The sequence below is a fragment of the Caballeronia sordidicola genome, assembly GCF_000729995.1.
Taxonomy (GTDB): Bacteria; Pseudomonadota; Gammaproteobacteria; order Burkholderiales; family Burkholderiaceae; genus Caballeronia; species Caballeronia sordidicola_A.
In genome coordinates, this window is sequence record NZ_JNFG01000001.1 from 1 (window position 1) to 57,671 (window position 57,671).

48 protein-coding genes and 1 pseudogene (1 of these 49 running past the window's edge) are annotated in these 57,671 nt (G+C 60.7%); 27 read left to right on the forward strand and 22 right to left on the reverse strand.

The window, feature by feature from the left end; genetic code table 11:
* A pseudogene (locus tag FH08_RS0100005) lies at positions 1 to 892 on the forward strand (PRC-barrel domain-containing protein); the annotation flags it as partial.
* A gap of 14 nt (positions 893 to 906) precedes the next feature.
* Complete coding sequence (locus tag FH08_RS0100010) at positions 907 to 2,181, forward strand: MFS transporter (RefSeq protein WP_031356336.1); 1,275 nt, start codon at positions 907 to 909, stop codon at positions 2,179 to 2,181.
* 26 nt (positions 2,182 to 2,207) lie between these two features.
* On the opposite strand, the gene FH08_RS0100015 is transcribed toward FH08_RS0100010, so the two are convergent.
* Together FH08_RS0100015 and FH08_RS0100020 are read right to left on the reverse strand one after the other, a co-directional pair.
* Positions 2,208 to 3,419 carry a CaiB/BaiF CoA transferase family protein gene (locus FH08_RS0100015; RefSeq protein WP_031356337.1) on the reverse strand — a complete coding sequence of 404 codons (1,212 nt, stop codon included), beginning with the start codon at positions 3,417 to 3,419 and terminating at the stop codon, positions 2,208 to 2,210.
* Between the two features lie 181 nt (positions 3,420 to 3,600).
* Positions 3,601 to 4,545 carry a LysR substrate-binding domain-containing protein gene (locus FH08_RS0100020; protein WP_035564916.1) on the reverse strand — a complete coding sequence of 315 codons (945 nt, stop codon included), beginning with the start codon at positions 4,543 to 4,545 and terminating at the stop codon, positions 3,601 to 3,603.
* A 165-nt stretch (positions 4,546 to 4,710) separates the two neighbouring features.
* Between FH08_RS0100020 and FH08_RS0100025 the strand changes: the two genes are divergently transcribed.
* Positions 4,711 to 6,024: an MFS transporter gene (locus FH08_RS0100025; RefSeq protein WP_235210236.1), complete on the forward strand. Its 1,314-nt coding sequence runs from the start codon at positions 4,711 to 4,713 to the stop codon at positions 6,022 to 6,024.
* A 30-nt stretch (positions 6,025 to 6,054) separates the two neighbouring features.
* A complete protein-coding gene (locus FH08_RS0100030) occupies positions 6,055 to 6,798 on the forward strand; it encodes an enoyl-CoA hydratase/isomerase family protein (protein ID WP_051887566.1) in 744 nt (247 codons plus the stop codon).
* A gap of 1 nt (position 6,799) precedes the next feature.
* Here FH08_RS0100030 and FH08_RS0100035 read toward each other — a convergent pair whose 3' ends face one another.
* Positions 6,800 to 8,185 (reverse strand): FAD-containing oxidoreductase, encoded by a 1,386-nt coding sequence (locus tag FH08_RS0100035; RefSeq protein ID WP_031356341.1) that lies wholly within the window; start codon positions 8,183 to 8,185, stop codon positions 6,800 to 6,802.
* A 236-nt stretch (positions 8,186 to 8,421) separates the two neighbouring features.
* Between FH08_RS0100035 and aldA the strand changes: the two genes are divergently transcribed.
* From aldA to FH08_RS0100055, 4 genes are all read left to right on the forward strand, one after another.
* The gene (aldA, locus tag FH08_RS0100040; RefSeq protein WP_031356342.1) at positions 8,422 to 9,846 is read left to right on the forward strand and encodes an aldehyde dehydrogenase; all 1,425 of its coding nucleotides are present in this window, start codon (positions 8,422 to 8,424) and stop codon (positions 9,844 to 9,846) included.
* 73 nt (positions 9,847 to 9,919) lie between these two features.
* The gene (locus tag FH08_RS0100045; protein WP_031356343.1) at positions 9,920 to 11,251 is read left to right on the forward strand and encodes an MFS transporter; all 1,332 of its coding nucleotides are present in this window, start codon (positions 9,920 to 9,922) and stop codon (positions 11,249 to 11,251) included.
* Positions 11,248 to 12,465 carry a mandelate racemase/muconate lactonizing enzyme family protein gene (locus FH08_RS0100050; RefSeq protein ID WP_031356344.1) on the forward strand — a complete coding sequence of 406 codons (1,218 nt, stop codon included), beginning with the start codon at positions 11,248 to 11,250 and terminating at the stop codon, positions 12,463 to 12,465. The genes FH08_RS0100045 and FH08_RS0100050 overlap by 4 nt, the downstream gene beginning before the upstream one ends.
* Positions 12,466 to 12,480: 15 nt before the next feature.
* A complete protein-coding gene (locus FH08_RS0100055; protein WP_035564920.1) occupies positions 12,481 to 14,145 on the forward strand; it encodes a GMC family oxidoreductase in 1,665 nt (554 codons plus the stop codon).
* Here FH08_RS0100055 and FH08_RS0100060 read toward each other — a convergent pair.
* Positions 14,112 to 15,008, reverse strand: coding sequence for a LysR substrate-binding domain-containing protein (locus FH08_RS0100060; protein ID WP_031356346.1), 897 nt, complete (start codon positions 15,006 to 15,008; stop codon positions 14,112 to 14,114). The genes FH08_RS0100055 and FH08_RS0100060 overlap by 34 nt on opposite strands.
* A 364-nt stretch (positions 15,009 to 15,372) precedes the next feature.
* On the opposite strand from FH08_RS0100060, the gene FH08_RS0100065 reads away from it, so the two are divergent.
* Entirely contained in the window at positions 15,373 to 16,671 is a 1,299-nt protein-coding gene (locus FH08_RS0100065) for a cation:proton antiporter (RefSeq protein ID WP_031356347.1), read from the forward strand.
* A gap of 49 nt (positions 16,672 to 16,720) precedes the next feature.
* Here FH08_RS0100065 and FH08_RS0100070 read toward each other — a convergent pair whose 3' ends face one another.
* Together FH08_RS0100070 and FH08_RS0100075 are read right to left on the reverse strand one after the other, a co-directional pair.
* The gene (locus tag FH08_RS0100070) at positions 16,721 to 17,830 is read right to left on the reverse strand and encodes a saccharopine dehydrogenase family protein (RefSeq protein WP_031356348.1); all 1,110 of its coding nucleotides are present in this window, start codon (positions 17,828 to 17,830) and stop codon (positions 16,721 to 16,723) included.
* A gap of 174 nt (positions 17,831 to 18,004) precedes the next feature.
* The gene (locus FH08_RS0100075; RefSeq protein WP_031356349.1) at positions 18,005 to 18,466 is read right to left on the reverse strand and encodes an Lrp/AsnC family transcriptional regulator; all 462 of its coding nucleotides are present in this window, start codon (positions 18,464 to 18,466) and stop codon (positions 18,005 to 18,007) included.
* Between the two features lie 310 nt (positions 18,467 to 18,776).
* Here FH08_RS0100075 and FH08_RS0100080 point away from each other — a divergent pair, with 310 nt between their 5' ends.
* Together FH08_RS0100080 and FH08_RS0100085 are read left to right on the forward strand one after the other, a co-directional pair.
* Positions 18,777 to 19,304, forward strand: coding sequence for a Spy/CpxP family protein refolding chaperone (locus FH08_RS0100080; RefSeq protein WP_031356350.1), 528 nt, complete (start codon positions 18,777 to 18,779; stop codon positions 19,302 to 19,304).
* Between the two features lie 180 nt (positions 19,305 to 19,484).
* The gene (locus FH08_RS0100085; protein WP_031356351.1) at positions 19,485 to 19,919 is read left to right on the forward strand and encodes a PGDYG domain-containing protein; all 435 of its coding nucleotides are present in this window, start codon (positions 19,485 to 19,487) and stop codon (positions 19,917 to 19,919) included.
* 48 nt (positions 19,920 to 19,967) lie between these two features.
* On the opposite strand, the gene FH08_RS0100090 is transcribed toward FH08_RS0100085, so the two are convergent.
* The 7 genes from FH08_RS0100090 to FH08_RS0100120 all read right to left on the reverse strand — a co-directional run bounded on the left by FH08_RS0100090 (position 19,968) and on the right by FH08_RS0100120 (position 26,584).
* Positions 19,968 to 20,336, reverse strand: a complete 369-nt coding sequence (locus FH08_RS0100090) for a DUF3022 domain-containing protein (protein WP_031356352.1) — start codon at positions 20,334 to 20,336, stop codon at positions 19,968 to 19,970.
* A 1-nt stretch (position 20,337) separates the two neighbouring features.
* Positions 20,338 to 21,174 carry a YhfC family intramembrane metalloprotease gene (locus FH08_RS0100095; protein ID WP_051887568.1) on the reverse strand — a complete coding sequence of 279 codons (837 nt, stop codon included), beginning with the start codon at positions 21,172 to 21,174 and terminating at the stop codon, positions 20,338 to 20,340.
* A 19-nt stretch (positions 21,175 to 21,193) separates the two neighbouring features.
* Entirely contained in the window at positions 21,194 to 22,270 is a 1,077-nt protein-coding gene (locus FH08_RS0100100; RefSeq protein ID WP_152602691.1) for a LacI family DNA-binding transcriptional regulator, read from the reverse strand.
* A gap of 80 nt (positions 22,271 to 22,350) precedes the next feature.
* A complete protein-coding gene (locus FH08_RS0100105; protein WP_031356355.1) occupies positions 22,351 to 23,319 on the reverse strand; it encodes an NAD(P)-dependent oxidoreductase in 969 nt (322 codons plus the stop codon).
* A 55-nt stretch (positions 23,320 to 23,374) separates the two neighbouring features.
* Positions 23,375 to 24,673 (reverse strand): MFS transporter, encoded by a 1,299-nt coding sequence (locus tag FH08_RS0100110; RefSeq protein ID WP_031356356.1) that lies wholly within the window; start codon positions 24,671 to 24,673, stop codon positions 23,375 to 23,377.
* Positions 24,674 to 24,724: 51 nt separating this feature from the next.
* Positions 24,725 to 25,702, reverse strand: a complete 978-nt coding sequence (locus FH08_RS0100115) for a sugar kinase (protein WP_031356357.1) — start codon at positions 25,700 to 25,702, stop codon at positions 24,725 to 24,727.
* A gap of 54 nt (positions 25,703 to 25,756) precedes the next feature.
* Positions 25,757 to 26,584 carry a sugar phosphate isomerase/epimerase family protein gene (locus FH08_RS0100120; RefSeq protein WP_235210237.1) on the reverse strand — a complete coding sequence of 276 codons (828 nt, stop codon included), beginning with the start codon at positions 26,582 to 26,584 and terminating at the stop codon, positions 25,757 to 25,759.
* A gap of 980 nt (positions 26,585 to 27,564) precedes the next feature.
* Between FH08_RS0100120 and FH08_RS49225 the strand changes: the two genes are divergently transcribed.
* From FH08_RS49225 to FH08_RS0100130, 3 genes are all read left to right on the forward strand, one after another.
* The gene (locus tag FH08_RS49225; protein ID WP_051887570.1) at positions 27,565 to 28,131 is read left to right on the forward strand and encodes a hypothetical protein; all 567 of its coding nucleotides are present in this window, start codon (positions 27,565 to 27,567) and stop codon (positions 28,129 to 28,131) included.
* Between the two features lie 59 nt (positions 28,132 to 28,190).
* Positions 28,191 to 29,666 carry a S8 family serine peptidase gene (locus FH08_RS49230; RefSeq protein WP_051887572.1) on the forward strand — a complete coding sequence of 492 codons (1,476 nt, stop codon included), beginning with the start codon at positions 28,191 to 28,193 and terminating at the stop codon, positions 29,664 to 29,666.
* 79 nt (positions 29,667 to 29,745) lie between these two features.
* Entirely contained in the window at positions 29,746 to 31,044 is a 1,299-nt protein-coding gene (locus FH08_RS0100130) for a tetratricopeptide repeat-containing glycosyltransferase family protein (RefSeq protein WP_051887574.1), read from the forward strand.
* A 50-nt stretch (positions 31,045 to 31,094) separates the two neighbouring features.
* Here FH08_RS0100130 and FH08_RS0100135 read toward each other — a convergent pair whose 3' ends face one another.
* Positions 31,095 to 31,985, reverse strand: coding sequence for a LysR family transcriptional regulator (locus tag FH08_RS0100135; RefSeq protein WP_031356360.1), 891 nt, complete (start codon positions 31,983 to 31,985; stop codon positions 31,095 to 31,097).
* Positions 31,986 to 32,092: 107 nt separating this feature from the next.
* On the opposite strand from FH08_RS0100135, the gene FH08_RS0100140 reads away from it, so the two are divergent.
* From FH08_RS0100140 to FH08_RS0100150, 3 genes are all read left to right on the forward strand, one after another.
* Positions 32,093 to 33,169, forward strand: coding sequence for a YeiH family protein (locus FH08_RS0100140; RefSeq protein ID WP_031356361.1), 1,077 nt, complete (start codon positions 32,093 to 32,095; stop codon positions 33,167 to 33,169).
* Between the two features lie 183 nt (positions 33,170 to 33,352).
* A complete protein-coding gene (locus FH08_RS0100145) occupies positions 33,353 to 34,087 on the forward strand; it encodes a glutathione S-transferase family protein (RefSeq protein WP_031356362.1) in 735 nt (244 codons plus the stop codon).
* Positions 34,088 to 34,141: 54 nt separating this feature from the next.
* A complete protein-coding gene (locus tag FH08_RS0100150) occupies positions 34,142 to 34,945 on the forward strand; it encodes an aldo/keto reductase (RefSeq protein ID WP_031356363.1) in 804 nt (267 codons plus the stop codon).
* A gap of 78 nt (positions 34,946 to 35,023) precedes the next feature.
* On the opposite strand, the gene cadR is transcribed toward FH08_RS0100150, so the two are convergent.
* Complete coding sequence (cadR, locus tag FH08_RS0100155) at positions 35,024 to 35,455, reverse strand: Cd(II)/Pb(II)-responsive transcriptional regulator (protein WP_031356364.1); 432 nt, start codon at positions 35,453 to 35,455, stop codon at positions 35,024 to 35,026.
* 81 nt (positions 35,456 to 35,536) lie between these two features.
* Here cadR and FH08_RS0100160 point away from each other — a divergent pair, with 81 nt between their 5' ends.
* From FH08_RS0100160 to FH08_RS0100175, 4 genes are all read left to right on the forward strand, one after another.
* On the forward strand, positions 35,537 to 37,789 hold the full coding sequence (locus FH08_RS0100160; protein WP_235210238.1) for a heavy metal translocating P-type ATPase: 2,253 nt from the start codon (positions 35,537 to 35,539) through the stop codon (positions 37,787 to 37,789).
* A 121-nt stretch (positions 37,790 to 37,910) separates the two neighbouring features.
* On the forward strand, positions 37,911 to 39,647 hold the full coding sequence (locus FH08_RS0100165) for a ClcB-like voltage-gated chloride channel protein (RefSeq protein WP_031356366.1): 1,737 nt from the start codon (positions 37,911 to 37,913) through the stop codon (positions 39,645 to 39,647).
* A 282-nt stretch (positions 39,648 to 39,929) separates the two neighbouring features.
* Complete coding sequence (locus tag FH08_RS0100170; protein ID WP_031356367.1) at positions 39,930 to 40,205, forward strand: hypothetical protein; 276 nt, start codon at positions 39,930 to 39,932, stop codon at positions 40,203 to 40,205.
* Between the two features lie 67 nt (positions 40,206 to 40,272).
* Positions 40,273 to 40,515: a DUF2795 domain-containing protein gene (locus FH08_RS0100175; protein ID WP_031356368.1), complete on the forward strand. Its 243-nt coding sequence runs from the start codon at positions 40,273 to 40,275 to the stop codon at positions 40,513 to 40,515.
* A 25-nt stretch (positions 40,516 to 40,540) separates the two neighbouring features.
* On the opposite strand, the gene FH08_RS0100180 is transcribed toward FH08_RS0100175, so the two are convergent.
* Positions 40,541 to 41,161, reverse strand: a complete 621-nt coding sequence (locus FH08_RS0100180) for a TetR/AcrR family transcriptional regulator (RefSeq protein WP_031356369.1) — start codon at positions 41,159 to 41,161, stop codon at positions 40,541 to 40,543.
* A 356-nt stretch (positions 41,162 to 41,517) separates the two neighbouring features.
* Here FH08_RS0100180 and FH08_RS0100190 point away from each other — a divergent pair, with 356 nt between their 5' ends.
* The 4 genes from FH08_RS0100190 (at position 41,518) to FH08_RS51570 (ending at position 48,596) form a co-directional block, all read left to right on the forward strand.
* Positions 41,518 to 42,639 carry an efflux RND transporter periplasmic adaptor subunit gene (locus FH08_RS0100190; RefSeq protein WP_235210248.1) on the forward strand — a complete coding sequence of 374 codons (1,122 nt, stop codon included), beginning with the start codon at positions 41,518 to 41,520 and terminating at the stop codon, positions 42,637 to 42,639.
* Entirely contained in the window at positions 42,636 to 45,845 is a 3,210-nt protein-coding gene (locus FH08_RS0100195; RefSeq protein ID WP_081889304.1) for an efflux RND transporter permease subunit, read from the forward strand. The genes FH08_RS0100190 and FH08_RS0100195 overlap by 4 nt, the downstream gene beginning before the upstream one ends.
* A complete protein-coding gene (locus FH08_RS0100200; RefSeq protein ID WP_031356373.1) occupies positions 45,842 to 47,326 on the forward strand; it encodes an efflux transporter outer membrane subunit in 1,485 nt (494 codons plus the stop codon). Before FH08_RS0100195 ends, FH08_RS0100200 begins: the two co-directional genes overlap by 4 nt.
* 367 nt (positions 47,327 to 47,693) lie before the next feature.
* The gene (locus FH08_RS51570; protein ID WP_152602692.1) at positions 47,694 to 48,596 is read left to right on the forward strand and encodes a hypothetical protein; all 903 of its coding nucleotides are present in this window, start codon (positions 47,694 to 47,696) and stop codon (positions 48,594 to 48,596) included.
* Positions 48,597 to 48,722: 126 nt separating this feature from the next.
* Here FH08_RS51570 and FH08_RS53140 read toward each other — a convergent pair whose 3' ends face one another.
* From FH08_RS53140 to FH08_RS0100225, 4 genes are all read right to left on the reverse strand, one after another.
* Positions 48,723 to 48,941, reverse strand: a complete 219-nt coding sequence (locus tag FH08_RS53140; protein ID WP_031356374.1) for a diguanylate cyclase — start codon at positions 48,939 to 48,941, stop codon at positions 48,723 to 48,725.
* Positions 48,942 to 49,375: 434 nt separating this feature from the next.
* Complete coding sequence (locus tag FH08_RS0100215) at positions 49,376 to 50,683, reverse strand: type II toxin-antitoxin system HipA family toxin (protein WP_035564927.1); 1,308 nt, start codon at positions 50,681 to 50,683, stop codon at positions 49,376 to 49,378.
* Positions 50,680 to 50,952, reverse strand: a complete 273-nt coding sequence (locus FH08_RS0100220; protein ID WP_035564930.1) for a helix-turn-helix domain-containing protein — start codon at positions 50,950 to 50,952, stop codon at positions 50,680 to 50,682. The genes FH08_RS0100215 and FH08_RS0100220 overlap by 4 nt, the downstream gene beginning before the upstream one ends.
* Before the next feature lie 212 nt (positions 50,953 to 51,164).
* Positions 51,165 to 53,576 (reverse strand): AsmA family protein, encoded by a 2,412-nt coding sequence (locus tag FH08_RS0100225; RefSeq protein WP_031356377.1) that lies wholly within the window; start codon positions 53,574 to 53,576, stop codon positions 51,165 to 51,167.
* A gap of 211 nt (positions 53,577 to 53,787) precedes the next feature.
* Between FH08_RS0100225 and FH08_RS0100230 the strand changes: the two genes are divergently transcribed.
* Both FH08_RS0100230 and FH08_RS0100235 read left to right on the forward strand, forming a co-directional pair.
* Positions 53,788 to 54,462: an ABC transporter ATP-binding protein gene (locus FH08_RS0100230; protein WP_031356378.1), complete on the forward strand. Its 675-nt coding sequence runs from the start codon at positions 53,788 to 53,790 to the stop codon at positions 54,460 to 54,462.
* A complete protein-coding gene (locus FH08_RS0100235; RefSeq protein WP_031356379.1) occupies positions 54,459 to 55,271 on the forward strand; it encodes an ABC transporter permease in 813 nt (270 codons plus the stop codon). The genes FH08_RS0100230 and FH08_RS0100235 overlap by 4 nt, the downstream gene beginning before the upstream one ends.
* Before the next feature lie 47 nt (positions 55,272 to 55,318).
* On the opposite strand, the gene FH08_RS0100240 is transcribed toward FH08_RS0100235, so the two are convergent.
* Together FH08_RS0100240 and FH08_RS0100245 are read right to left on the reverse strand one after the other, a co-directional pair.
* Positions 55,319 to 57,259: a response regulator gene (locus FH08_RS0100240; protein ID WP_031356380.1), complete on the reverse strand. Its 1,941-nt coding sequence runs from the start codon at positions 57,257 to 57,259 to the stop codon at positions 55,319 to 55,321.
* A 136-nt stretch (positions 57,260 to 57,395) separates the two neighbouring features.
* Positions 57,396 to 57,671, reverse strand: the 3' portion of a protein-coding gene (locus FH08_RS0100245; protein WP_031356381.1) for a response regulator. The gene runs 189 nt beyond the window's last position; only the last 276 of its 465 coding nucleotides appear in the window; its start codon lies off the right edge, out of view; the stop codon is at positions 57,396 to 57,398.

The window sequence follows — 57,671 nt, forward strand, 5'->3', positions numbered from 1 at the left end:
GCCGCTTGTCGGCGGCGAGGGAATCGGAGAGATCGATCACAAGCGCTTGAGGCTGCGCCTCCGAATCGATCAGCACGTCGACGACGCGACCCATCCGCGCGCCACTTTTCTGCTCGACAGCGAGATCCAGCGCCCGGACGGCAAGGTGATCGGCCGCGCGGTCGACATGTATGCCGATGCCACTGGCAAACCAAAGATCATGATCGTGAACCTGGCGGGTTTCCTGGGTGTGGGGGACCGCAAGGTGACCTTCCCGTGGACCGCGTTCCGCTTCACTCCCGCGACGAAAAAAGCGCCCATCACCTTCGCGATACCGACGCCCGGCGTATCGACGCCCGGCAGCAATCCCGCATCGAATGCGGCGAAGGCGAAGGCTCAGGAGGCATCGGCGAGACCGGGTTCGGTGAACGACATTCCACCGACGCTCGCTCAACTCATCGACTCGAATGTCTCGCAGAAAAGTGGCGCGCGGATGGGTCGCGTCGTCGACGTGCTGATCGATTCGGAGGCGCAGCCTCAAGCGCTTGTGATCGATCTCTCCGATTCCCTCGCCGCCGACAAGCGGCAGGTCGCCGCCAACTGGCCCGACCTGCACGTGGTCTCGCGCAACAAGGTCATGCAATTGCAACTGGATTTCACCGACGCACAGATCAAAGCCGCCCCGACGTATTCGCCCGATCAGCCGATCAAGATCATTTCGCCCGTCGTCCCGCCACCGGAACCTGCCGAGTCGCCGGAGCCCGCTTCGGCTACCGCTTCGGCCCCCGCTGCAGCTCCCGCTTCGGCACCCGCTGCAGTTGCGGCTGCGGCCCCAACTGCGGCTGCGGCCTCCGGCCCCGGATCTGGTGCGAAAGCCGGAACGGCCGCCGTTGCGCGTCCCTCGAAACAATGAGGACGATCTGAAATATGGGAATTGCACGAAGTCTGCGCGCGCTCGATTGGCTGAACTTCTTTGTCGCGAATGTGCAGACCGGCTTTGGGCCGTTCATCGCCTCCTATCTCGCCGCGAACAAATGGACGCAAGGCGAGATCGGGCTGATGCTGAGCGTCGGCACGATCAGCGCGATGGCGAGCCAGTTGCCGGCCGGCGCGCTCGTCGATGCATTGCGCAACAAGAAAGGCGCGGCCGCGGCCGCCATCATCGCGATCATCGTGGCCGCGTTGCTGCTCGGCGCGAGCCCGACGTTCGTCTCCGTGTTCGCGGCCGAAGTGTTGCACGGCTTCGCAAGCTGCATGCTCGTGCCGGCAATGGCCGCGATCTCGCTCGCGCTCGTCTCGCGCGCCGATCTCGGCAACCGGCTGGGACGTAATGCGCGCTGGGCATCCATTGGCAGCGCGCTCACGGCGGCGTTGATGGGTTTATTCGGCGAATACCTGTCGCTGCGGTCCGTGTTCTTTTTGACCGCAGCGCTGGCGTTGCCTGCGCTCGTCGCGCTGAACATGATCCATCACGAGATGGCGCCCGTCGTGCCGCGCATGAAAAAAGCTGCGGCGAAAGCGGGTGCGAGCATCGCGCAAGCGGTGAGCGCGGAGCGCCCTGAAAGCCTGCGTGATCTGCTTCGCGATCCGAGGCTCCTGACCTTCGCGGCGTGCGTGGTGCTGTTCCACTTGTCGAACGCGGCCATGCTGAACCTCGCCGCCGGAGAAGTCACCGCGCACATGGGCGACAACGTTCAGCTCGTGATTGCGGCGTGCATTATCGTGCCGCAGTTCATCGTGGCGGGGTTGTCGCCGTGGGTCGGGCGGCAGGCGCAAAGCTGGGGACGGCGGCCGGTGCTGATCATCGGCTTCTCGGCGCTGCCGTTACGTGCGCTGTTGTTCGCGGCCGCCAGCAGCGCGGCCAGCCCTTACCTGCTGGTGCCGGTGCAAATGCTCGACGGTATCAGCGCGGCGGTGTTCGGCGTGATGCTGCCGCTGATTGCCGCCGATGTCGCCGGCGGCAAGGGCCGGTACAACTTGTGTATCGGATTCTTTGGGCTGGCGGCAGGCGTTGGGGCGACGCTGAGCACGGCGATTGCCGGGTTCGTGGCGGACAAGTTCGGCGTGAACACCAGCTTCTTTGGACTTGCAGCAGCCGGTGCGCTGGCCGTGGCGCTGGTATGGCTCGCCATGCCGGAAACCCGCGATGCCGCCGCCAACGACCAAGCCGTCAAGGAGAAGGAAGCGACGCCGGCGGCGTGACGATGTTAAATGAGCACGCGCTTGATTCAGCCCAGCGCGTGCTCATGCTGCAACACAACCTGCGATGTCAGCCACGCATCGATCTGCGTATCTGAAAAACCGTACTCGCTCAGCACATCGATCGTGTGTTCGCCCAGCATGGGCGGTGACATGCGAACCGAACCTTCGGTCATCTCGCTCATCCTGATCGCGCTGGCCACCTGCTTCAACTGACCTATCGCGCCGTGCGCCACTTCTTCGACCAGGCCGCAGTGCACCACCTGCGGATCGGCGAACACGTCCGCGAGGTTATTGATGGGCCCAGCCGGAATGCCAAGCCGTCTCAGATCAGTGGTCCAGTCGGCACGCGTGCGCGTGCGCAGTTTTGTATCGATGATCTCTTTCAGCGCCTCCCGATGCTGCATCCGCTGCTCGTTGGTGACGAAACGCGGGTCCGCCATGATGTGCGCGAGCCCAAGCAGTTCGCAAAGCTTGACCCACATGTCGGGCGTGCCCGGCGCCAGGTTCAGCGCGCCGTCCTGCGCCTCGAAGACGCCATACGGCGCAATCACCGGATGATGATTGCCGGTCGGCTCTGGAATTTCGCCCGCGCTCAAATAACGCTGGCCCTGCACGCCCAGCATGGCGACCAGTCCCGACAGCAGCGAACTCTCGACGCGCTGGCCACGTCCCGTTTGCTGCCGCGAGAGCAACGCGGCGAGGACGCCCATTGCGGTCCACATGCCGGCGGTCATGTCGCCGATCGCGATGCCCACGCGCGTGGGGCCAGCGTCGGGCATGCCCGTGAGACTCATGATCCCGGCGTACCCTTGCGCGACCTGATCGAAACCTGGCCACGATGCGGCCGGACCCGTGCGGCCATAGCCGGTAATGTTGCCGTAGACGAGCCTTGGATTAAGCGCCGATAACGTCTCGTACCCTAGCCCCATGCTTTCCATCGTGCCAGTCTTGAAGTTTTCGAGGACGACATCCGCGGTACTGGCCATGTTGCGCAGCAGGTCGAGCGCGGCGGGTTTGCGAAAATCCACCGCCATACCGCGCTTGTTCCGGTTGCACGACAGGTAATAAGCGCTGATGCCGCCGGCGAACGGTCCCCAGGTCCTGACCATGTCGCCGCTCGGCGAGGGTTCCACCTTGATCACGTCAGCCCCGAGATCGCCGAGGATCATCGAACAAAAAGGACCCGCGAGCGCGCGAGTCAGATCCAGCACCTTGATTCCCTGCAACGGCAATGCCATGTCCCCTCCGGATATCTGCTTGTGACGGTGCTGGTTTCGTCGATGTTTTTATCGACCAGCACACGATTGAAGCGCACAAGGTAGACGGGCGCCGCGCAGATGAAAAATACAGATTGACGATGGATCAATCACATTGCGGTATGGAGGGGTGAGCGGGAACCAGCGCGCTCGAATGGATGCCTCAGCCCTCGTCCAGCGCCGCCAGACTGCGAGCCCCCATCCATGCACCCGGCACGAGGCGGCGTTGCACGTCCTGGATGATCAGCCCCTGGACGATCTCGCCCGCCGGCGTGAGCGGCAACGATTCCGCGTGACACAGCCACAGGTCGCGTTGCCATTCGTCGCCGTCGAGCGGCGTGGCTATCAGCCGGCCGGACGTGACCTGTTCATGCACGGCGGACCACGGCAGCACGGTCGCCCCCACGCCTCGTTCGACCCATGAAACCAGCATGGACGTGGAGTTGACGACCGCAACGAGGTTGTAATCGAGCTGCGCCGCCGCGAAGGCCCGATCCAGTTTCGTCCTGACGATATTCGGCGGGCTGATCAGCACCAGCGGCAATCGCGCCAACTCTGCAAGGCTGCACGTCGCGCCTATGTCAGTCGCCATATCCGGATGACGGATGAGGAACAATTGTTCGTTGAGCAACGGCGTGCGCGTAAGCCCGCGAACCGGCTGGTCGAGGACAACGACGGCAAGGTCCACCCGGCCCAGCAAGACCAGTCCGTACAGTTCCGACGATGAGCTCTCGGTCAGCTCCAGGATAATGCCTGGGTAATGAGCGCGAAGCTCCTGGACAACATCGATTGCAATCAGGTGCGCGGTGCTGTGAGGCATCCCGACCACGACCGTCCCGTTCGGCTGGCGCGCGTGCTGCGATAGCAGCAATTTCGTGTTGTCAGCCTGGCGCACGAGGCCCTTCGCGTGCCGGTAGAGCAACTCCCCCGACGGCGTCACCTTCACGCCCTGCACGCTGCGGCTGAACAGGCGCACGCTTAGTTCTTCTTCCAGGTTCTTGATATGCAGGCTCAATGCGGGCTGCGCGATACACAAGGTCTCGGCCGCACGCGTAATGCTCCCCGACTCCACAATCGACAGGAAATACCTCAACTGCTTCAGGTCCATCGATCACTCCTTCAACTTCATCGTCCATAACAAAAACACTATGGATGGATCGTAATTCAATATTTCCACGATGTCGCGCCCGCCGCTTATATTGCCCCTGGGCCGATGCAAGGGGCGTCTCTGCACCGCCGCACGGACCCGATAAAAATAGTCAAGGAGACAGGAGTGAACTCATCGAGTCGCGCCATCGGCGAAGCGCTGCCGCTTGAAACAAGGCTCAATCGCGAGCAGATCATTGGGTTCTGGGCGGCATGGTCGGGGTGGACGCTCGATGGCATGGACTCCGTGATTTTTGCGTTGGTGCTTGTACCAGCGTTGAAAGAGTTGTTGCCGCTGTCGGGCTTTGCGGCGACGCCAGGTGTTATCGGTCTGGCCGGGTCACTGATGTTTGCGCTGTTCCTGGTCGGCTGGGGTTTCTCGTACATCTGGGGGCCGCTTGCGGACCGCTTCGGCCGTGTGCGCGTGCTCGCGGCCACTACGCTGTTCTATGCGGTTTTTACGGGGCTCGCGGCTATCTCGCATAACGTCTGGGAGCTCGCGATCTTTCGCTTTCTCGCGGGCGTCGGCGTGGGCGGCGAGTGGGCGCTGGCCGGTACGTATGTGGCGGAAGCATGGCCTGAAGACCGGCGGCGAGCTGGGGCGGGATATCTTCAAACCGGTTATTACGCGGGATTTTTTCTCGCCTCGGCGCTCAACTACACCATCGGCACTCGCTACGGCTGGCGTGTCATGTTCCTGTGCGGCTTGCTGCCCGTCGTGGTCGCGCTGTACACCCTGCTCAAGGTCCGCGAACCGCGCAAATGGAAACGCACGCATGGCGACGCGCCTGTTTCGGCACCCAGCAAACGACCGTTACGCGATATCTTTTCGAAGCCTTATCGGCAGCGAACCATCGTTAATTCGGTGCTGGTAACTGTCGCCATTCTTGGGCTCTGGGGCGGTTCGATCTATCTGCCGTCCGCCGTCATCCAATTGGCGGAGCGGCAGGGAATCGACGGCATCACCGCGATCAAACTGGCCTCCGCAACCACGGCCATTTATTCGATCGGTACGATCATTGGCTGCCTGATACTGCCTTTTCTCGCTGATCGCTACGGCCGCCGCCCTACGCTCGCCGCCTATTACGCCACCGCCGCGCTGTTCCTGGTTGCAGGATTCGGCTGGGCGTTCTACCTTCATTCAGGCTTGGTTCCGTTCATGGCGCTGTCGTTTTTCATCGGCCTGGGCGGGGGCAACGCGGCCATGTATGCGCTGTGGTTGCCTGAGCAGTATCCAACTTCGATCCGCGCTACCGCGTTCGCTTTTTCGACATCGATCGGACGGTTTTTCGCGGCAGGCGTCAGTCTTTGCCTGGGTATGGCGGTGAGCCATTTTGGAACGCTCGGCATACCGATTGCGCTGACGGCATCCCTATTCATTGTTGGAATCATCACGCTGCGATGGGCGATTGAAACACGCGGCCAACCGTTGCCCGACTGAACTTTGAATTAACGATAACTGGCAAGAGACATGACGAATACCAGCACCATCCCCGGTTTTTCCTGTTCGCGGCACGAGGGTGTTGTCACGATCCAGCTCACGCGTGTAGAGCAACATAACCGTATCGATCCTGCCGATCTGGCCGGGCTCCGGGAAACGATTGCATCGGCGGGGAAAGATGAAACAGCCATAGCACTGGTCGTCACAGGAACCGGCGCGACCACGTTCAGTTCGGGCTATACGTTGTCGGCGCTGGCCGAGGGGAATATCGACGATTCATTCGAAAGCTTCCTGAACGAGCTGGAAGCCTGCCCGCTGCCCACTGTCTGCGCGCTCAACGGCAGCGTCTATGGCGGGGCAACGGATCTTGCGCTGTGCTGCGATGTGCGTATCGGCGTAGAGGGCACGCGCATGTTCATGCCGGCGGCGCGTATCGGTTTGCATTATTACCCCGACGGCATGCGTCGATACGTTCGCGAGCTAGGACTGGCTCAGGCGAAACGCCTCTTCCTTACCGGTATGACGCTGGACGCGCCCGAGATGCTGCGCATCGGCTTCCTGACCGAGCTCGTCAAATCCCAACAACTGAGCTCGCGCACGGCGGAATACATCGATGCGCTTCGCGCGTGTGTACCCGATACGGTACGGTCGATGAAGCGTCAATTGACTGCTATTGCCAACGGCGACTCCACGCTCAGCGGCGACAGAACCGCCTATGAGCGATCACTTCAAAGTCCGGTCATCGCTGAACGCATCAAGCAACGCCGCGCCTGAATCATTTCAGCGGTTCAAGCATGCCGAGCAACGTGGGAATCAACTCGCTGACAGTCGGATGAATATGCATCGCGCGTTGCAGCGTGGTGTACGGCGCATCGGCATTCATGATGTCGATGAACGTATGGATGGCTTCATCGGCCTCTATACCGAGCATGGCCGCGCCCAGGATCCTCTTCGATTCGGCATCCACCAGCACCTTCATGAAGCCGTCCGTCTCGCCGCGTTCACGAGCCCGGCCGACGCGCGACATCGGCATGGTGGCGATCAGCGCACGGCGGCCGTCCTTGCGCACTTCCGTCTCGCTCATCCCCACGCGTGCAAACGGCGGATCGACGAAAACGGCATAGCACATGATGCGTGAATCCACGCTGCGCGCCTCACCGTCCACCACATTCGACGCAATGATTTCATAATCGTTGTACGACGTATGCGTGAATGCGCCACGTCCGTTGATGTCACCGACCGCCCACACGCCTTCAGTCCGGGTACGAAGCTGTCCGTCTACATCGATCAAACCGTGCTTGTTCAATTCGATGCCAGCTTGATCCAGCCCGAGGTCATCGGTGTTCGGCGTGCGTCCCGTTGCGAACAGCAGATGCGACGCCTCGATGCTTGTTTGATCGTTGAGCGTGATCCGAATCCCCTTGCCTGCCGGTTCGAGCTTCGACGCTTCGGTGTTGAACAAAAATTCCACGCCCTCCCGCGTCATGACCTTCTGGATCTGAACAGCAAAGTCATTGTCCTCACGCGCCAGCACGCGATCGCCCCTGACGAGGACGGTCACGCGGCTGCCGAAACGCCGGAACATCTGCGCGAATTCCAGCGCGATATAACTTCCGCCGATAATCGCCAGATGCGCCGGCAACTCGGTCAATTCGAGGATGGTGGAATTCGTAAGATGTGAAACGCTGGCCAGCCCGTCGACTTCAGGCACGGTTGCACGCGTGCCCGTATTGATGAAAATCGTGTCCGCGTCGAGCGCCTGTTGTTGACCGTCAGCGCCTGTCACGCTGATCGAATGCGGACCCGTGAACCGGCCGTGGCCATTGAACACGACCACGCCCGGCGTGCTGCGCAACCACTTCTCCATACCGTTGCGCGACCCCGCGACCACGTCGTCCTTGCGTGCCTTGACCCGCGCCAGATTGACTCGCACCTCGCCTTCCACGATCACCCCGTAGTCGCCTGCATGACGCGCGACATGCGCCGCGCGCGCGCTTGCCACGTACGTCTTGGTCGGCGTGCAGCCCACGTTCACGCAGGTGCCGCCGAACAGATGCCGTTCGATCACGGCGGTCCGCCGGCCGCTCTCGGCCAGCTTGACGGCGAGCGGCCCACCGCCTTGGCCCGTGCCGATCACGATAGCGTCGAAGTGCTGTGACATGCGAGTCTCCCCAGTGAATGGTCGGGCCGGATCAGCGCGGATCTGTGAACAAGCGTGGCGCTTTTGCATGTTAGCTCGCCATCGACGATCTCGCTGCACGAAACCACCCGCCTTTCAGTGCGTTTTCCGCATGGGCGGGTCGAGTTTTAATCGCTTGTGGCCGAGTGTCGCGCCGATAAAACTACGCCATTCACGTCGCGGAGGGCCGCGGCGCTCCACCCCTCCTGGCAATCACGATGCGCACCTACCGTAATTTTATCGACGGCCGTTTTGTCGAGCCGCAATCCGATTTTTTCTCCGAGGTCAACAATCCCGCCACGTCGGCCGTCATCGCGCGTGTCTCGCTCGCTTCGCAGGACGACGCGCTGAGCGCGGTAGAAGCCGCATCGCGTGCGCAGAAGAAGTGGCGCGCATTGACGTCGATTGAGCGTGGAGAACATCTGCGCCGTTTCGCCGATGCCATCGTCGAGCGCGCTCCGCAGATTGGTGCAGCGCTCGCACTGGAGTCGGGCAAGAGCGTGGCCGATTCGGAAAACGAAGCCCGCTACGCCGCCGACATCACGCGGTATCACGCGGAATGGGCGCGACGGATTGAAGGCGAAGTCATTCCCAGCGATACCCCGAACGAAAACCTCGTGCTGCATCGCGAACCGATTGGCGTGGTGGCCTGCCTGATCCCGTTCAACTACCCCGTGTATACCCTGCTACGCAAGGTTGCGCCCGCGCTAATTACCGGCAATGCGGTCGTCGTGCGGCCGAGCAATAACACGCCGGCATCCGCATTCGAGATCGCCGAAGCAGCGCTTCAAGCGGGCCTGCCCGCAGGCATTTTCAACGTACTCGCAATGGACCACGCCACCGCGGGCGCGGTCTGCACGCATCCGGCTGTGGGCATGATTACGCTGACCGGCAGCGTGAGCGCCGGGCGCATCGTGCTCGACTACTGCAAGGCGAACATAGCGAAGCCTTCGCTGGAACTCGGCGGCAAGGCGCCCGCGATCATCGAACCCGATGCCGATCTTGAAGCGGCGGCGAGCGCCATCGTGGCATCGAAGACAACGCATTGCGGACAATTGTGTACGGCAATGGAGCGCGTTTATGTCCACGCTAGCGTGCATGATCGTTTCGTCGAATTGCTGCGCACGAAGATGCATGCAGTGCGTTCCGGCGATCGCTCGCAGGATGCATCGAAGATGGGTCCGCTCGTCAGCCGTTCAGCGCAGCGCAACATTCACGCGATGGTCGAACGAGCTGTTGCCGAAGGCGCGACGATCGCCACCGGCGGCGTGTTGCCCGACGGCCCTGGCTACTTCTATCCGGCAACTTTGCTGGTCAATTGCCGCCACGACATGGAAATTGTCCGCGAAGAAATCTTCGGACCGGTGCTGCCGGTGATCTCATACGACACGCTCGACGACGCGCTGGCGATGGCCAACGACCATCAATACGGCTTGTCTTCGGTGCTCTACACCGAGAACTACCGCACCGCGATGCGCGTGGCCAACGAGATTGAAGCCGGTGAACTGTACGTGAACCGCACGCCCGCTGATCCGTATCAAGGCTTTCATGCCGGCTGGAAACGCTCGGGCCTCGGCGGCGATGACGGCAAGCACGGCATGCTCGAATTCACGCAGACGCGTCTCGTCGTCATGAAGTATTGATACCTAACCAATCCAACGCACTCGAACATTTATAAAAACGGCGCTCATGGCGAGCAGCCGAAGGAGACTTCTTATGGAAAAGACCCTGGCCGGCATTGCGCCGTCAATCGCAGATACAACCCGTGCGCAGCGATACATGCAGCTCCTGCTGCTGGTGATTGCCGCGGGCGCGATCTATCCGCTTCTGTATTTGCGTCAGGTCTACCAGACGCCGATGCTCGAGTTTTTTCACATCGACAATAGCCAGCTCGGTTATCTGTATTCGATACTCGGCACCGTTTTCCTGATCAGCTATTTGCCGAGCGGCTGGCTTGCCGACCGCATCGCACCGCGTTTCCTGATCTGCTTTTCGTTGATCGCGACCGGCGGGCTCGGGCTCGTTTATTCGACCGCCCCCAGCTTCCCCGTTTTACTCGCTGTGTTCTGCTGCTGGGGACTGACGACGGGCCTGACGTTCTGGGCTTCCATCCTGAAGCGGGTCAAGACCATTGCAGCGCACGACGAACAAGGCCGGTTCTTCGGCTTGCTCGACGGCGGACGCGGTTTGATCGAAGCATTGCTTGCAACCGTCGCGCTGGTGATCTTCGCGACCGCTACCGAGAAGCACGGCCTGCCGACCGACGTAGGCTTCAAATACGTCGTCTACCTGTATTCGGGCGTCTGTATTGCGCTGGGATTGCTGATGGCGCTGGTGAAAGAACCGCCCGCAACGGCGCAGGAGAAACAGCAAGCAGCAGACAATCTCAAGCAGGACCACTCGCTGTGGCGCGACCTCCTCACGCTGATGCGTATTCCGCAACTCTGGCTGATGGCAGCCATTGTGTTCTGCGGTTATCAGATCTTCTGGGCAACTTATAGCTTCTCCGCTTACCTGCAAGTCGGCGACCTGAAGATGACCGTGGTCATGGCCGGCACGCTCACCACGCTCAAGCTCTGGATGCGCCCCATTGGCGGTATTGGCGGCGGTTATCTCGGCGATCGTTTCTCCACGCTTGGCGTATTGACCAGCGCGCTGTTTCTCGCCGCGCTCGGACTGGTCGCACTGGTCGTGCTGCCCACCCTCGGACATATCGATCCGCGTGCGGGCATTGCAATCATCGCCGTCGTGGTGCTGCTGATCGGCATCCTGACGTACGCCATTCGCGGACTCTACTGGTCGCTGCTCGATCAATGCGGCATTCCACTGCGTATCACCGGCCTGGCAATTGGCCTTGTTTCGCTGATCGGTTATTCGCCCGACGTGTTCCTGCCGCTCGTGAACGGCTGGACTACTGAGCATTTCCCCGGCCTCCTCGGCTACCAGTTCTATTTCTCTTACATCGCTGCGATCAGCGTGATCGGCGGCATCGCCGCACTCGCACTGAAGCGCATGCGCACGACCGTTGCAAAGGACGCCCTCCAATGAAAATCGTCTCTCTCGAAACGCATTTCGTCGCCGTACCGCCGCCGCATTTAGGCGGCATGTACTGGATCTTTGTGAAGCTGAAAACGGCTTGCGGGATTGAGGGCGTGGGCGAAATCTATTCGGCGACGTTCCATCCGAAAGCGATGGCGCACATTATCGACGACGTGTTTGGACGTTATCTGCAAGACCACAATCCGCACCACGTGGAGCGTTTTTTCCGCGAAGCGTATTCGAGCGGCTTCACGCAACGCCCCGACCTCACGATGATGGGCGTCGTCAGCGGGCTTGAGATGGCGTGCTGGGACATTATCGGCAAGGCAGCGGACAAGCCGGTGTATGAACTGCTGGGCGGTTTGGTCAATGAACGTCTGCGCTCGTACACATATCTTTACCCGAAGAACGCCGCGGGCGAATACGACTACGACGACGTCGATCTCGCCGCTGAATGTGCTGTGCAAAACGCGGATCGCGGCTTCACCGCGGTCAAGTTCGATCCCGCCGGTCCGTACACCGCGTATTCGGGCCATCAGCTTTCGCTCGACGTTCTTGAACGCTGCGAGACCTTCTGCAAGCGCATTCGCGAGGCGGTCGGCAATCGATGCGACCTGCTGTTCGGTACGCACGGGCAGATGGTTCCGTCGTCCGCTATCCGGCTTGCGCAACGCCTTGAAAAGTACGACCCGCTATGGTTCGAAGAGCCCGTCCCGCCCGGTCAGGAAGACGCCATGGCGCAAGTCTCCCGGCATACCAGCATCCCCATTGCGGCAGGCGAGCGGCTCACGACCAAGTATGAATTTTTCAAGCTGCTGCAAGTGGGTGCGGCGTCCATTTTGCAATTGAACGTGGCGCGCTGCGGCGGTTTGCTTGAGGGCAAGAAGATCGCCGCCCTTGCCGAAGTCTATTACGCGCAGATCGCACCGCATTTGTACAACGGGCCCATTGGCGCCGCCGCAAGCATCCAGCTTGCCGCCTGCACGCCCAACTTCCTGATCCAGGAAAGCATTGGCACTTGGGACGGTTTTCACGCCGAGATCCTCAAGACGCCGATTCAATGGGAAGACGGTTATATCGTGCCGTCGAAGGCGCCTGGACTGGGCGTGGAATTGAACATGGACGTGGTGCGTGCGCACTCCCCTTACACCGGCGAACGTCTGCATCTGCAGATGGCGTCCAAGCCTGCCGATGTCCGGGATTTTTCTCCGGCCAAAGGCTGAGGTTGAGCACATAACATGACTTACGACTACATCATCGTTGGTGCGGGATCGGCTGGCTGCATTCTCGCCGAGCGGCTGTCCGCGTCGGGACAATACTCCGTGCTCGTGCTCGAAGCGGGCGGCAAGGCTGACTCGTTCTGGTTCAAGATTCCAGTCGGGTTTGCGAAGACGTACTACGATCCGGGCTGCAACTGGATGTATTACACCGAGCCGGAAGCAGAGTTGGCGGACCGGAAAATCTATGCGCCGCGCGGCAAGGTGCAAGGCGGGTCCGGTTCCATCAACGCGATGATCTACGTACGCGGCGCGCCACGTGATTTCGACGACTGGGCGGCGGCCGGCAACGCGGGCTGGTCGTATAAGGACGTGCTGCCGTATTTCCGCAAGCTGGAGACCCACGAGGCCGGCGACACCGCCGTGCATGGCGCGAGCGGCCCGATCCACGTGACATCGATGAAACGCGGCATCCACGCCATTACGCGTCACTTCCTCGATGCCTGCGATGAACTCAAGGTTCCGCGCAACGACGACTTCAACGGCGCGAAGATCGAAGGCGCCGGCGTCTACGATGTGAACACGCACAAGGGTCAACGTGCGTCGAGCAACGTCGCGTATCTGGAACCGGCGTTGAAGCGCTCGAACGTGCATATCGAACATAACGCGCTGACTTCGCGTGTACTGTTCAACGGACTTCGCGCGACGGGGGTCGAGGTATCGCAGAACGGCGTCAAGCGGACGTTCCACGCAGGGCGCGAAGTGCTTTTGTGTGCGGGTGCGGTCGACACGCCCAAGCTGCTGCAACTCTCGGGCATCGGCCCGAAGGAACTGCTCGCGCGCCACGGGATTCCCCTTCTGCATGCGCTGCCCGCCGTCGGCCAGAACCTGCAGGATCATCTCTGCGCGAGCTACTACTATCGCGCGAATATGCCTACGCTGAACGGCGACTTCGGTTCGCTTCTCGGCAAGCTGAAACTCGGGCTGCAGTACCTGCTGACACGCAAGGGACCGCTTGCGATGAGCGTGAATCAGGCCGGCGGTTTCTTCAGCACCGACCCTGCCAGCCCGCTCGCGAACCTGCAGCTTTACTTCAATCCGTTGTCGTACCGGATTCCGAAATCGAACCGCTCGCAGCTCACGCCCGAGCCGTATCCCGGCTTCCTGCTTGCGTTCAACCCGTGCCGTCCGACGAGCCGCGGATCGATCGAGATCGCATCGGCCGATGCGAAAGATGCCGCGCTGATTCACGCGAACTATCTGACGACGCAAAAAGACATAGATGAAGTGATCCAGGGCAGCCGGCTGATCCGTTCGATCATGCAGGCCCCGGCGTTACGCGCGGTGACTGTGGAAGAAACGCTGCCCGGCGCGTCAGTCGTGCCCGATGGCGACGACGCCGCCATGCTGCAGTATTTCCGCGAGAACAGCGGCTCGATCTATCACCTGTGCGGATCGTGCGCGATGGGCCCGGACCCGCAGACCGCGGTAGTCGATGAGCGTCTGCGCGTGCATGGCATCGAGGCATTGCGGATTGTCGACGCGTCCATTTTCCCGAACGTCACGTCCGGCAATATCAATGCACCGGTAATGATGGTGGCGGAAAAAGGCGCGCAAATGATTCTCGCCGATGCCGCCGCGCCCAGCTTCGTTCAACGCGAAGCGCTTGCCGCTGCTTCGGCCTGAAGCCACTGCTGGAACAGCCGCTGCGTCCCGCTTGCACGCTGCTCGGGACGCAGCACGAACCAGTACGACTGGCGCCCTTCTATCTCTACATCCAGCACCTGCCGCAATTGCCCGGACGCCAGTTCTGCCGCGATCATGTGGCGATCGGCAATGGTGATGCCCATGCCGTCGATAGCGGCTCGTATCGATAAATCGAGCAGGTCGAATTCGTGACCATTGTCCGTGTCGACGCCTTCAATGCGCGCAGCGTCCAGCCAGTGCTGCCAGGTCAGGTACCGCTGATCTTCGCCCGATAGAACATGCAGCAGGGTAAAACGGTTCAGATCCACCGGGGCATCCACGCCTTCGCGATCCAGCAGCACGGGCGACGCCACCGCTATATGCCGCTCGTGCATCAGCAAGGTACTTTCGAGGTTATTCCATTCGCCATCGCCGAAACGCACCGCGCAATCGAGGCGGTTCGAATCTGTAATGCCATCGTCCACGCGCGTCGTGATGCTCAGGTCGAGTTGCGGAAACGCTTCGCGCAGGCGCCCTAGACGCGGCACCAGCCAGCGTGCCGCGAAGGTTGGCGGAACGTTGATGCGCAAGCGGTTGACATCGTTTTTCTGGCTGATCGCGCGGACCGTCAATTCGATCTTGTCGAAGGATTGCTGCAATGCGCGCAGCAGCACGCGCCCGCTCGGCGTGAGGACAAGATGCTGGTGACGGCGGGAAAACAGCGTCTCGCCGAGCTGCTCTTCCAGTTGCCGGACCTGACGGCTGACCGCGCTTTGCGTAACGTTCAGCAGCTCGGCTGCACGGGTGAAACTGCCGGTGGTACCGGCCGCCTCGAAGGCTTTGAGCGCATTCAGCGCGGGCATTTTACGTTTCACGATGGATCGGAAAGGTCGTTGTTTCGTTAGCACGCGAGCTCCGGGGCAGGGAGCGTCAGTTGAGCGGGTGTTCGCGTGATCTTACTCAGCCATCCGCTTGAATTGTCGCGATTTGACTTCCTCGCGCCGGATCGACCGAATACAGGTGCGCCATTATCCGTTCATTGCACGCCCGTGCATGCTGCAGCGCTCCCCCTATCCGACGATGAGATCCCTGGACCGAATTCATTTCAGCCAGCGGTCATGGGCCCAAAATCGGTTGCTCGTTGAAGCAATGCTGTAGCGGTGAGGCCTGTGGCATGACCCTTGCTCGCAAACGAACACGCATACGCTGGATTCACCTCAGGCTCTCATGACCGAAACGATATGGTTTCTCGTCGTCGGCGGTGTTCTCATTTTCATGGGGCTTGCCAGTTCGACGTTCAAACACCTGCCGATCAGCAGCGCCATGGTGTATCTCGCCATTGGTTTCGGGCTGGGTCCGTTTGGTATCGGCCTGCTGAAAATCGATCTGCTCGGCGATGCCACCTTGCTGCGCCGGATTACCGAAGTCGCCATGCTCGTCTCGCTATTCGCGATCGGCCTGCGCCTGCGCGTACCGCCCACCGACCGCATCTGGCTGCTGCCCGTGCGCCTTGGTCTCGTCGCGATGGTGGCGACGGTCGCCATCATGACGCTCGCAGGCGTCTATCTGCTGCACATGAACTGGGGACCCGCGTTGCTGATTGCCGCCATGCTAGCCCCCACGGATCCCGTACTCGCCCACGACGTGCAAGTGCAGGTCCCCGGCGATATCGACCTACTGCGCTTTTCGCTCACCGGCGAAGGGGGATTGAACGACGGAATCGCGCTGCCGTTTGCATTGCTGGGGATTGCGATATGCAACTACGAGGCGTCGCCCAAGCAGGCCCTGAGCTGGCATTTCGCCAGTGATGCCATCTGGGGTGTTACCGGTGCATTGGCCGTGGGCTGGCTGCTGGGTGACCTTGCGGTGCGCCTGATTGCGTGGCTGCGCACTCGCCATAGCCTGGCCCTTGGACCTGAGGGTTTTTATGCGCTGGGCTTGATCGCGCTCGCGTATGGCGTCGCCGAATTGATCCACACGTATGCGTTCCTGGCCGTGTTCGCGGCGGGCCTTGCGATGCGGCGTGTCGAGCAAAAAGCGAGCGGCGACAAGTCGGCGCATGAAGCGGTTGGCGTTATCGATACCGAAGACGTCGGCGCGACCGCCTCAGATCCGGACCGAGCGCATGCGTTTGTCGCGGAACGGGTGCTCGGCTTCACGATAGAACTCGAGCGAATCGCGGAAGTTGCGGTCATGCTGATGGTGGGCAGTGCGCTCGCCACCGTGTGGGACCGGCTGTTTACGTGGCAAGGCGCTGCGGTGGTCGGGCTATTGTTTTTCGTGGCGCGGCCGGTGTCGGTGCAGGCTTCGCTGCTGGGGTCATCGGCGACGGGCTCGCAACGCCTGCTCACCAGCTGGTTCGGAATTCGCGGCGTCGGGTCGTTTTATTACCTGATGTACGCATTGGAGCGCGCTCCTCGTAGTGCGGTCGAACCGCTTGCGCCGCTGGTGCTGGGAGTGATCGCGGCGTCGGTAATCCTGCATGGCATTACGTCGACGCCGCTGATGAACCGGTATAGCAGGTAGGTTGTCGCCCAAGAGCCCAAGAGCTCGGGCGAAAAACCACCCGCACGGGTCAGGCCGCCTGAAGTTGCCGGACAACGCCCAGCGTGCTCGCACCCTCGTACAACTGTCCGAACCGGTTTGCCAAAAACGCTTCCAGCGGGACCTGTTCCTGACGGATAAAACCGCTCTGCGGCAACACGCCTTCCCGGAACAGATCCAGTTCCGCGCAGATCGCGCCGGCCGTCGTGATTTGAATGGCGCTCATCGGCACCCCGCATACGTTCTTCGCGAAGATCTTGCGCGTGAATACATCCTGCACAAGACGGCCGTCGCGCATGCCTGTTGCCGTGACGAATACCAGCACCACGTCCTGCGCCGTAGCCGGCACCGCGCGCCGCAACATCGCCTTCAATCCGTCACGGTCACTCGACATGCGCAAGTCGTCGAGCAGGAACTTCATCAGCTCGCGATGGCCCGGATAACGCACCGACTTGTAATCCAGCGTTTCCACCTTGCCGGCCAGCGTTTCGCATAGCGTACCCAATCCGCCCGATGTATTGAACGCCTCGTACTCAGTGCCATCGAGCGAAAAATGCTCCAGCCCTTCCAGCGGCTGCACCCATTGCGTACTGCCGTCGCGGATAGCCTCGCACGGCTGGCAATATTCGTTGATCAACCCATCGATGCTCCAGGTCAGGTTGTATTTCAACGCATTCGTCGGAAACTCAGGCAACGCGCCAACCCGCATCTTGACTTCGCGCACCTCGGCGAAGCGCTTCGCCAGGTCGTGCGCCACGATGCCGATAAACCCCGGCGCCAAACCGCATTGAGGCATGAAGGCGTGGCTGGAGTCGTCGGCGATCGCGCGAATCGCATGGGTCGCCCGCACGTCTTCAGTCAGGTCGAAGTAATGCACGCCGGCCGCTTTCGCCGCCGTTGCCACGGTCACGGCGAGGTAATACGGCATTGCGTTGAGGAGTGCGTCGAAGCCTTGCAGCGCGAGACGCAGCGCGTTGGCATCGGCGGAATCGACGCGGCGGGTGGGAATACCCTGCGCTTCAAGCAGTTCGAGCGCGTGGGTATCGCGGTCGAAAACGACTACGTCGTAGTCGCCGGTTTCACGCAGCAAATGAGCAATGCTCTGGCCAATCAGGCCGGCGCCGATGAGGGCTATTTTCATGTTTATCTCCTTGATGGGCGGTCGAGAGGCAAATCTCCGACCACCAGTTTAGGAGCGCATGAATATTGATAAAAGACACAAAATGATGCGAATCGACTATCAGTTTCGACGTTTTGACGATTCGATGCGACAAACTGTATGAAATCGCGTCGTTGACCCTGTCGAACGAGCCGCTTAACCCAAGCCGCCGCGATCAACCTTGCGAGCAAGAATGATTGAGGTCGTCGTGCGTTCGACGCCTTCCAGGCCGCCGATTTCATCGAGGAGATCGTTCAGCCGGTCCGGGGAATCAGCACGCAGCCACGCGACATAATCGAACTCGCCACTCACTGCGCAAAGCAGTTGCATCTCGGGCATCCTGGCGAAACGCTTCTGCACATCGCGACCATACTTCGGCGCCAGCTTGATGCCCACGTAGGCCTGGATGCTGGCGTCGAGCACGTCTTGTCCGAGCCGCACGCCATACCCTGCTATCACGCCGGTCTTCTCGAGCCGCGCAAGCCGGGCGATCACGGTCGTGCGCGCAATGCCGAGTTGACGCGCGAGTTCGGACACGCTTTCACGGGCGTTCACCTGCAAGGATGCAACAAGGTTCCGGTCGATGTCGTCGAGCTGATCGAGGCGCGGCGGTCGCATGGGGCGTGATCCTTTGTTTGATTTTGTTTGAGCGTGACAAAAGCATGAAACAGCAGAGCCATTAAAACACGGGCGCATCAAACTGCGGCCGCCCCTGCTTCTTGGTTAAACTCCTACCGCTGTGAACCCGGCTTGCTCCCGGGTTTCATCTTCAACGCGTTTTTTTCGCAGACGTATCGGTTGTAAGCAGTTGTGGCAACTCAAGCAACGTCGCGCGCTAACATGATATTAATAGCGGCGTCGGCCAAACATCACACGTTATCTTTTCGTGTATTGCTTGCCCCTTCTCAATGGACCCAAGGTGTCACCCATGAAAAAAACATTCGTTGCACTGGCTGCCTCGCTGGCCCTCTCCACGGCTTTCGCCCAATCGTCCGCTCCGGCTGCGCCCGCCGCGCCCGCAGGCGCATCGACGCCGGATACGGCACGCGGCCAGGCGCGTGAAGCACGCGTCGAGCAACGTATTTCGGAACTGCATGCCAAGCTCAAGATCACCCCTGCGCAGGATGAGCAATGGAACAAGTTCGCCGACGTCATGCGCGACAACGGCCACACGATGGGCGATCTGTACCGTCAACGCATGGCGCTGGGCGACAACACGAGTGCGCTCGACGACATGAAGCAGTACGAGCAGATCACCCAAGCACACGCGGACGGCACGAAACATCTGGTCGATGCCTTCGAGCCGCTGTACGCGAGCCTTTCGCCCGAGCAGAAGAAACTCGCCGACGCAAGCTTCCACCAGTCGGGCAAACCGGGCGAGCACAAGGGCCGCGCGCCGCATCGCAAGGCGCCGGCAGCCGCAGCGGCTGATGGTGCTTCGACCACCAAGCCCTGAGTATTCCGGTAACGGCGCGATCTGAAGACCGGACTTCTTGCAGCTGATGTGCGTGAGCACGTGGAAAGGCGCCCGTATCGTGGTTTCGATGCGGGCGCTTTCACATTGCGATATGCATAGCAGCGAGCTTGGCGTTACGATCGCGGATTATTATCGTCTCAGCGTTTCCATTACATCCGCATGACACAAATCACCCTTACCCGCCTCGACCTTACTGCTGACCCCGCCGCACATCGCGTGGTGAAAGACGAAACCGTCGCGGTCCAGTTTGCTGAAGAACCCGGCTCGCTGATGAGCCTGGAAGGCCCGAACCGCTATGCTCCGGGCGATGCATTGATCACGGGCGCTACCGGTGAGCGCTGGGTGGTATCGCGGGATCGATTCGATGCAAAGTACGTCGCGCACGACGGCGTCACGCATGGCCATGCCGGGGCGTACCGCAACGTACCGGTCGCGGTCCTCGCGAAGCAAATGCACGAAGCGTTTTCAATCGCGCGTTCTGAAGCCGGCGATGTGCTTCACGGCGAAGCGGGTGATTGGGTCATGCAATACGCGCCGGGCGACTACGGGGTAGTCAAGGCGGTCCGTTTCGCGAAGGTGTACAAGCGCGCTTGATAAGCACGCTTTGTAGCCACGCCAAGCCGGGCTACTTTGCGCCCTGACTCACGCAAAATCCTCGCCTATATCTATCTCCACCGTGCGCGGCACGGTTTCTCCGCCCGCATACATCTCCTCGAGCGAGCCGAGCGTCGCTTCCACATAAGCACGCAGCACTGCATAACTGCGCGCGTGCATGCGCGGCGGCATCGCCCTGTAACGCGCGAGTGCGGCGGGATCGAAACGGATATCGATGGCAATTCGGCGCGCCGTTGCGCCGAAGCGCATCGCCACGTAATGAATCACGAGCGAAAGCTGGCCGTCGTCGCCCGGGCGCTCAGAGAATTGCGTCTGCTCCGGAAACAGATCGCTGACCACGCGCGCCAGTAATTCGATATCGGCACTCGCGCAGTCGTATTGATATTCGTCGTCCATCTCAGTCTCCGGCCTTTGCACCTGATACACCCGCCACGCGCGCCGCTCGATTCGCGGCCGCCGCCACGCCCAGGAAATAGCGCCGCAGCGCACGCATCACGATCAACCCGAACACGAGATACACGGCGTCGGCGGCGAGCAGCGGAATCAGGCGCGCCTGATACAGCGCAACCGGCAACGCGATCAGCGCGTGCGCGACGATCATGAACGGCAGCGTGAAGCGGAAACGCTCACGCAGCATGTGCCACATTGCAACCGACAATCCCACCTGGAACACGAACGCCGACGCCCGCTCGACCAGGAACAACGCGGCCGTTTCCGGCGCGAGACTGCCGAGCACGGCGTGCAACCGCAGCAGAGACTCAGCCGGGACGCTCGTGAAATATTGATCGAGCATGCCGCGATCGGCAAGCAGCGCGTAAAGGATCCACTGCAGTTGCACCAGCACGCCAACGAGCCATGCTTCCGCCCCGCCGTGGCCGATTCCATAACCCAGCGCCGTGCCCGGGCGCTGCAATGAGGCGGGATCGCGCCTGATCAGCCATTTCATGCCGGCGTAGCGCCCGACTTCTTCGCAGATACCCGTCGCAAGCGCACCGTAGATCAAGAAAGTGGCCGGATTCAGCAGCAGGCCGACCGTGGTTGCGTTGCTCAGGACGAGCCCGTGCAGGCCGCGTTCGATCACCATCGAAAACAGAGCGAAGACCGCGATCCCGACAATCACGTCGCGCCGCTCGAAACCAAAGCGGGGTTTCGTCTTGCGATACAACCAGATAGGCAACGCGGCAATCAGCAGCGTCGCGAGGGTGATACAGACCAGCGCTAAGGCACTTACCATTAATTAAATTTCCTCAAAACTATGTACTGCCGCGTGGTGTTGGTGCAGATGTCGATGCCCGCACGACCAGTTCGCCCGGCAGAAGGCATTCTCGCGGCGCCACGACCGCGCCTTCTATGCGCTCGTGCAGGAACTCGACGGCGCGCTCGCCTATGGTATAGGTCGGCTGGCGCACGGTCGTCATGCCGGCGAGTTCGGCCCACTCGGAGTCATCGATACTCATCAGCGCCACTTGTCGCTGCCAGTCGGCGCCATGACGCTCCTTCAGATGCAGCGCGAGACGCAATGCTACCGGCGCGTTCGCCGCAAACAGCGCTACGCGGCGGTTCCGCCGTTGCGCGGCGTCAATACGCCCATCGATTTCGGCGAGGGTTTCGTCATTATCCAGATCGAGCACGATCGTGGCGCCTGAAACGTCTGATACGCCTGACGCTCCGGAAACGCCGAGCGCGCCGATAGTGTCACGAAATGCCGCTTCGCGCACGCGTCGCGAGCTGACCTGCGCGTACGGCTGGACGATAAACAGCAGTTCGTCGAAACCCTGATTCACCAGATGCTGGACCGCCATCCGCACCGCTTCGATGTTGTCCAGTCCGACCATGTCGGTGATGACCCCTTCCACCGAGCGGTCCACCAGCACGACCGGCACACCGCCGCGAGTGAGCGTTTCCAGCGTCTCTTCTTTCACACCAAGCGCATTCACGATCACGCCTTCCACGCGATAGGTGCTCAGCAGTTGCAGGTATCGCCGTTCAAGATCAATCTCGTTCGCCGCGTGGCAGATCAGCGGCATATAACCATACGCGTGACAGGCCGCCTCCACGCCCTGCAGCACTTCAACCGAGTAAGGATTCGTCAGGTCCGCGACCAGCATCCCGACCAGCCGATTGCGCCCTCGTTTGAGGCCGCGTGCCATCTGGTTCGGGCGGTAATCGAGCTTCGCGATCGCCTCTTCTATGCGCTCGCGCAATTCCGTCGACAACACGCCCGTCTCGCCGTTCAGATAACGCGAGATGCTGGTCTTGCCGGTGCCGGCTTCGCGCGCGACGTCAGTGATGGTCGCGCGCCGGTCATTCGAAAAGTTGTCTCTTGCCATGTTCTCGTTCGACATCCGATAAAAACAAAGCGCGCCACGGCGCGCTTAGTCCTTTGCAGCAAGCTTGGCGATCAAGCCGCTCAGCGCCTCAATGCTTCCGGATTCACCATGTTGTTCGTCAGCGTGCCATTCAGCGCACCGATCAAATTCTCAGCAGCGTTCTTATTCATCGCGTGGCGGGTTTCGTGCGTGGCCGAGCCGATATGCGGCAGCGCCACCACGTTCTTCATCTTGAGCAATGGCGAGTCGGCGGGCAGCGGTTCTTTCACAAACACATCGAGGCCTGCACCGAGGATCGTACCGTCCTGCAGTGCTTGAATCAGCGCATCTTCATCCACCGTCGGTCCGCGCGATGCGTTGATCAGGATCGCGCTGCGTTTCATCTTCTTCAGTTGCTCAGCGCCGATCAGGTTGCGCGTTTCAGCGGTCAACGGGACTTGCAACAGCACAAAGTCCGAGGTGGCCAGCAGTTCGTCGAGCTCGACTTTCTTCGCGCCGTAATCGCGTTCAGCCTGCGCATTCGGGCTGCGGTTCGTGTACAGCACATTCATCCGGAAACCGAGCGACGCACGCCGCGCAACCGCACCGCCAATGCGCCCCAGCCCGATGATACCGAGCGTCTTGCCCTGGACATCGACACCGAAACAGTCTTCGCCAATGCTCTTCGTCCACTTGCCTGCCTTCACCCACTCCGCCAATTCGACCACGCGGCGCGCGCTTGCGAGGATCAATGCGAAGACTGTATCCGCCGTCGATTCCGTCAGCACGTCCGGCGTGTTCGTGAGCACGATGCCGCGGCGGTTCAGGTCGGCGATATCGAAGGCATCGAAGCCCACGGAAACCGTCGCTAGTGCTTTGAGCTTCGTCGCCCCTTCGAGCATGGCCGGTGTGATCTGCACGCTTGCGCCGATCGCGCCATCGGCCTCTTTCAATGCCGTGACGAACGCGTCATGCTGCTTCGGGTCAACGGTCGTGACATCCGCGTGTTCCTGCAGATACGCAAGCACGTCCGCGGGCAATGGCTTATACGCGACGATTTTCTTTTTCATCGAAACAGGTCCTGTGGAGTCAAGAAGGTTATGTGTCTCTAATGTCTCTAGCGTATCAAGCACGTGTGGCCAGTTTAGCGGCGGCTGCGATCGGCTGCGGTTTCACGATCAGCGTCAGTATCACGGCTGCCACCAGCGCAGCGCTCATGAACACATACGACGCTGCCGGTGACCCCGTCGCGCCGTTCAGGTACCCGACCACATACGATCCGACAAACGATCCAAGCGCGCCCATGCTGTTGATCAGCGCCATGGCGCCGCCCGCCACGTTCTTCGGCAACAACTCGGGCACGATTGCGAAGAACGGGCCGTAAGGCGCGTACATGGCGGCACCGGCGATCACGAGCAGCGCATAGGAGCCCCAGAAACTTGTCGATCCAAGCAAGTACGATCCCGCGAAAGCGAATGCGCCGATCAGCAGGAACGGCCATACGAACAACTTGCGGCGCTCGAGTTTGTCGGACGCCCACGAGGCAGCAATCATCGCAATGGTCGCAGCAAGATACGGCACGGCCGACAGCCAGCCCGTCTCGACCATGCCGAACGTGGAAGCGTTCTTGAGGATCGACGGCAGCCACAACACGAAGCCGTATACACCGATGCTCCAGCAGAAATACTGCGCGGACAGCTTGATCACCGCGGGCGACTTGAACGCCTCGCTATAGTTCTTGACCGGTTTGATTGCCGCTTGTTCCGCGCGCAGCGTATTGTCCAGATCGCGTTTTTCCTGCTCGGACAGCCACTTAACCTGCGCCGGCTTGTCCTGCACGATGAACCACCAGATCACCGCCCAGATGATCGCCGGCGCGCCCTCGACCACGAACATGTGGCGCCAGCCGAACGAGTTGATCAGGTAACCCGATACCACCGACATCCACAGCACCGTCACCGGATTGCCCAGGATCAGGAAGGTGTTGGCGCGCGATCGCTCGGATTTTGTGAACCAGTTGGAGATGAAGATCAGCATCGCGGGCATCACGGCCGCTTCCACGACACCGAGCATGAATCGCAGCACCATCAGCGAAGGGATGTTGGTGACCACGCCAGTCAGCGCGGCGCAGCCGCCCCACAGGATCAGGCTCACGAACACGAGCTTCTTCACACTGCGACGCTCGGCGTAGATCGCGCCGGGAATCTGGAAGAAGAAATAGCCGAGGAAGAACAATGCGCCGATCAGCGACGCCAACCCTTTGCTGATGCCGAGATCGTGATTGATACCGGCCGCCGACGCAAAGCCGAAGTTCGCACGGTCGAGATACGCGAGGCTGTACGTGATGAATACGATCGGCATGATCGTCCACCAGCGGCGCACCGCGAGCTTGGCTGTACTGGTGTTGACACTGGCTGATTGCATGATTGTCTCCGTCCTTGGCTTTTTGCTCTGTGATGGGGCTATGAAGCGGCTTTATAAGGCGACGTTGGCTGCCGCGACGTTGGCTTGTTCCAGCGCATCGAGTTCGCTGCGGGTCGGCAGACCTTCGCTATCGCCGATTACCTGGATCGCCAGTGCGCCGATGCGGTTGCCGCGTGTCAGCGCGTGCCGCACGTCGCGCCCTTCCAGCAGCGCGCTCACCACGCCGACGGCGAAACCATCGCCGGCGCCGACTGTATCGACGACATTTTTCACCGGGATCGCCGGCACCGTGCCTTCGTCGTTATCCACGGTCCGGAAGTACGCGCCTTGCGCCCCGAGCTTCACCACCACGCCCTTCGCACCTTGATCCAGATAGAACCGCGCGATGTCCTCAGGCTTCGTGAAACCCGTCAGGATCTTGCCTTCGCTGACACCCGGCATCACCCAGTCCGCCAGCGCGGCCAGCGCGTTCAGCGATTCCGCCATCGCTTCCTGTGATGGCCAGAGCGTGGGACGCAGGTTCGGATCGAAGGAGATGGTCTTGCCGGCCTTGCGCATCTCGCGCGCCATGTGAAAACCAAGTTCACGTGAGCTCGCCGAAATGGCCGGCGCGACGCCCGTCAGATGCAAATGGCGAGCGCCCAGCACGTAATCGGCTACGTAGTCGTCCAGCGACATATGGCTCGCCGCTGACCCTTTGCGAAAGTATTCGATCGCCGGATCGCTGCCGTCGTCATTCTTCGATTTGAGCTGGAAAGCGGTCGGATAACGGTCGTCGATGGTGACGCAACCCGCGTCGATGCCTTCCTGCGCGAGCACATCGAGCACGTATCGGCCGAACGAATCCTTACCCACACGGCTCATCCAGCCGACCTTGAAACCGAGTCGCGACAAACCGATCGCAACGTTCAGGTCCGCGCCGGCCACGCGCTTGATGAACTGGCCGACCTTCGCGAGATCGCCGGTCTCGACGGCGACGAACATCGTCATGGCTTCGCCGTAGGTCACGACATCGAGAGAGGTTTTCATAAGCGGTCCTTCGTCATTCATTGATGGGATATGCAGCTGATTTTCAGGCCGATTTCAGGCCGATTCGAGTTGTTTGACGTAGCGCGCAGCATCGGCGGCGAGATTGTCCTGATCGAATGGAAATTCGATGCCGCGCGCAACGCCGGCCGGCAGACAAGCCAGCAATTCGGCGAAGTGCGCATCGTCGGTTGCGGGCGCCGTTGCGAAACGCCGGGCGCCTTCGCCCTGCACCGCCTTGCAATGCACGTAGCCCACGAATTTGGTCAGGCGCCTCGCTGCTTCGAGCGGATCTTGTTGCGCCCAGCGCCAGTTGCCGGTATCGAAAGTCATAGAGAGCGTGTGCGAGCGAGTGTCCAGCGCCTCGAACAACGTGGAGAACGCATCGATTGTGCCGCCCGCTTTCATTTGACCGTTTTCGACGACAACCTGCGCGGTGGAATTTCGGATGCCGCTAATCAGGCGATCGAGCGTCGAGGGATCCGTCGCCGTGCCGGCGCTTTCTGACCCGCCGAGCTGGAATTTGACGATACGCGCATCGAGCGCAGCGGCTTCGTCCAGGGTTTGCTCCATCGCGGATTCATCGAGGGCGCCGGTATCGTCGAAAAGCGTCGCGGGGGTGGAATAAACGGGCCAGATGCCGGCCGTACGGATCCGCTGACCGAGTTCATACAGGGAAGCGGGCTGGGATTGAGCCTTATAAGAGAACAATTCGCGGCGGACTTCGAAACCAGCCGCGCCGGCTTTTGCCGCCACTTCCGCCCAGGCTGCATGGCCGTCGCGGCGGATCGTTTCCGCGCCAAATGCGCTCGCCACGATAACGACAGGGACGGTCGCATTCGCCCGGGTGTTTTTGATCAGATTTCCAGAATTGCCGTATTCCACAGTGGAATTTGCCTTTAACCGGCTAATGGAACCGGTTCCAAGAACGAATTTCAAAAAAGACGCGTGATGCGTCCGGATAATTTCGCATGATGCGCCGGGGGTTTGAGAGGCGCTATTCTGGAAATCCCTAAGAAAGCGGTATCCGCGTCGTTTGCACCGAAACGACTCCTAAATTTGGTCTCAGAAGATTAACGTGGAGCACCCGGCGGTCTCTGCTATCGGAACGCCGCGTGATCCATAAAGAACCGAAAAATCGACCGAAATCAATACCCCGCCGTGAATTGCGCTCGCCACCGGCCCAAGCTGTGACGTCGGACAGAGAATAGATGAACCGCGATTGCTCGCGCGTGCGTCTGACAGGCGAGTGTTCATCCGCCAACCCAAAGTGTCACTCTTTGTTCAATGACTTCATACCTATCTGGCTGCGAGTAAAGAGACAAGAAAAATTTGCAGCGACAACTTGAGGAACGCACGGCACTAAAGCTGTTTCCCAACCAGGCGAGATCTCCTCAAAGAAAATCGTCCATCATGAACCGCCGAATAGCACGAGATTTCAGCAAGCCCTCGCCCATCGCATCGAGCAATACCGCTGTCCTCACTTTATGACGACGACTCGTAGAAGAACGCTTTCTCCTCGTGACGGTCAGGCCTACTGACATAGCTCTCCATCAAGTCAACACGATCTAGGATAAATCCTATTTTGCCGGCAGAAGGTTACTTTCTTTATTACGCAACGTAAGCTATCTGACGTCTTAACGCTGTGAATCCCTGTCAACGTCTGCGCCTCACCTGCGACAACAATCCGGCCGGTTACGATGGGATTGCTGAATAAAGCGATGTGCATCTAATTGGAGTACTAAACGATAAAGCGAGATCGCTAAACATGACCCGCGCTGACATAGCGCAAAAGGTTGACACCCCAGATCGCGCTCGCGAATACCAAAAGCGCCCCACTTAGTAGTAGTGCAAGGTATAAAAATATGAAAAAGCAGGGACAAAAAAACTATCCAGAACAAGCCACCGGCATCTCTCTGCTGCGACGACCTAAAGGGCGCCGCTGGATTGCCAGCGCAGCCGGTGTATTCGTGTTAATCGCTCTAGCGGCATGTGGTGGAAACGGAGGCGTTGAAACGGATTCCGCAACGGCACCGAAACTGGACAAACTTGCAGCCAGCGCCAACGGTTCGAGCATGGACTCCGCGCAAATGTCGTCAGCGATAAACGAAAGCAGCATTGCTCCGGACTCGTTGACAGACCGTTTCATCGTCAAATACAAAGACGGGACGACCGAACGGAAAGCTCCCTCGACGATCCAGTCGAAATTTGATCGGCAGCGTGGCACCTTCCCTGCAAAGGCACGCCATCTGCGTCGCATGGGTATCGGAGCTGATGTTGTGACGACCGATCGAAAGCTGAATGCGAATGAAGCGAAAGCATTCATGCGGGTTATTGCCGCAGACCCCGACGTTGAGTATGTAGAACCCGACGTGATAATGTCGGCGCAAATGGTTCCAAACGATCCTGAATACATAAATCAATGGGACTAACTTCAAATCTGAAGCCGGGAACGAAAACTGCAGGAATTCGCGTTGAGGATGCTTGGGACATGACTAAGGGTTCGGGATCCGTAATTGCGATTGTGGACAGCGGCGTTACAAACCACAGCGATCTCAATCTTAATATCCTGTCCGGATACGACTTCACCCCTGACAATAATGGGGGCAATGGCAGTGATCCAGGCATCACAACCGAAACCTGTTCGGTCACATGGCACGGGACGCACGTCGCGGGCATCGCTGCCGCGTTAACAAATAACAGCGTTGGTATTGCAGGGGTAGCGCCGGCCGCTAAGGTTGTGCCAGTTCGAGTATTGAATGCATGCGGTAAAGGCTTCATGTCCAGCATTGCAGACGGCATTACTTGGGCAGCGGGCGGAAGTGTCCCTAATACGCCGGTGACTGCGCATCGTGCGAAGGTCATTAATTTGAGCTTGGGCGGTCTCGGGGACTGCGATAAAACAATGCAGAGTGCAATCGACTACGCGACTAGCGAAGGGGCGGTAGTAGTCGTAGCAGCAGGAAACAATGGTGTCGACGCGGCGTACTTTCAGCCTGCCAACTGTCGTAATGTGATCAGTGTTGGCGGGAGTGCTCCAGATGGCACCAATTACGGTTACTCGAACTACGGACCCGCGGTTGATGTTGCAGCACCCAGCACCTCAATCTTGTCCACGTACAACGACGGAACGTCTACACCTGGCGCCGAAGGGTATCGATACTTGACCGGTACGTCGATGGCCGCCCCATTCGTAAGCGGCGTTGTCGCGCTCGCGCAGTCAGTAGCTCCGACACCGTTGACTTACGCGGAAATGCGGACTTTGATCCAGCAAAACGTACAGCCGTTTGCTCCTAACACGCCGAATAATCCTATCGGGCAAGGAATTGTCGATGCAACGGCAACGGTCGCTGCTGCAAAGTCCGGAAACATCCCTATCGCGGCAGATTTCGCGTGCTCGCAAGCTGTCAACATAATGCAAGTGAAATGCAAAGACTTGTCTACATCCAGAGGGGGGGCGCCTATCTGCTCATGGGTCTGGAATTTCTACAAAGAATTCAGAGAAGATCAAGCTAATCGGACATACTCAAACTCCGTCGACCCCTACGCGAACTACGAAGACGCTGGCGAATATCTAATTCGATTAAAAGTCACGGATAGCAATGGCACCACTAGTACACTGACTCGTGCGGTTTCAGTGGTTGCCCCGACCGTCTTCTCCTTAGATTTTGATATACCGTATCTTGTCTCATTGCCTTCTTATGAGATGCGTTATCTCCAACTCGATATCCCAACTGGGCTAAAGAGCATGACGGTCAACCTTGTTCAAGGGAGAGCGAACGACGGAGCATGGCTCTTTCTCGCCCGGTCGCCAACTCCGATCGCGCCGTATTGCCAATCAGGTATGGGGAATAATCACCCTGCGGTCTGTAAAGTTACCAATCCAGTTCCAGGCCCCTATTTCGTTATCGTCAGCGGGACAACTGACCTCGAATCGGCGAAGCTCACCGCTACTTACGAGCAATAGCCCGTTGCAACTACTCCCCTCAGTGACCCCTCATATGGGTCACCGGGGCAGATCTTCATGCACTACTGACAAACAGAAAATGATGCTTGAGCAGGACACCCTCCAAGAAGGCCTTGATCTCATCGCCGCTCTATCGAAAAGCAACCTTATCAGCCAGCTTGAAGAAGCCGTCACGGACTTGAGAACGCGATTTGCCGATAATGCCAACGCGCTCAAGTCACTCGCATTCGTCTTGAACACAAACGATCGATTCGCGGAAGCGTGCAGTGTCGCGAGACAGGGACTAACCGTTGATCCGACGCATCCTTTGCTACATCACAATGCAGCGCGCTCGTTGGGCATTCGTGGCAGGACCATCGAAAGTCGGCCGTACAGTATGGAAGCCGCGCGGCTCTTGCCCGACAACCCGTATATGCAATTTCACTTAGCAGGGGTGCAGCTCGCACTCGGTGAATATGACGAAGGCTGGAAGCGTTATCGATGGTTCTATGAAATTCCCGGCGCCGCGCACCAACGGACTAGCCCCACATTTCCTGAGTGGAATGGCGAGCCTGTCGCGGGCTGCCAGTTCCTGCTTGTCGGCGAACAGGGATGCGGCGATCAAATACAGTTCCTGAGATTCGCCAATTGGTTAGTTTGGCAAGGAGCAACGGTTGATGTGCTGGTGAGTGAGCCGATAGCGGGCTTGGCAGCCAGCATGGATAGCGTGAGGGCGGTATTCACCACGATGCCGCCTGGCCCCTATACCTACTGGTGCCACATGCTAAGAATGCCGGAGCATGTGAAGCTTGATTTGCAGATGCTGCCTGTTGCAATGCCTTATCTCTCAGCAACACGGGATAAACAGCGCCATTGGAAAACTCGCATTGATGGCATGTCGCCGCCCGCAAGGCGGGTAAAGAATAGACGCGTCGGGATTGTGTGGGCGGGTAACTCTGCTCACCCGCTTGACCGTTTTCGCTCTATCCGGCTTGATACATTGAGGCCGCTATTTGCGCTCACCGATATAACCTGGTTTTCTGTACAAAAGGGCGACCGGGAATACGAGAGCGAATCGCTGTCGAATGAATTCGAACTGCACAACTTAGGTCCGGCTATCGACGACTTCACCGATACGCTGGCCATACTCCATTCACTTGATTTACTCATTACAGTAGACACGTCAGTGGCGCATCTTGCCGGCGCCGCTGCACTACCCGTCTGGACGTTCGTCGCCGCTAACACTGAATGGCGATGGCTAGTCGATAGAACAGATAGCCCGTGGTATCCGTCGATGCGACTATTTCGTCAGCATCAACTAGGCGATTGGGAAACCGTTATCGAGGAAGTGCGGTATGCATTGCAGGATGGGTTGAGCATGCACGACGCTGAGACTTGATTTTTCACACGCCCTTTGAGGTTTTGCAAAACCAAGGGCTCGATACAAATTCACTTCCCAGCCCCCTCCTCCACGCACAGCGCATAAAACCTCCCCGCCGCCCGCGACGCCGCCGCCCCGTGCGGCATCAGGATCGAAAACCGTCGCGTCAGCGGCTCCGGCGCAATTCGCAAGCGCTGCAGCGCGCCGTCCTCATGGCGCATCGACATCGCCGACACAAAACCAATTCCCATCCCCGCCCGCACCGCTTCCTTCACGCCCTCCACGCCCGCGATTTCCAGTGCAACGCGCATCTGCGCACCGGCCCGGGCGCATGCGCGCTCGACCAACTGGCGCACGCCGGATCCGCCCTCGCGCAAGACCAGCGAATGAGCGCACACCGCTTCCAGAGTCACCCCGCCGGCAATAGCCGCCAGCGGATGTCCACTCGGCGCAATTGCCACGATTTCGTCCTCGCGCCACGCCGTGACTTCGGTTCCCGGCGGCAAATCCGCGCCCACCGGCCCTTCGATCATCGCGATATCCAGCGAACCCAGCGTCGCGACGATTTCCGTCGTATTCCCGTTGATCGTGTGAACCGTCACATCCGGATGCTGCCGATGAAACTCCGCAATCAGATAAGGCAACAGGTAACTCGCCGGCGTCGTGCTCGCGCCAATCCTCAGCGTGCCGCGCTCGAGCCCCCGCAGCGCATTCCGGTACGCGCGCGCTTGGCCCACCGTCTCCCGGATTCGCGTCGCATAAACCGCGAGCTGTTCGCCGGCGGCGGTCAGCCGAATTCCGCGACCCTCGCGCTGATACAGCGGCTCGCCGAATTCGTCCTGTAACTGGCGCAACTGCCCCGAGACAGCCGGCTGCGACAAATGCAGCGCGAGTGCTGCCCGGCTGATATTGGAATGCTCGGCGACGGTGGCGAAGGTTATAAGCTGGTCTGGGGTCATTTGGGCATAACTATCGGCTAAGTGGATAGTTTACATCCTAAATGACGATTTTTCATATCGATATATCAATATTAGGATTAGAACATCGAACCAAAACGGAAAAAACCGTGAATTCCCTCGCTACCCCAGTCGCATCTCGTTCCGCTCCCGCCGCCGCTCCAGTCGGTCAAACGCGCGGTCACCTGAACGGCATCTTGTTCGTCGCGATGTTCGCCGCCGCCGTCACGCAACTGGCGGCGCTGCCCTTCGTCTCGAATCTGGGGCTCAGTCCGCTGATCGTCGGCATTGTCGCGGGAGCTATCTACGGCAACGCGCTGCGCGACGGCATGCCGGAAAGCTGGGCGTCGGGGGTGAATTTTTCGGCTCGCAAGCTGCTGCGCATCGCAGTCGGGTTCTTCGGGCTGCGTGTCAGCCTGCAAGAAATCGCGCAAGTCGGGCTGCCGGGACTGACGGTGTCGGTGCTGGTGGTGGTGAGCACGCTCGCCATCGGCACATGGGCGGGCATGAAACTGATGAAACTCGACCGCGATACGGCTTTGCTGACCGCCGCCGGCAGCGCAATCTGCGGCGCCGCGGCGGTCCTCGCGTTCGAATCCACCTTGCAATCCGAGCCGCATAAGAGCGCGATGGCGGTCGGAAGTGTCGTGCTGTTCGGCACGCTTTCCATGTTCCTCTATCCGCTCGCATTGCACCTCGGCTGGCTGCATCTCGATACGCTGGGCGTCGGGCTGTTTTTCGGCGGCACGATTCACGAAGTGGCGCAGGTGGTCGGCGCGGCCAGCAATGTGAGCCCGGAAGCGACGCATATCGCGACCATCGTGAAAATGACGCGCGTGATGCTGCTCGTGCCGGTGCTGCTCGTGATCGGCATGTGGGTGAACCGCTCGCGCGGAGCCGCCGATGGCACGAAGCGCAAGCTCGCAATTCCCTGGTTTGCGCTCGGCTTCCTTGCGCTCGTGATCGTGAATTCCTTGCACGTTTTGCCTGATACCGCTACGCACACGCTGAACACGCTCGACACCTTCGCGTTGACCATGGCGATGACCGCACTGGGCATTGAAACGCGGATCGCGCAGATCCGCCAGGCAGGACCGCGTGCGCTCGTAACCGGCGCCATCGTCTACGCCTGGCTGATCGGGGGAGGACTTGCGATAACCATGGGCGTCGAGCGCCTGCTCGGGTAAGGTTCGTAGCGGTACCGCTTGCAAGAACACAGAAGCCCCGCAGAAGCCCGCCGCCCGTGCGGGGTTTTGCTTTTCAGCGAGCTTACGAGTGCGACGTCCAAGTGCAATCCAAGCGCAACGGCACGCGTGTTGCTACCCTCTTGTCTTTGGGTTTCCAGCGATCACACCGCGAGGATATGGCCGATGGCCTACGAACTGTATTACTGGGATGGTCTTCAAGGCCGCGGCGAATTCGTCCGGCTCGCGCTGGAAGACGCGGGCGCGGATTACGTGGACATTGCACGCGGCGCGAAGAAGGACGGACAAGGCACCGGCGCCATGATGAAGATCATGAACAGCAAGACGGAGCCACATATCCCGTTCGCCCCGCCATTCCTGAAGGATGGCGAACTGATCGTGCCGCACGTGGCGAACATCCTGCAATACCTGGGGCCGAAGCTCGGTCTCGCGCCGAAGGACGAAGGCCTGCGTTATGTCGCGCACGGCTTGCAACTGACAATCGCGGACATGGTGACCGAAGTCCACGACACTCACCATCCGCTTGCGAGCGGCCAGTATTACGAAGACCAGAAGGACGCAGCGAAGAAGCGCTCGAAGGACTTCATCGAAAGCCGGGTTCCGAAGTTCATCGGCTATTTCGAGCGCGTGCTTGCGCAGAATCCTCACGGCGATACGCAGATAATCGGCAACACGACCACGTACGTGGATCTGTCGATATTTCAACTTGTCGACGGCCTGTACTACGCCTTTCCCCGGGCGACGAAAAAATTCGGCAGCCTGTATCCGCGCGTCGCGGCATTACACGATGCCGTGCTTGAACGACCGAATATCGCAGCTTATGTGGATTCGGAACGCAGGATTTCATTCAACGAATCCGGCATCTTCCGCCATTACCCGGAACTGGATCAGGATGCCTAGAATTCCTGACCCAGCCGGCCTGTATCGGATAAACGTAATCAAAAGGAGTATCAGATGATCGAAACCATTCCCTCCTTCGGACTCGGCACCTTTCGCGTAGATGCGGAGAAAACCGCCAGGTCTGTCACGAGCGCGCTGCAGCTTGGATACCACCATATCGATACCGCGCAGCTCTACAAGAACGAAGAAGCCGTCGGTAAAGGCGTGCGCGACTCAACCGTGCCGCGCGAGGATATCTGGATTACGACAAAGGTCTGGCACGACCGGCTGCGTCGTGAAGATGTGGTTAAAAGCCTGGTGGAAAGCCACAAAAAACTGAACATCGGTACGATCGATCTCGCGCTGGTTCATTGGCCGTCGCCCGATAGCGTGGTGCCAATCGCCGAATCGATCGCGGGCTTTCAGGACGCGCAGAAGCAGCAGTTGATCCGGCATTTCGGCGTGTCGAACTTCACTGCGCCGTTGCTCGAGGAAGCGTTGAACGCGCCCGGCGGCGAGGGCATTGTGACGAACCAGTTCGAAATCAGCCCATTCCTCGCGAACCGCAAGCTGGTCGAGGCAACGCAAAGGCTCGGCGTGAAGGTGACCGCGTATATGCCGCTGGGCGAAGGCCGTGCGCACAAGGATCCCACGTTGGTTGCCATCGCGAAGAAACACGGCGTGACACCCGCTCAGGTGACGTTCGCATGGCTGCTGTCGCGCGATATCGTGGTGTTGTCGGCATCGACGAACCCGGAACACCAGGAACTGAACTGGGACTCGCAAAAGGTGAGGCTGGACGCCGACGATATTGCGAAGATCGATGCGCTGGACGAAGGCCAGCGAAACGCGAAGCCGCCGTTTTCGCCGAAGTGGTGATTGGGTAGTTTGACGTAGAGGACAGCCCGGCTTTGATGTGACGAGGCCGGGTTTTCGGAACCCGCCCCGCTTTCTCTCTCAGCCCAAATGCGTCCGCTTCTCGCGTGCGGGCGCAACATCGTTCGTAGAAAGCGCTTGGACGATGCCGCAGTCCGTCGCTGATTCTTCCGTCGTGCATTGGCCCCTCAACGCCACCAGTTGCGCCTTGAGTTGCGTCAATTCCTCGATTCGCCTGTCCACATGAAGAATGTGTTCATCGACGAGTGAATTGATCGAGCCGCACGGTTCGCCGGGCGCATCGGTTGCGCTGAGCAGATGGCGAATCTCCTCATGTGTCATATCCAGTGCACGGCAATTGCGGATGAACCGCAACCGTTCCGCGTGCGCCTCCGTGTAGTTCCGGTAATTGGAATCCGTCCGGCTGGCTTCCGGCATCAAGCCTTCTTTTTCGTAAAAGCGGATGGTTTCAGTCGTGCACTGAGCCATTTTCGCCAGTTCGCCGATTTTCATTGCACATGCTCCCGGCCAACGCTTGACCTTGAAGTGACTTCAGGGCTTCTACTAGACCATAGATCCCCTCAGGAAGCCATGATGTCCCTACCCAACGAAGCGAACAACACGGTCGATGAAACCCCGGCCAGCGCGCCGTGCTGCCATGGCCATGGCCATCCTTCGGACCACGCGCATCCACATTCCCACGCCGAGGCTAAAGCCACTGCTCCCGCTCCTCAAAAGCCTTTGGACGGCGCCGAACGCACCGTGTATCTCATCGCGCAAATGGATTGCCCGACGGAAGAAGCGTTGATCCGCAAGAAGCTTTCGTCCATGCCATCCGTGCAAACCGTGCAGTTCAACCTGATGCAACGCTTGCTGACCGTGGACCACTCGCCGCTCGAGCGCGAGGCGATTGCGCAGGCCATTCGATCGCTCGGTTTCACCGCTGAATTGCCCGAAACAGTCGCGCAAAGTGAAACCGCAGGCGTCGCCAGGAAAAGCGCTCACTGGCCGCTCGCACTGGCTTGCGCAGCGGCGGTTGCATCGGAGATAGCAAGCTTTGCGGCGTTCCCCGGCTGGATCGCGGCGTTACTTGCGGTGCTCGCCGTCATTGCCGGCGGCCTTGGAACCTATAAAAAGGGCTGGGTCGCGATCCGCAACGGCAATCTCAACATCAACGCGCTCATGAGTATCGCCGTCACGGGTGCATTGGTGCTCGGCCAGTGGCCCGAGGCAGCCATGGTCATGGTCCTCTTCAGCGTGGCTGAGCTGATCGAAGCGAAGTCGCTCGACCGCGCGCGCAACGCCGTTCAAAAGCTGATGCAGCTCGCGCCCGAGCGCGCGACCGTCAAGAAATCCAACGGCACGTGGCATGACGTGGACGCGAAATCGGTATCGATAAACTCAATCGTGCGCCTCAAACCCGGCGAACGGATCGGACTCGACGGCAAAGTGAACGCTGGGCGCACCACGGTGAACCAGGCGCCCATCACGGGCGAAAGCCTGCCGGTCGACAAGGCACCGGGCGACGCCGTGTTCGCGGGCACCATCAACGGATCCGGTTCTATCGAATATCGCGTGACGGCAATCGCCAGCGATACAACGCTCGCCCGCATCATTCACGCGGTGTCGGAGGCGCAAGGTTCCAAGGCGCCGACGCAACGCTTCGTCGACCAGTTCGCGCGTATTTATACGCCGGTTGTATTTGCGCTCGCGGTGGCTGTCGCGGTCCTGCCGCCGCTCCTGGCTGGCGGCGTCTGGCACGACTGGATCTACAAGGCGCTGGTGCTGCTGGTGATTGCCTGCCCGTGCGCGCTGGTGATCTCGACGCCCGTGACTATCGTCAGCGGTCTCACCGCGGCGGCGCGAAAAGGCATTCTGATCAAAGGTGGTTCTTACCTCGAACTGGGTCGCAAGCTGAGGTGGCTCGCGCTCGACAAGACCGGCACGATCACACACGGAACGCCGGCTCAAACCCACGTGGAAGCCGTGGCCGATATCGACATTGACCGATGCCGGCAGCTTGCAGCCAGCCTCGCCGGCCGTTCGGATCATCCAGTTTCCCAAGCGCTGGCACGTGCCGCCAACGCGGACAACATCGCGCATTTACCCGTCGATGAATTCGAGGCATTGCCCGGACGCGGCGTGCAGGGAACAATCGGCGGGAAACCCTACTCGCTTGGCAATCATCGTCTGGTTGAAGAGCTCGGGCGTTGTTCCGCAACCCTTGAAGCCCGGCTCGACACCCTGGAACGCGAGGGTAAAACCGTCGTCCTGTTGATCGGCGAAGCAGGCGTACTGGCGTTGTTCGCCGTCGCGGACACGGTCAAGGAAACGAGCCGCGCCGCGATCGCCAACCTGCATGCGCTCGGCGTTCGCACCGTGATGCTGAGCGGCGACAATTCGCATACGGCGGCCGCCATAGCGGCAGCCGTGGGTATCGATGAAGCCCGTGGCGATCAGCTGCCCGAGGACAAGCTCACTGCTGTAGCAGAACTAGCGGCGGACGGCGCGGTAGTAGGCATGGTCGGCGATGGGATCAACGACGCCCCGGCCCTCGCCCGTGCCAACATCGGCTTTGCGATGGGTGCAATGGGCGCGGATACCGCCATTGAAACCGCTGACGTCGCGTTGATGGACGACGACCTTCGCAAGATCCCGGCTTTCATCCGGCTCTCGAAGGCGACGCATGCGGTTTTGATACAAAACATCGTGTTGGCGCTAGGGATCAAGGCGATATTTTTTGTGCTCGCGCTGACGGGTGCGGGGACCTTGTGGATGGCCGTTCTCGCCGACGTAGGGGCAAGCTTGCTGGTCGTTGCCAACGGACTTCGCCTGTTACGCCGATAACCCACGGGCGCCCCAGGCAAATCTGTATGCATGCGTCCATCGGAGCACTGCCCCCGGCCCCCGCGGGTGATATCCTTGCCCCGCGCCATTGGCCTCGACCCGCTCCGACATTCAAGCTCACGTGCTTTCATTCCTCCTCAAGCTACGCACCCGGGCACAGATCCGGTTCCGCTTCTCCGAATCCAGCTCCATGCTCGTGTGGGCCGTGATTGTCGGCGTCGCCGGCGCATTTGCGACGGCGGCGTTTCGCATTGGTATCGACGAAATGCAGCGGCTTTTTGGCGGGGACCACGGCAACTTTGTCGAAATGGCCAAGAGCCTGCCGTGGCCCGTGCGGGTGGCGCTGCCAACAGCAGGCGGATTGGTCGCGGGCCTCTGCTTGCTAGTCGCCCGGCGTCGTTCCACGGGTCAGGCGAATGCCGACTACATGGAAGCAGTGACCATAGGCGACGGCGTCGTGCCGGTCTGGCAAAGTCTGTGGCGCAGCATTTCGTCGCTGTTCACCATCGCCAGCGGCGGCTCCATCGGGCGCGAAGGTTCGATGGTGCAGCTCGCAGCCCTGTGCGCGTCGGCAATCGGCCGTTGGGTTCACTTCAGTCCACCGCGGCTGCGCCTGCTCGTCGCCTGCGGTGCGGCGGCCGGGATCACGTCGGCGTACAACGCGCCTATCGCCGGCGCGTTCTTCGTGACCGAGCTCGTGCTCGGCTCCATGGCCATGGAAAGCTTCGGGCCGATCGTGGTGTCGTCGGTGGTCGCAAACATCACCATGCGCGAGTTCGCCGGCTACCGGCCGCCTTACGAAATGCCGGTGTTTCCAACGGTCACCGGCGTCGAAGTGCTGCTGTTCGTCGTGCTTGGATTGCTCTGTGGCGTGCTGGCGCCGTATTTCCTGCGCCTGCTGGCTGCATCGAAACAACGCTTCGCCAAGCTGCCCATGCCGTTGCCAATCCGGCTCGGATTCGGCGGCCTGATTGTCGGCGTGATCTCGATCTGGTTCCCGGAGGTCTGGGGCAACGGCTATGAAGTCGTCAACTCAATCCTGCATCATTCCTGGACTTGGGAAGCGCTGGCCGCGGTGCTGTTCTTCAAGATCGTCGCGACTGCCGCGACCGCGGGTTCCGGTGCGGTCGGCGGGATCTTTACGCCGACTCTCTTCGTCGGCGCAGTGGTCGGCTGCCTGTTCGGGCTGGCGGCACACACGATCTGGCCGGACTCCACGTCCGCGCCGTTTGCCTACGCGATGGTCGGCATGGGCGCGTTCCTCGCTGCAGCCACGCACGCGCCGTTGATGGCGATTCTGATGATCTTCGAAATGACGCTGAGCTATCAGGTCATGCTTCCGCTGATGCTGTCGTGCGTAGTGGCGTTTTTCATCGCGCGGGCATCGGCGCAGACGTCAATGTACGAGGTCACGCTGCGGCGCAACCGCGACGAAAAAGAGCGCTCGCGGCTGGCCGCGACGCAGATGCGCGAGCTGGTGAAACCGGCCGACACGGTGGTCCCGTTGGATGCCGACGTGAAGGCCATGACGCGGGTGTTCCTCGAATATCCGGTGAAGTACCTTTACGTCGTTGATGCGGACGGCCAGTTTCGTGGCGTGGTGGCGCTCAAGGACATCACGTCCGATCTGCTCGACGAGCGCGACACCGCCGTCAAAACCGCCGCAGATTATCTGCAACCTCATTTCGATGTGCTCACACCGAACATGTCGCTGGGTGAAGCGTTGCAGCATTTCCTGGCGTTCCAGGGCGAGCGTTTGCCGGTCATCGATTGCCCGACGCGGCCAGTGCTGCTCGGCGTTGTCTACAAAACATCGCTTCTCGATGCTTACTTCCGCTTAAACCCGGCATCGCGCTGAAATTGCTCGAAGCGTGCAAATTTGCGGCAGTGAAAGAGCACCCTCTGAAGCACTCGCTTACGACCCTATCCTAGATTTCGCTCGAAGAACGGGCGTCAACGCCGTTTGATACAAGGCTCGGCGGGCGAGCACTTTTCATCAGATGAAGCGCTGAAAAACAGCACTGCTCGATTGGCATAGCGTTTGCTCGAATCCTCGCTAATATTCTCCGTAAGGCCTCGTGTTTGCTGCTTGTGTACCGCTTGCGTGAGCTTGTGTGCAAAGTATCTGGAGGGTTGAGCGATGAAAACCTCAACGGCTTTATTGATGGTTCTGGTATCCGTGTCGTGTTATGCCGCGCCAATCCACACGGACGATGCGGCAATTTACGCTGCTCGCCAGGCTGAGGGGATGCGCGCGGCGCTTGCCATTCGCGCCAATGCCCCGCCGGTCTCGCCGCCTGCGCCGGAGGTGCGTGCACAGGAACTCGATCACGCGCACTGGTCTCATGTGGAATTACCGAAGTCGCGTTCGCCCAGCCACGGCGTGGCGAGTCAGGTAATAGCAGTGCAGACGTGAGGTTGCGCCGTCAGCATGGCGCAACTAGGATTGGCCGGATGATCACCAAGAACAACCAAGGGCACCAATGACCGATACGCACGCGAATGCCAACCTGAACGACGAGCCAATCGATGATGAAATCGCAGAGGTCTTGCGTGATCTGACGTTTCCGACCAACAAGGATGGCATTGTCGATGCGGCGCGCGCTGCAGGCGCGAGCAACGACGTGATTGCCGTGTTCGATGGCTTGCCTGAGCAGGACTATGCCAGCGCCGACGCCGTTGAACAGTTGCTAGGCAGTAACGGCGGATCGGGCCTCTCCATCTGAGGAGCGTCTCGTTCGAACGTCCCTCTCAGACAAGGTCGGATCCAAACACCACGCGGCTGAAAAACTTCGCTAGGACGGCTTCGGACATTTCGCTGCCGCAAGCCTGCGGATCCGACGTATAAAAAAACTGCATTCCATCGATCAACGCCGTCAGCCCGAGCGCCAACTGCTCAGCCGGCATGGGCAACGGCGTGCCCGCTCTCTCCGAAAACGCGACAATATAAGCGGTCGTCGTCTGCAACAATTCCCGGATGAATGCGTTGAATTGCGCGCGGAATTTCGCATCGCGGCTTGACTGCAATTTCGCTTCGACCCACAGCAAAAAACACTTGTTGTCGCGATAGCACTCGCTGTAATACTGCAACAGGCGGGCTTCCATGTCGGCCCGGCTCGCTTCGCCATCGAAGATGGAATGCAGCCGGCGCATGATCACATCGTGATCGCGCTTGAGCAGCTCCAGAAACAAAGCGGACTTGCTGCCGAAGTTCGAATAGAACGCACCGCGCGTATAACCCGCTGCCGCCGCAATGTCTTCCACGCTGGCGGCAACAAACCCCTTCTTCATAAACACAGTTTGTGCAGCGTCCAGCAAACGCTCACGCGTTTGATCACGGCTTTGCTCCCGGGTGAGGCGAATTCGTTTCATCGGCTGAGTTTAGCATCTCAAAATTGAATTATGATACGACTTTGATTTCAGATTCATAGTTGTATTAGAATTCATCGCGTATCTGGTGACAAGGTACTGGAAAGCTTGGTGGTCATGGCGTGCCGCCTGTTCGAGTATCGCGCCCCGAATAACGCCATATCTTGGAAATGCGCAGCGACATGCCTTGTCGACGCTGCGCGCCGGCCGTGCCCGCAAGCCGATTGCGCGCATGGAAAGCCTTTGCGTCGAGGTCATTCGTGATTCTGCAAGTCTGTCGCCGCACGTTGTCATTGTCATCGCTCGGATCGCGGTTATCGTCGTTCAGCTGGTCGTTCAAGTTGCGCGGGTCGGGACCTTTGCCTGCTCGTCGCACCCTTGCCTGGTCATTGGGTGTCGTGGCCGTCGTCGCGCTCAGCGCATGTGGCAAGAAGGAGGCGCCGGCCGTGGCGCTGCGTCCGGTGGTCGCCATGGCAGCCGTCGCCGACACGCACACGGTGCAGTCGTCACTGCCCGCGACTATCGAAGCACGGTACTCGACGCCGCTGTCGTTTCGCGTGGGCGGGAAGATCATCGAGCGCCGTGTGCGTCTGGGTGACAGCGTGAAAGCCGGCGAGATCGTGGCCAAACTCGATCCCGCCGATAACGCCAAAAGCGCCGCGAGCACCGCCGCGCAACTGTCAGCCGCGCAGCATCAGCTCACTTATGCCGAGCAGCAACTCACCCGCGACCGTGCCCAGGCGCAGGAAAACCTGATCGCGCGCGCGCAGCTCGAACAAACCGAAAACGTCTATGCCGCAGCGCTCGCGCAGCGCAACCAGGCGCAGGCACAGGCCGCGTTGTCGGCCGATCAGTTGAAATACACCACGCTTGTCGCCGACCGCGGCGGTGTTATCACGGCTGAACAGGCTGACACGGGACAGAACGTATCGGCAGGACAAGCCGTCTATAACCTCGCGTGGAGCGGCGACATCGACGTGGTGGCGGACGTGCCGGAAACCACGCTCGGGTCTCTCGCCGTCGGCCAGAAAGCCAGCGTGAAGCTTGCGGCGCTGGGAGGCAAACAGTTTGCAGCCCGCGTGCGCGAAGTGTCGCCCGCCGCCGATCCGCAAAGCCGTACCTATCGCGTGAGGATGACGCTTGAAGCGCCCACGCCGGAAGTCCGGCTTGGCATGACCGCCGACGTGGCGTTCGCGCAGGTGCCTGCATCGGAGGCATCCGGGGCGTCGCGCGAAGCGTTCACGCTGCCCTCCACTGCCCTTTTTCACGCGGGCAAGCTGCCCGCCGTGTGGATCGTGAAAGCGGACGGGTCGCTTGAGTTGCGCCGCGTGGACGTGTCGCGATACGGCGAGCGCACGGTGACGGTTTCCAACGGCATCACGCCCGGGGATCGCGTGGTTTGGCAGGGGGTCCATACCGTCTCCGCCGGCGAGAAAGTTCGCGTGGTCGCGCCCTTGCATCCTGAAGATTTCGCGTCATGAGCGACAACGAACGGGATTCATCGGCAGCCGCTTCATCCAAAGCCGCTGCCAACGCTGCCGCCGCGGCGGCAGGCGATTATCGGCACGAAGAAGGCAGTTTCAATCTTTCAGCCTGGGCCTTGCGTCATCAGGCATTGGTCGTCTTCCTGATCGCGATGGCGACCATTTTCGGCGTGCTTGCATACACCCGGCTCGCCCAATCCGAAGACCCGCCGTTCACGTTCCGCGTGATGGTCATCCAGACCTTCTGGCCAGGAGCGACCGCACAGCAGATGCAGGAACAGGTCACCGACAAGATCGCGAAAAAACTGCAGGAAACGCCTGCCACGGACTTCCTGCGCAGCTACTCCCGCCCCGGTGAATCGCTACTGTTCTTCACGATGAAGGACGGCGCGCCCGCGAAGGACGTGCCTGAAGAGTGGTATCAGGTGCGCAAGAAAGTCGGGGACATTGCCTACACGCTGCCAAGAGGCGTGCAAGGTCCCTACTTCAACGACGAGTTCGGCGACGTCTTCACGAACATCTACACGCTGGAAGGAGACGGTTTTTCGCCTGTCCAACTCCACGACTACGCCGACTCGCTGCGCACGGTCCTGCTGCGCGTGCCCGGCGTGGCGAAGGTCAACTATTTCGGCGACCAGGACGAGCGCGTTTATATCGAAATAGCGAACACGCAACTCACGCGCCTCGGCATTTCGCCGCAGCAGATTGCGCAAGCGATCGATGGCCAGAATGCGGTTGCGCCCTCCGGCACGCTGAATACGCCCGACGACCGCGTGTTCGTGCGCCCGAGCGGCCAGATCAACGACATGGCCGCGCTCGCCAATACGCTGATCCGTGTCAACGGGCGCTCGTTCCGTCTCGGCGATATAGCAACCATCAAGCGCGGTTATCTCGATCCCCCGGCCGCGCAGATGCGCGCCGGCGAGAAGCCCGTGCTGGGTATCGGCATCACGATGCAGCCGGGTCAGGACGTCGTGCAGTTGGGCAAGGCGCTGGACGCCAAGGTGGCTGAGTTGCGTAAGCAACTGCCTGCCGGCCTCGTGCTCAACGAAGTGTCGAGCATGCCGCATGCGGTATCGAAGTCAGTCGATGACTTTCTTGAAGCGGTCGCTGAAGCCGTCATCATCGTGCTGATCGTGAGCCTCGTGTCGCTTGGCGTGCGCACAGGCATGGTGGTCGTGATCTCGATTCCGGTCGTGCTCGCGGTCACTGCCCTCTTCATGTATCTCTTCGATATCGGCCTGCACAAGGTCTCGCTCGGAACGCTGATCCTTGCGCTGGGCCTGCTGGTCGACGACGCGATCATCGCCGTCGAAATGATGGCGGTGAAACTCGAACAGGGCTGGATACGCTCGCGTGCTGCGGCATACGCCTACACCAGCACCGCGTTTCCGATGCTCACGGGCACGCTCGTGACGGTCGGTGGCTTCCTGCCGATTGCGCTGGCCAAATCCAGCACCGGCGAATACACGCGCTCTATCTTCGAGGTGTCGGCCATTGCGTTGATCGCGTCGTGGTTCGCGGCGGTCGTGCTGATTCCGTTGCTCGGCTACAAGCTGCTGCCCGAACGCAAGCGCGAGGCGCATCATGCCCATGATCATGAACACGATATCTACGACACGAAGTTCTATACCCGGCTGCGCGGCTGGCTGACATGGTGTATCGAACGGCGTTTCGTGGTGCTGGGCATCACACTCGTGCTGTTCGTGATTGCGCTGGCAGGGTTCACGCTGGTGCCGCAACAATTCTTCCCGAGCTCGGACCGCTCGGAACTGCTCGTCGATGTCCGCCTGCAGGAAGGCGCCTCGTTCGAAGCCTCGCTGCGCGAGACTAAACGCCTTGAGAAGGTGCTGGAAGGACGGCCTGAGGTCGACCACCTGGTGAGTTTCGTCGGCACCGGGGCGCCGCGGTTTTATTTGCCGCTCGACCAACAATTGCCGCAACCGAACTTCTCGCAATTCGTGATCACGGCGAAGTCCGTGGAGGATCGCGAGAAGCTTGCACGCTGGCTGGAACCTGTATTGCGCGAGAAGTTCTCTGCCGTGCGCACGCGTTTATCGCGACTCGAAAACGGTCCGCCAGTCGGTTATCCGGTGCAGTTCCGCGTGAGCGGCGACGATCTGCCGACGGTGCGTGGTATCGCCGAAAAGGTCTTTGCCGAAATGAGCGCGGACAACGGTACGGCTAATGTCCAGTACGACTGGGACGAACCGTCGGAGCGCTCGGTGCGCTTCGATATCGACCAGAAGAAGGCGCGTGAACTTGGGATCAGTTCGCAGGACGTATCGGATTTCCTGGCGATGCAGCTGACCGGCTATACCGTTACGCAGTATCGTGAACGCGACAAGCTGATCAGCGTCGACTTGCGGGCGCCGAAAAGCGAACGGGTCGATCCGGCGAAGCTCGCGACGCTGGCCATGCCTACGCCGAACGGCCCCGTGCCGCTCGGTACGATCGGGCATGTGGCGAACGATCTGGAATACGGCGTGATCTGGGAACGCGACCGTCAGCCGACCATCACCGTGCAGTCGGATGTGAAGGCTGGCGCGCAAGGTATCGACGTGACGCATGCGATTGAAAAGAAACTCGCCACGTTGCGCGCGGGCTTGCCGGTGGGGTATCGGATAGAAGTGGGCGGACCGGTTGAGGAAAGCGAGAAAGGCCAGTCGTCCATCAACGCGCAAATGCCGATCATGGCCATTGTCGTGCTGACGCTCCTGATGATCCAGTTGCAGAGCTTCGCACGCGTGATGATGGTGGTGCTGACCGCGCCGCTCGGGCTGATCGGTGTGGTGATCGCACTGCTGCTGTTCAACAAGCCGTTCGGGTTTGTCGCCATGCTCGGCGTGATCGCCATGTTCGGGATCATCATGCGCAATTCGGTGATTCTCGTCGATCAGATCGAGCAGGACATTGCCGCGGGGCATCCTCGCTTTGACGCCATTGTCGGCGCGACCGTGCGACGTTTCCGGCCGATCACGCTGACCGCCGCCGCTGCCGTGCTCGCGCTGATTCCGCTGTTGCGCAGCAACTTCTTCGGCCCGATGGCGACCGCGCTGATGGGCGGGATCACGAGCGCGACCGTGCTGACGCTGTTTTACTTGCCGGCGCTGTATGCGGCTTCGTTCAAGGTGCGGCGTAACGAGCGCGCGGGGTTTGAAGACCACAACCTGCCCGATGCCCGCCATGGAGGCCAGTCATGACACGCTCTGCCCTCACTGCTCTCGGCTTTGCAGCCGCCGTTTCCACCCTTTCCGCCTGCTCTTTCGGTCCGGATGGGAAGCCGCCCACGTTGCCCGCGGTGCCGCATTACGGTGTGACTGAGCAACCGGCGCGCACCGTGACGGCCGAAGGGGTATCGCAGAGTTTCGACGCCAACGCGAAACCCGTGCCCGAGTGGTGGAAGCTTTATCGTTCGGAACCGTTGAACGCGCTGGTCGATGAAGGCTTGCGCAACAGCCCGAGCCTCGCCGCGACGGATAAAACCCTTGCTGCGGCGCGTGAACAATTGCGGGCGCAAGTCGGATCGTCGATGCTGCCAAGCGTCGACCTCGGCGGCCAGACGGACAGGGAGCGTGCGATCGGCGTGCCGAACTTCGGGCCACCCACTGTGCTTTACAACCTCTTTGTCGGCCAGATCCGGGCGCAATACACGTTCGACCTCTTCGGCGCCGCGCGGCTGGCGGACCGGGCGCTGGCTGCACAGGTGGACAGCCAGGCCTGGCAATTCGATGCCGCCCGCCGCGCGCTTGCCGCGAACATCGTCACGGGGGCGATCGGTGCGGCGTCGTTGCGAGCGCAAATCGATACGACCGAGCGGCTGATCGTCCTCGCCAATGAAGACGCACGAGAAACGCAGCGTCGCTACGAACTCGGTTCGGCGTCGCGCACGGATGCGCTCAACGCGCAATCGAACGCCGCCGGGCTCGCCGCTTCGCTGCCGGGACTGCGGGCCCAGTGGCTTGCAACCCGTCACGCGCTTGCCGTGATGCTTGGGCGGACACCGGATCAGGCGCCACCGGATCTCGACCTCGCGTCGCTCACCGTGCCGGGTAATGTGCCGGTGGTCGTACCGTCGGAACTGCTTGCGAGCCGCCCGGATATCCAGGCCGCCGATGCGCTGCTCAAGGCGGCCGCGGCGCAAGTGGGCGTAGCGACGGCGCAAATGTTTCCGAGCCTGACGCTGTCGGCATCGATGGGACAAGCGGGTTTCAGCTGGCCGGCCGCCTTGTCCGGCGCGGGCACGATCTGGGGCATAGGCGCGTCGCTGTCGCAGCCGCTGTTTCATGGCGGCGCCTTGCTCGCCCAGAAGCGCGCGGCGCAAGCGAGCTATGAGGCGGCCGTGGCGCAATACAAGCAGACGGTGCTGAGCGCGTTCCGTAACGTGGCGGATTCGCTTGCCGCGCTCGAACAGGACAACGAGGCGCTCAGTTTCGCCGATAGCGCCAGCCGCACCTCGATGAGCGCGTTCACGGATTCGGCGGCTCGCGAGCGGCTCGGGGCGATTCCGCCGTCTGCATCGCGTGCGAGCGAGCGCCAGTATCGCAATGCGCGGCTGGATGCCATCCGCTATGAAAGCGCACGTCTCAGCGATACCGCGTTGCTGTTCCAGGCAATGGGTTCGCCGGCCGGTGGGTCGGCGAATCTTGCGGCCGCGGCGAAAACGGCGCAGGCAGCGAAATAACCTTCGCTACCGGGTCGCATTAGAACCCCGTTCGATTCGTGAGAGTTCGCTCTCGACTGCCTGACGCGTAGAAACTAAAGCAAGCGCCGCATGCAAAGGGCCGTTCCGATGTGAGTCGGAACGGCCCTTTGCACTTCATCAGGACAACCGGACAAATCCGCGCATTGTCGTGAGAAGCCTCGAAGCAAAAACATCAAATGTCACAATTCAGGGTTGTCGAAACATCGCACTGCCATCCAAATGCGCCCATAACCTTCCCTCAACTCAACTTCTTCACTGAATCCTTTCACTATTCAGATAAATCGCGTTATTTCGGGCATCACTTTCCCATAGGCTTGCCAGCTTTCGTGTATTCAGGGGAAATGCCATGTCTCGCTCACCGCTCCGTGACCTGTTTCGGCTCGTTCATTCCGGACTGGAAAAAGTCGCGCTGGCGTGCGCTGCCTTCGGTTTGATGCACGCGACGGCCCGCGCGGGGGAGTCCACCCCGGCCCCCGCCAGCCTTCCCGCGGGTGAGCAATGGAGCAGTCGCACTGCGCCCCAAGCCATGGCTGACGACCCATGGAGCAACCCCTCGGCACCCAGTGTTGCAATTGACGACGCCTGGAGCGCACCGGCGTCCGATCGATTCACATCGTCGGGGCAAAGCCGCGCGGCGTCATCAGTGCCACCCCCGTCTGCATCAGAGCAAGAGCCGCGACCGGCCGTCACGAAGAGTACGCCAGGCTCTGTAGCAACCACCATTCAGGAAACGCCCCGCGCCCTCGCGATGGATCGCTCCGACTGGAATGAAACACCGCGCGGACGTTCGCCCGGTCTGATCGCCTCTCATGACGCGTGGCTCAAGCGCACCACGCCCGTCGCGGAAAAGAGCGAGCCGGCGAAAGCGCCGGTGTACAGCGCTCCCCCTCCGGCGGCCGATCCGTGGAGCGCTCGCTGGATCGGCCTGGTTGCATCGAACGATGTTTCGACGCCTGGCCCAGCGCTTTCTTCTCCCGCCTTCGACACCAGCTCGCGCCCCGAGAGCGTAGTCTCGCCCCACGCCGGGTTGCCGCGCGTCGGTGAAGCTCGAGGCGCTTTACCTGCTGAGGCATCGACAACGGTTCTGGCAGCCGGCCGGCCGATGCATCGACGGTCGCGTCCGATTCTTCACAGCACCGCAAACGCGCCTCGATCGTCGGGAATGAAGCGCGCAAGAGCGACTAAATCGGCTAGAGCGCCCTCACGGGCATGGTGCCGTTCAGTGTCGGCAAGCGCGCGGCATCGGTGAACGGCGCCACGGGCACAACGAGCGAAACCGTTCCTCGCGGACCGGCTCAACTGGCGACTTCCACCTGATCGCGCCCGTCACGTTTGGCCCGATACACAGCCAGATCGGCGGCCTCGATCAACTGCTTCATGTTTCGTCCGGCTGCGGAACCTGCATCACGCCCCCGACGCTGATCGTCGACCGATAGCTGGCTGAACCCGAATGCGGCACGGCAAGCGCCTCCACCGTCATGCGGATCTTTTCACCCAGCAGGCGCAAGCCGCCAGCCGATGTGGACGGCAACACCACCGCGAATTCCTCGCCGCCAAAGCGGGCGGCAACATCGGCGGAACGGTACAGGCTCAATTCAAACGTGCACGACGAGCTTCGGCACGAAAGTTGTGCACAGAAATTGGGGACCACCCTGTTGACAACTTTCTGACAAACCCCGGAATGCGTTGAACGGAAACGATTTTTAGGGGGCGCTTCAAAGTGCGCCGAGCATGCGGATTCGATCGTTTAACGCACCGAAGTTGTGCACACAATCTGTTGAAGGACCTGTGGACAAGCGTGAGGTTATCTTCTTAAGTATTTGATAAATAAACGAAATTTATAATCGACCCAATTTGAACCACGCGTTGCGTGATATTTCGGCGCGATGCCAATCCCGCAATGACTTGCGAGTTATCCCCAGTAATTGTGGGCAGGCTTGTTGATAAGCATGGGGCTCAACGCTTAAGTCGCTGATGCAGAACGGTTTAAACCCCGTGACTCGAAAGCTTCTTATGCGCGCTGACGTTTCAGGGAAGACGAAACGCCGGACGTTTCGCCCGAGCGACAGGGATCGCGCCGGTGCGACGGATCACGTCTCTGATCCGCGTGAGCAGATCATCGGCTTTATAGCGGTCGTCCTGGCTGAGGCGCTCGGCCACGGTGTCGAACGCCTGGTCGATGCGCAGCAGGATCGCTTGCGCCTCGGCGCGTTTCAGACCCAGGCGCTCGCCGTACGCAATCAGTTGCCCGGGAACGGGGAAAACTTTTGATTTATTCAGGTTCAACGCCATGCGGCCGTCGAGCAACGGATAGATGCCCGTGCAAACGACATCGTAGATGGGCGAGAGCCGGCGCGGCCCGGTGGGATCGGTATAGATAATGCCGATGTTCTTCATGTGCGCGTCACCATCGCGGAGAAAACACGACAGCGCGACACGCTCGAACAGCCGCAGCGATTGCGCGCGAAAATCAGCACCGGTATAGACCTCTACCGCCCGCCCGATCATCTCGTAGCTGCCGCGGTATTTATCGTTGCCAGTCAGCACGCTCATGTCTTCGAAGCCGAGCGGCGTACCGTCCGGCGCACGATCGAAACGCGCCATCACGAACAGCAGGCCATCGTTGGAGAGCCAGAAATCCGGCACGTCGAAACCCGCCTCGCGCGCCACCGACATGCACAGGAATTCGTTGCGGGCGATCCCCGCATAGTCGTCGCCCTCAGCCTTCACGATCACCGTGGTCAGCGGCAAGGTCGCGTGTGCGTCGAGCGTAGCGACGCCGGGCGTCGCAACGCCGGGCAGTGCCACGCTGGCGGGAACATCGGGAGCGAGCGGCACCACCGTCTTGGGCTGCACGCCTGAAATGCCTGAGCCAAGCGCATATTTGCTCACCAGCCGCTCGAACAATTGTCCCGATGGCGACGACAGCAACTCGTCAAGCCGCTCGCCTTCGCCCTCAGGCACTGTCTGGCCGTGCAGCGCGTAGGTGAGCCTGCCGATCTGGTTTCGCCCGGCGAGGAACAGCAGGAACATGTCGCTGGGAGTGCCGAAGCGCGCCAGCCGTTCTTCGATGATGTATCGCAAATAACCTTCGGGGCGATTCATCGCGAACACGTTCATCAGCGCGCCGCTGCTGTAGCTCTTGCGCCGCACGGGCATGGTCAGCGACACGGCCGCGTCCGGTTCGATTTCTCCGTAGTTGAAGACGAAGGTGCTCTCCTTCGCCAGCAGACCGGCTATGCCCTGGGGCGTGTGGACGTCGAGCCGGCGGATTTTGTCGAAGAGTTGTTCCAGATCGAATGGCGGCGCAGGCTTAAGCGGCGACGGCGTGCTCATTCGTCCTCCCTGAAGAAGAAGTCCAGATCTTCGAAGACCACAGTGTCTTTCGGACGCAATGTGAGGTCGTAGCCGAGCGCATTGGCGATCCGGCAAAACTCATGAAGGCCGACGTTCTGTGCGCCTTCGGCATTGGTGATTGTGCGCCGTGCCACGCCCGCGCGATCAGCCAGCGTCTGCTGACTCATGCGTCGCTCGCGGCGGAGGGAGCGGAGTTCGGCTGCCACACGCTCGAAATTGCTGATGGGGTCGGTGTATTTGCGCGTCATGATGCGCAATTATAGGTTATTTTTGTGTTTTGCGCAGTATTACGCGCATTTGTACCGATCGATTTCTTACTGGCTGATCATAAATAATTGCGCATTATTATGCGCAATTATCTCAATAAACACGAATATGCGCGTTAAGACGCGCATATTTTCCCTTGGGACCGGCAACGCCGAGATCCATCGCACGAAGTGGCCAATCCCGTCGCTGGTTATCAGCTTCCGCGATAAAGCGCCGCACTGGCCGGTGAGGACACCCCCGGCCGGGCCGGGCCACCGGCAGCCCCTTTAGCACCCTTCGCACTATTGGACGATGAAGACGGAGACGACGCAGCCGCGGGATTCGCCACGCCCGGCTCCATATACCCCGGTGCACCCTTCGCTTTCTGCTTTTGCCCCGGCGGTGGCGCAGACGGCGGGGCGCGCATGTCGGCAAGCATTTGCGTGCATGGCAGAGGCTTGTTGTTACTCGGCGCGATCAACGGGATCAGCGCGGCAAACGGGTTAAGCAGGCCGAGCCCGACCGCCGCCGCACCGCGCACCGCCAGCGCGCCGGCGTTCACGCCCACATGCGGGTCCTTGAACGTCCCTTTCACGTACAGCGGCGAGCGCAGCGAGAACACCCGGAAACCCTTCGTATGCGGATGGATATTCAGGTCCATCTCCTCGGTCTTAAGATTAACGGTGCCGTCCATGTTGATCACCGCGTCGTCGGTATCGAGGGCAAACACGCGCGATTCCAGCACGCCATTGGTCGCGACAAAATCCGCCGCGGCGCAGTTGATCTTCACGTCGTGTTTGCCGAAGAGCTTTTCGTAGACCGCATTCGCCACATTCAGTCCCGCCGCTTCCATATACAGTCGGCTGACCGTGCCGTCGGTGATCAGCGTCTTGATTTCGCCGTTCGCGGTTCCGGCGAGTGCGGCAGGCGAATTGCCTGTCGCCGATAACGCCGCGTCCCCGTTCACTTCACCGAGCGCTGACTGCATCGTCTTGACGGTCGGCAGCAACTCCTTGAGCTTCAGATGCCGCGCCGAGGTCGAGAAACGGCCTTCGAGCGGCTCCTTGCTGCCATCGAGGTGAATATTCGACGACAGCGTCCCGCCCGCCACCCCGAACGACAGCGGTTCGAACGACAGCACGCCGTCGCTCATCACCACATGCGTATAGAGGTTGGAAATTGGCAACGCCGGGTCCTTGATGATCTTGCGGCCGGTGAACTTCACGTCGGCATCGATCGCCTTCCATCGATCCGTCTTGAACTCCTCGGTCGGCAACGCCTTCGACGACGGCTGTTTCGCCGAGTCGCCGCGCTTCGCTTTGCTGGCGTTCGAATCGGCGCCGATGACAGGGGCGAGGTCGGAGAACTGCAGCAGGTTCGACACGAGTTCGCCCGACAGCAAGGGCCGCGGCTTGCGTCCCACGAACGTGAGCGAACCGTTCACATCGCTGCCGCCAACGCGTCCGGTGAAGTTCTCGTACCTGAAGACATTCCCATCAGCCTTGAACTGGCCGACGAGCCGCCCTTCCGTTGCATACGGCGGTGTTGCAGGCAGCGTCACGCCAACGATCGGATACAAGTGCTCGAGGCTCACGCCCTGCAGCCACAGCCGCAAGTCGAGCGCGGCGAGATGGGCCGGGTCCGTCACGGTTCCAACAAAAGCAATATGCGTGTCGCCGATACGAACATCCGCCTGCACGGGGAACGGGCGCATGGCGTCCTGCAGCGCGAGCACGCCGCCGACCTTGCCGTCGCCGGACACCGCCACGCTGTTGTATTTGCCCTTCACCGACCAGCCGATGCCATAAGGCGGCACGGGCGGCTTCGGCCCTTCCTTCGTGGTGATGCTGGTGTTCGCCGAGACGCTCGCCGGGTTCGGCGCGCTCGCCGCCGCAGCGGCAGCGGCCGACGCCGCGGATGCAGCAGCGGCTTCAGATGCCGCCGCTTTGTCGACTTGCTGGTTCAGCTTGGTCGCGCCGCTCTTGCCGACCACCTGTGCCGACGATTTCTGCGACGCCGCTTCCTGCTGTTTCATCACGTCGCCAATGGGAACCAACTGGCCAAGCGTATTCACGACAGCCTGCATATCCGCTTTCGTGATCTCGTCCACGTACGAAATATTGCCCTGGTCCAGCGCGATGTCATGCAGTTGAAGGTTCCAGGCCGACGGTTCGGTCGACTGCTTGAACTTCAACGTCCAGTTATCGCGATTGTCGTTGAGGCGTTCGAGATCAACTGAGGGATTCACCAGGTTGATCGATGGAATCACAATGTTGTGTGCGAGCAGCGGCAGGAGCTCGACCTGGAAATCAATCTCGTCCAGGGTCGCGAAAAACTTCTGTTTGGTCCAGTCGGGATTCGCGACCGTGATTTTTTGCGCCGAGAATCGCGGCCACGGGACCCAGCGGCGCCAGCCGGTTTCCCCGGGCGGCCGTTGCCAGCCGACCTTCAGGTCGCCCGTAATCTCGAACTGCCGCCCGATGGCCTGCGAGACTTTATCGTCGACCCAGGGGCGAGCCCGGTTCCAGTCGAAAGTCAGGAACACAATCACCAGTACCGCGATCAGGACGATCAGAATCGCTATGATCCAGGCGACTGTTTTTCCAATTTTCCGGCCAAGCGCCATAGTGGCTCCCTCTGTTTTTCTTGAAAACCGCACAGCACGTCGCGTGCCCGCCGATGATACCGGCCAGTTCCCCATGCCGGACAGGACCGCCGTGCCCGACGCGTGAACAGCCCGATCAAGGCCTACGCGCCCGGACCTAAGGGCCACCTAAGCAGCGTTGATTTTTGATTGCGCTCCGAGATCATTCCCCGAGCTTGTCTCCGCCATGTCCATGCCAGCCGACACGCCTCTGATTCGCGCGACAACGCTCACTCGCCGCGATCCCGTGCGCCACGTTGTCTTGCTGCACCCCACCACGTTCAGCTTGTCCGGAGGCCAGCGCGCGGTTATCACCGGGCCGTCGGGCTCGGGCAAGAGTGTGTTCCTGCGTGCGCTCGCGTTGCTCGATCCTGTCGATGACGGTGTGATCCAGTGGCGCGGCAAGACCATCGCACGCGCAGCTATTCCGGCGTACCGGCGACGCGTGGCTTACATTGCGCAACGCCCGGCCATGCTCGACGGCAGCGTGGAAGACAACCTGCGTTATCCGTTTTCGCTGAAGGTGTATCGCGATGCGCGCTTCGATCGTGAGCGGGTGGTCAAGCTGGCCGGGCGTGCAGGCCGTGAAGCCGATTTTCTCGATAAACGCGCGAGCGAGCTATCCGGTGGTGAAGCGCAGGTTGCCGCGCTGATACGCGTGTTGCAAGTTGACCCCGACGTGCTGCTGCTCGACGAACCGACGGCGTCACTCGATCCTGCTTCCGCGCTGGAAATAGAAGCGCTCGTCGGCGCCTGGTTCGACGAGCGCCCGGGCGAACGCGCGAGCATCTGGGTATCGCACGATCCCGCGCAGGCGCAACGCGTCGGCGAGCACCAGCTAGTCATGACTGCAGGCACTCTGTCATGAGCGGCTATCAGAACCTGAGCCTGTTCGACATCGGGATCGCGGCGGCGCTGATCGTGGTGAACGGGGCGTTATCGGTTGCGCTGAAGCTCGACCTGGAACGCAAACTAGTGTGGGCTGCGGTGCGCACTGTCGTGCAACTGCTCGCGATCGGGTACGTGCTCGGTTGGGTCTTCCAGTTTTCACGCTGGTATGTCGTATTGCCGCTGATGGCGCTGATGACGCTGATAGCGGGACTGTCGGCATCGAATCGCGGCAGGCGCACGTACGTTGGGCAGCGGGCGGATAGCATCGTGTCGATCTGGGTGAGTTCGTGGCTGGTAGCGGCGGTGGGGCTGTTCGTCGTGATCCGCATTCATCCGTGGTACGAGCCGCAATACGCCATACCGATCCTCGGCATGATCCTGGGCAACACGTTGACGGGCGTCTCGCTGGGCATCGAACGGATGACGGAGGAACTGACGGCGGGACGAGGGACGGTGGAGATGTCGCTCGCGCTCGGTGCAACGCGATGGGAAGCCGCACAAGGTCCGGCGCGCCAGGCCGTGCGGGCGGGCATGATCCCGACGTTGAACCAGATGACGGTAGTAGGACTGGTCAGTCTGCCAGGCATGATGACAGGTCAGGTGCTGGCGGGCCAGTCGCCACTGCAGGCGGTCCGTTATCAGATCGTCATCATGTTTTTTATCGCGGCCTCATCGGCTCTTGGAACGGTGGGCGCGGTGTTATTGACCTACCGGCGGCTGTTCTCCCCGGAACACCGGTTCATGGCGTCAAAGCTCGTGGAGAGGGAAAAGCCCAAGCGCGGATGAACCACACGGACAGAGCGATGTCCGGTGCAAGCCGGTGCGCTGGTGCACTAAGCGCCGCCCGGCCGCCGCGCCAACGCATGAATCAGCGACTCCAGCCGGGCGAAGTCGACCGGCTTTGTCAGGTGGTCCAGGAACCCGGCATCGCGGCATCGACGAATATCTTCGTCCATGCCATAACCGGTGATGGCGACCGACGGTTTCCCAGGCTGCAACTCGGTCCACGCGCGAGCGACCTCGAGCCCGCTGCCATCCGGCAGGCCGATATCACTGACCAGCAGATCGAACACTTCGCCCCTGGCTAAAGCAAGCGCCTGGGCGACCGTCGTGGCAACCCCGACCTGATGCCCGAGCACCTCCAGCACCTGCGCCATCGCGGACGACGTGTATTCGTTGTCCTCGACGAGCAGCACCTTCAATGACCGCACGATTTCATTCGGGTCCTGCGCCGCGAGAGGCGACGCTTCATCTTCCGGCCCAGCCTTGACGAGCGGCAGAGTCAGCGTGAAGCGGGCGCCCTTGTCGCGCCCGTCGCTCTGGGCCGTCAGCGTTCCGCCATGCTTCAACGCCAGCGTGCTGGCGATAGCCAGGCCAAGACCCAAGCCGCCGAACGCCCGGGTGATGGAATCATCGGCTTGCTCGAAGGCCGAAAAGATCCGCGGCAACGCTTCGGCGCTAATTCCGATGCCGCTGTCAGTCACCGAAATCGCGATGGTCGACGCATCCGGATTCCACATCCGCACCGCAATACGCCCGCCCGCCGGCGTGAACTTCACCGCGTTTTTCATCAGGTTCCACACGATCTGCTGCAAGCGCGCGCCATCGCCGAAAACCAGCGTGGAGTTAGCGCCCAAGGTTGTTTCCAGCGTCAAGCACTTGCCGCGCAGATCGGACTCCGACATATCGAGCGCGCTCGACATCAGCGTCTCCAGCACCACATTCGCAAAGTTCAGCGAAAGCTTGCCGCGCGCGATGCTGGTCAGGTCGAGCAGGTCGTCAATCAAGCGCGCCTCCAGCTCCACATTGCGCCGGATCAGTTCGAGCGTTGCCTGGGCGTCGGCGGGTAGCGCGTGGCGTATCTCCAGCAAACGCACAGCGGCGACGATCGGCGTCAGCGGCGTGCGCAATTCGTGCGACAGCACTGCCAGAAAGTGGTCTTTCGCCCGATTCGCGGTCTCGGCCTGCTCCTTCGCCACGCGCAAGGCGTCGGCGGCCATGTGCTCTTCGGTGACGTCGCGGATGATCTTCGAATAACCAATCAGGTCGCCGTTATCGGCGCGAATCGCTGTCGTTACGCCTGATGCGAAGAACGAGCGCCCGTCTTTACGCCAGAGCCAGCGGTCGTCGCTCGCACTGCCATGGACTTGCGCCGTCTCCAGTTCCTGCGCAAACACACGGGTGTCGCGATCTTCCTGGCCGTAGAAAACTTCTGCGGACTGGCCGACCACATCCTGCGCGGCGAACCCGAGAATCCGCTCCGACGCCGCGTTCCACGTCCGGATCCTGCCCTCCTGATCGAGCGTGATGACCGCGTAATCCTTCAGCGCATCGACCAGCAAGCGGAAGTGCGTTTCCGTCTCCCGCAACGCGCGTTCGACCGCAATACGCTGCTGGCGCTCGGCGCTTTCCGTCAAGGCGCGCCGCACGACGGCAGGCAGCCGTTGCATACGCTGCTTGAGCACATAGTCGGTGGCGCCGCGCTTGAGCATGTCGACGGCATGCTCCTCGCCGAGCACGCCGGAGACGAAGATGAACGGCGTATGCGGCACGCGCTCGCGGGCGATTGCCAACGCTTCGACGCCGGAGAACACCGGCATCACGAAGTCCGCGAGGATCACATCGAAGTCGGACGCTTCGAGCGCCGCTATGAAACCCTGTTCCGTATAGACGATTTGCACGTCGACCTTATAGTCGGCGCGTTCCAACTGAGTCAGGGTCAGTTCCGCGTCGAGCGCGTTGTCTTCTACGAGAAGCAGGTGCAAAGGCTGCATGGTCAGGGCACTCAGGCGAACCGGCGCACGCGATACTGCCGGGCAGGTCGCATCGGGCAAAACAACGAAAGGGCCAGCGGGCCCAGGCCGTTACGCCGAGCACTATGCAGGAGGAAGACGCCAGTGTGCACCAGATTCATTCCGGCGCGAACTGACGGCGAAGGCGCGTTGATCCCGGCGGCGGCTCATTGAGCACGGCCCAGAACACGCCAAGATCGGCAATTGCCTGCACAAATTCGTTGAACTCGACCGGCTTCACCACGTAAGCATTCGCGCCGAGCGCGTAGCTGCGCACGAGATCCGGCTCCTCACGCGACGACGTCAGCATGACCACCGGAATCGCCTTGAGCGCGGCATTGGAACGGATAGTCTCCAGCACTTCCAGGCCGTCGATTTTCGGCAGCTTCAAGTC

Excerpts from the sequence above, each read along its gene's own strand:
- FH08_RS0100225 (WP_031356377.1), bottom strand. The coding sequence starts at position 53,576 with ATGGCGCTTGGCCGGAAAATTGGAAAAACAGTCGCCTGGATCATAGCG.
- FH08_RS0100020 (WP_035564916.1), bottom strand. The coding sequence starts at position 4,545 with ATGGACCTGAAGCAGTTGAGGTATTTCCTGTCGATTGTGGAGTCGGGG.
- FH08_RS0100200 (WP_031356373.1), top strand. The coding sequence starts at position 45,842 with ATGACACGCTCTGCCCTCACTGCTCTCGGCTTTGCAGCCGCCGTTTCC.
- FH08_RS51570 (WP_152602692.1), top strand. The coding sequence starts at position 47,694 with ATGTCTCGCTCACCGCTCCGTGACCTGTTTCGGCTCGTTCATTCCGGA.
- FH08_RS0100180 (WP_031356369.1), bottom strand. The coding sequence starts at position 41,161 with ATGAAACGAATTCGCCTCACCCGGGAGCAAAGCCGTGATCAAACGCGT.
- FH08_RS0100050 (WP_031356344.1), top strand. The coding sequence starts at position 11,248 with ATGAAAATCGTCTCTCTCGAAACGCATTTCGTCGCCGTACCGCCGCCG.
- FH08_RS0100135 (WP_031356360.1), bottom strand. The coding sequence starts at position 31,985 with ATGACCCCAGACCAGCTTATAACCTTCGCCACCGTCGCCGAGCATTCC.
- FH08_RS0100220 (WP_035564930.1), bottom strand. The coding sequence starts at position 50,952 with ATGACGCGCAAATACACCGACCCCATCAGCAATTTCGAGCGTGTGGCA.
- FH08_RS0100010 (WP_031356336.1), top strand. The coding sequence starts at position 907 with ATGGGAATTGCACGAAGTCTGCGCGCGCTCGATTGGCTGAACTTCTTT.
- FH08_RS0100075 (WP_031356349.1), bottom strand. The coding sequence starts at position 18,466 with ATGCGACCGCCGCGCCTCGATCAGCTCGACGACATCGACCGGAACCTT.
- FH08_RS0100045 (WP_031356343.1), top strand. The coding sequence starts at position 9,920 with ATGGAAAAGACCCTGGCCGGCATTGCGCCGTCAATCGCAGATACAACC.
- FH08_RS0100110 (WP_031356356.1), bottom strand. The coding sequence starts at position 24,673 with ATGCAATCAGCCAGTGTCAACACCAGTACAGCCAAGCTCGCGGTGCGC.
- FH08_RS0100095 (WP_051887568.1), bottom strand. The coding sequence starts at position 21,174 with ATGGTAAGTGCCTTAGCGCTGGTCTGTATCACCCTCGCGACGCTGCTG.
- FH08_RS49225 (WP_051887570.1), top strand. The coding sequence starts at position 27,565 with ATGAAAAAGCAGGGACAAAAAAACTATCCAGAACAAGCCACCGGCATC.
- FH08_RS0100035 (WP_031356341.1), bottom strand. The coding sequence starts at position 8,185 with ATGTCACAGCACTTCGACGCTATCGTGATCGGCACGGGCCAAGGCGGT.
- FH08_RS0100240 (WP_031356380.1), bottom strand. The coding sequence starts at position 57,259 with ATGCAGCCTTTGCACCTGCTTCTCGTAGAAGACAACGCGCTCGACGCG.
- FH08_RS0100085 (WP_031356351.1), top strand. The coding sequence starts at position 19,485 with ATGACACAAATCACCCTTACCCGCCTCGACCTTACTGCTGACCCCGCC.
- FH08_RS0100195 (WP_081889304.1), top strand. The coding sequence starts at position 42,636 with ATGAGCGACAACGAACGGGATTCATCGGCAGCCGCTTCATCCAAAGCC.
- FH08_RS0100030 (WP_051887566.1), top strand. The coding sequence starts at position 6,055 with ATGACGAATACCAGCACCATCCCCGGTTTTTCCTGTTCGCGGCACGAG.
- FH08_RS0100215 (WP_035564927.1), bottom strand. The coding sequence starts at position 50,683 with ATGAGCACGCCGTCGCCGCTTAAGCCTGCGCCGCCATTCGATCTGGAA.
- FH08_RS49230 (WP_051887572.1), top strand. The coding sequence starts at position 28,191 with ATGACTAAGGGTTCGGGATCCGTAATTGCGATTGTGGACAGCGGCGTT.
- FH08_RS0100235 (WP_031356379.1), top strand. The coding sequence starts at position 54,459 with ATGAGCGGCTATCAGAACCTGAGCCTGTTCGACATCGGGATCGCGGCG.
- FH08_RS0100175 (WP_031356368.1), top strand. The coding sequence starts at position 40,273 with ATGACCGATACGCACGCGAATGCCAACCTGAACGACGAGCCAATCGAT.
- FH08_RS0100230 (WP_031356378.1), top strand. The coding sequence starts at position 53,788 with ATGCCAGCCGACACGCCTCTGATTCGCGCGACAACGCTCACTCGCCGC.
- FH08_RS0100055 (WP_035564920.1), top strand. The coding sequence starts at position 12,481 with ATGACTTACGACTACATCATCGTTGGTGCGGGATCGGCTGGCTGCATT.
- cadR (WP_031356364.1), bottom strand. The coding sequence starts at position 35,455 with ATGAAAATCGGCGAACTGGCGAAAATGGCTCAGTGCACGACTGAAACC.
- FH08_RS0100105 (WP_031356355.1), bottom strand. The coding sequence starts at position 23,319 with ATGAAAAAGAAAATCGTCGCGTATAAGCCATTGCCCGCGGACGTGCTT.
- FH08_RS0100080 (WP_031356350.1), top strand. The coding sequence starts at position 18,777 with ATGAAAAAAACATTCGTTGCACTGGCTGCCTCGCTGGCCCTCTCCACG.
- aldA (WP_031356342.1), top strand. The coding sequence starts at position 8,422 with ATGCGCACCTACCGTAATTTTATCGACGGCCGTTTTGTCGAGCCGCAA.
- FH08_RS0100130 (WP_051887574.1), top strand. The coding sequence starts at position 29,746 with ATGATGCTTGAGCAGGACACCCTCCAAGAAGGCCTTGATCTCATCGCC.
- FH08_RS0100160 (WP_235210238.1), top strand. The coding sequence starts at position 35,537 with ATGTCCCTACCCAACGAAGCGAACAACACGGTCGATGAAACCCCGGCC.
- FH08_RS0100145 (WP_031356362.1), top strand. The coding sequence starts at position 33,353 with ATGGCCTACGAACTGTATTACTGGGATGGTCTTCAAGGCCGCGGCGAA.
- FH08_RS0100065 (WP_031356347.1), top strand. The coding sequence starts at position 15,373 with ATGACCGAAACGATATGGTTTCTCGTCGTCGGCGGTGTTCTCATTTTC.
- FH08_RS0100100 (WP_152602691.1), bottom strand. The coding sequence starts at position 22,270 with ATGGCAAGAGACAACTTTTCGAATGACCGGCGCGCGACCATCACTGAC.
- FH08_RS0100090 (WP_031356352.1), bottom strand. The coding sequence starts at position 20,336 with ATGGACGACGAATATCAATACGACTGCGCGAGTGCCGATATCGAATTA.
- FH08_RS0100015 (WP_031356337.1), bottom strand. The coding sequence starts at position 3,419 with ATGGCATTGCCGTTGCAGGGAATCAAGGTGCTGGATCTGACTCGCGCG.
- FH08_RS0100170 (WP_031356367.1), top strand. The coding sequence starts at position 39,930 with ATGAAAACCTCAACGGCTTTATTGATGGTTCTGGTATCCGTGTCGTGT.
- FH08_RS0100115 (WP_031356357.1), bottom strand. The coding sequence starts at position 25,702 with ATGAAAACCTCTCTCGATGTCGTGACCTACGGCGAAGCCATGACGATG.
- FH08_RS0100150 (WP_031356363.1), top strand. The coding sequence starts at position 34,142 with ATGATCGAAACCATTCCCTCCTTCGGACTCGGCACCTTTCGCGTAGAT.
- FH08_RS0100060 (WP_031356346.1), bottom strand. The coding sequence starts at position 15,008 with ATGCCCGCGCTGAATGCGCTCAAAGCCTTCGAGGCGGCCGGTACCACC.
- FH08_RS0100070 (WP_031356348.1), bottom strand. The coding sequence starts at position 17,830 with ATGAAAATAGCCCTCATCGGCGCCGGCCTGATTGGCCAGAGCATTGCT.